Here is a 57,039-nt window from a genome sequence, read left to right as displayed (position 1 = left end):
CGGCCCGGATCCTCGGGGAGTGCCTCGGCACCGAGAACGCCCAACTCCGTTCCGCCGGAGGCTTCGACCACTGCTGGGTCCGTGCGGCCGGGACCTCCGCGACCCGCCTCAGTGCGGCAGGTGCGGGAAGCGCAGCTCGGTGCGGCTGCGTGCGGTGCCGCCGGGGCGGAGCACGGTGCTGGGCCAGTCCGGCCGGTTGGGTGAGTCGGGCAGGTGCTGGGTCTCCAGGCAGAGGGAGCCGTGCCGTCCGTGGCGGCGGCCGGCGCCGTCGGTGAAGGAGCCGTCGAGCTGGTTGCCGGTGTAGACCTGGATGCCGGGCTCCGTCGTCCACACCTCCATGATCCGGGCCTCGTCCGGGGCGGTGAGGCGTGCGGCGCGGTGCAGGGCGTCGCCGGAGCGGCGCAGGACCCAGCAGTGGTCGAAGCCTCCGGCGGAACGGAGTTGGGCGTTCTCGGTGCCGAGGCACTCCCCGAGGATCCGGGCCGCGGTGAGGTCGAACGGGGTTCCGCCGACCTCGGCCGGGGGGCCGAGGGGGATGCCGTCGTCGTCCACCGGGAGGTAGGCGTCGGCGTCGACCTCCAGGCGGTGGCCGAGGACGTCGTCGTGGCCGGCCAGGTCGAAGTAGGCGTGGTTGGTCAGGTTCACGACGGTGGGGCGGTCGGTGACCGAGGCGTAGTCGACGGCCAGGGTGCCCGCCGTGTCCAGGGTGTACGTGACCGTGGTGTCCAGCGCTCCGGGGAAGCCCATGTCCCCGTCGGGGCTGTGGAGGGTGAGCCGGACGGACACGCTGTCGCCGGTGCGGTCCGGGGCGGCCGCCCAGACCCTGGTGTGGAAGCCGTCCGGTCCCCCGTGCAGGGCGTGGCCCCGGTCGTTGGCGGGGACGTGGTGCTCGGTCCCGTCGAGGACGAATCTGCCGTGGGCGATCCGGTTGGCGTAGCGGCCGACGACGGCCCCGAAGTAGGGGTGTGTGGCCGTGTAGTCGTCGAGGGTCGCGAGCGACCGGACGACGGAGGCGGCGGCTCCCGCGGTGTCGGGGACGGTGAGGCGGTGCAGGGACGCGCCGTAGGTCAGTACCTCGGCACGGACGCCCGTACCGCTGTCGAGGGTCCACAGGTCGGTCCGGGTGCCCTGGACGGAGCCGAAGGGGGTGCGGTGCACGGTGGGGCGCGGCATCAGAGGTCCTCGGTGTGGCCGGAGTCGGGGCCGGGTGTGGTGGATTCGCGGACGACGAGGCGGTAGCCGGGGCGCGGCCTGCGCGGTTCGGCGACGGGTGCGCCCGAGAGCTGCTCGACGAGGCTGTCGACGGCGAGGCGGGCGATGGCCTCCTTGTCGGGGGCGATGGTGGTGAGCGTGGTGGTGGTGTAGCGGCTCTCCTCGATGTCGTCGAAGCCGACGACGGCGACGTCGTCGGGGATGCGCAGGCCCCGTTCGGTGAGGGTCCGCATGGCGCCGATGGCGATCAGGTCGTTGTAGGCGAAGACGGCGTCGGGGCGGTCCCCCCGGTCCAGGAGCTGCGCCATGGCGGCGGCGCCGTCCTCCCGGCCGTAGCCGTCGGTGACGACGACGAGGGATTCGTCGGGGGTGATGCCGGAGGCGGTGAGTTCCTCGCGCCAGCCCCGCAGGCGCAGGTGCGCGGGCTGGCGTTCCTGGCCGGTGCGCGAACCGAGGAAGGCGATCCGCCGGTTGCCCTGGGCGACGAGGTGGCGGACCGCCGCGCGGGCCGCCGCCACGTTGTCGATGGCGATGTGCTCGTACGGTGCCTCGTACTCGCGCTCGCCCAGCAGGACCAGCGGCGCGGTCTCGGTGCGCGCCATGAGGTCCTCGGGCTCCAGGTGGATGGGGCTGAGGATCAGTCCGTCGATCACATGGGACCGGAATCCCTGGCTGACCAGCAGCTCCTTCTCCCGGAGTCCGGCGGTGTGGTCGACCAGGACGGTGTAGTCGTGCCGGGCGGCGGCGTCGATGACCGCTCCGGCGAGTTCCGCGAAGTACGGGTTGCCGAATTCGGGGACGGCGAGGGCGATGATGCCGGTGCGGCCCTTGCGCAGGTGACGGGCCGTGAGGTTCGGCCGGTAGCCGAGCTCGTCGATCGCCTTCTGCACCTTGGCGCGCATGGCTGGTGTGACGTGCTGGTAGTGGTTCACCACGTTCGACACGGTCTTGATGGACACGCCCGCCCGTTGCGCAACGTCCTTGAGGCTGACGCCCACGGCACTCCTTGGTTCGGCTCGGCTCGGCTTGGCTCTGTGGCCGGCCCGGGCGGGCCGGCTCGTCGTCAGGTGCTTCTGCGACTGCGCGCGAGATAGCGCTGGGCCACCACGACAACGATAAGGAAGCCGCCGCTGACCACCGACTGGTAGGAGGAGTTGAGCGAGCCGATCTGGTTGATCAGGTTCTGGATGACGGCCAGCAGGAGGACGCCCCAGAGGGTTCCGCTGATGGAGCCGGCGCCGCCGACGAGGAGGGTGCCTCCGATGACGACGGCGGAGATCGCGTCGAGTTCCATGCCCACGCCGACGATGGTGACGCCGGAGGACAGCCGGGCCGCGTTGAGGGCGCCGGCGAGTCCGGCGAGCAGGCCGCTGAGCGTGTAGACGAGGATCTTCGTCCGGGCGACCGGCAGGCCCATCAGGGTGGCCGCGTCGCTGCTGCCGCCCACGGCGAAGAGGGTCTGCCCGAACGAGGTGCGCTGCAGGACGAGCCCGCCGGCCCCGAACAGCACCAGGGCGATGACGATCGGGTAGCCGAAGCCCCAGACGCTGCCCTGGCCGAGTTCCCCGAAGGCGGAGTCCTTGGGCACCAGGTAGGTGGTGGCGCCCTCGTCGGTGAGGGTGAGCAGCAGGCCGCGGGCGCCCAGCAGGGTGGCGAGGGTGACGATGAAGGGCGCCATGTTCCCGCGCGCGATCAGGACCCCGTTGAGCAGGCCGATCCCGCCGCACACCACGAGGGGCAGCAGCAGTGCGGCGAGGAATCCGTACTGCGAGGCCCAGGCGGCGAGCACGCCGCCGAGGGCGAAGACCGATCCGACGGACAGGTCGATGCCGCCGGTGATGATGACCAGCGTCATGCCGAGGGCGACCACGGCGAGGAAGGACGCCTGGATGGTGACGCCGCGGGCGTTGTCCAGGGAGGCGAACGTCGGATAGATGAACGACGCGGCGACCACGACGGTCAGCAGGACCGCGAGGACGCCCTGGCGCTGGAGGAGTTCGGCGGCACGCAGGCGGCCGGTCCGCCCGGGCGCGGCGGGGCGGGACGCGGACGCCTGGGTCGGCACCGGGGCCTGGGGGGCGGTGGCGGGCTTGGTTTCGTTCATCGGGACCGACGCTCCCGGGCGACGTAGACGGCGGCGATGATGATGGCCGCCTGGGCGATCTGTGCGGTGGAGTCGGGCAGGTCGTGCTTGACGAGCGTGGCGCGGAGGAGCTGCATGAGCAGGGCGCCCGCGACGGTGCCCAGGACGCGTACGGAGCCCCCGTTGAGGGGGGTGCCGCCCACGACGACCGCCGTGATGGCGGAGAGTTCCATGAGGGTGCCGAGCGAGGACGGGTCGCTCGCGGTGAGCCTGGCGGTGGCGAGGATGCCGGCGAGCGCGGCGAGCACGCCGCAGAGCACGTACACACCGATGAGGACCCGCTTGACGGGCAGTCCGGCGAGCGCGGCGGCGGAGCGGTTGCCTCCGACGGCGACGATCTGCCGGCCGAAGGTGGTGCGCTGCACCAGGAAGGCCACGGCGACCGCGAGGATCCCGGCGATCCAGACGACGAGCGGCACCCCGAGGAAGGAGCCGGTGCCCAGCGACAGCAGGTCGGGGTTGACGATCTGCTTGAGCTGGCCGTCGGCCATGACGAGGGCGAGTCCGCGGCCTCCGACGAAGAGCGCGAGGGTGGCCACGATCGGCTGGAGGCCGACGAGGGAGACGAGGCTGCCGTTGACGGCTCCGACCACGGCGCCCGCCAGGAGGGACACGACGAGGGCGGGGACGAGCCCGTACCCGAGGTAGAGCGGGAGGAAGGCGGCGGCGAGCGCCATGGTCGAGCCGACGGACAGGTCGACGCCCTCGGTGCCGATGACCAGGGCCATGCCCAGGGCGACGATCACGATGGGGGCGACCTGGACGAGCTGGGTGCGGAAGTTGTCCGCGGTCATGAAGTGTTCGGTGAACAGCGCGTTGAAGAGCAGCACGACCGCCACGGCGACGTAGACGCCGTAGCGCTGGTACCAGGCGGGGTCGCGCAGCCGGGCCGGCACGCCCGTGGGCCCGGGGGGCTTGTCGCTCTTCGCGGACGGGGCGACGGCGGTTCGGGTCATCGGGGGTCCTCCTGGGCGGCCGGTGCCCGGTCCGCCGTCTGCGGTGCGTGGTCGGCGAGCACTTCGAGCAGCCGGTCCTCGGCCACGTCGTCGCCCGACAGCTCGCCCGCGACGGCGCCGCCGCGCAGGACGACGATCCGGTCGGCGCCCTCGATGAGTTCCTCGATGTCGGAGGAGATGAGCAGGACGGCGAGGCCCTCGCCGGCGAGGTCGTCGATGAGGCTCTGCACCTCGGCCTTGGCTCCGACGTCGATGCCCCGGGTGGGTTCGTCGAGCAGGAGGACCTTGGGTTCCAGGCAGAGCCAGCGGGCGAGCAGCACCTTCTGCTGGTTGCCGCCGGAGAGCTCCCCGACCTTCTGCTCCGGGCTGGACGCCTTGATCCGCAGACGCTTCATGAAGATGTCGACGATCCGGTCCTGCCGGGCGCGCGAGACGACACCGGCCCGGGAGAGCCGGGGCATGGCGGCCAGCACGATGTTCTCCCGGACGGAGAGTCCGGGCACGATGCCCTCGGCCTTGCGGTCCTCGGGGAGCAGGCTGATGCCGGCCCGGATCGCGGCGGCCGGGGTGTGCCGCTTCAGGGGGGTGCCGTCGACGGTGAGTTCGCCGGCGTCCAGGTGCAGCGCGCCGGAAAGCGCCTTGGCGGTCTCGCTGCGGCCGGATCCGAGGAGTCCTCCGAGACCGAGGACCTCGCCCCCGTACAGCGACAGGGATATGTCGTGGAGCTGGAGGCGGCTGGAGAGGCCGGTGGCGGTGAGCACGGGCGTACGGGCGGCCTCGTGGCCCTCCGCGGCGAAGCTGGTCACGCCGGAGCGCCGCACCTCGGAGAGGTCGCGGCCGAGCATCATCGAGACGAGCTGCATCCGGTCGAGGTCGGCGAGGTCGCCGGTGTGGATGTGGCGTCCGTCGCGCAGCACGGTGACCCGGTCGCAGATCCGGTAGAGCTCGTCCATGCGGTGGCTGACGTAGAGCACGGCGATGCCCTGGTCGCGGAGGTTGCCGATGACCCGGAAGAGGGTCTCGACCTCGCGCGGTTCCAGCGAGGAGGTGGGCTCGTCCATGATGACGACCTGGGCGTTGACGGACACGGCACGGGCGAGCGCGACCATCTGCTGGGTGCCGACACCGAGGGTGTGCAGGGGGCGCCGGGGGTCGGCGTGCACGCCGAACCCGTCGAGCAGTTCGCCCGTCTCCCGGTGCATGCGGGCGAAGTCGATGAGCCCGAAGCGGTTCCTGGGCTCGCGGCCCAGGAAGATGTTCCTCGCCACGCTCATCAGGGGGACGAGGTTGACCTCCTGGTAGATCGTGGAGATCCCGGCCTGCTGCGCCTCGAACGGCCGGGCGAACCTGACCGGTTCACCCGCCATCCGGAGCTCGCCGCCGTCCGGCCGGTACACACCGGTCAGCACCTTGATGAGGGTCGACTTGCCCGCACCGTTCTCCCCGACCAGTGCGTGGGTCTCCCCCGCACGCAGGGAGAAGCCGACGTCGTCGAGGGCGACGACGCCCGGGAACCGTTTGCTCACCGAGCGGGCTTCGAGCACGGCGGAGGCCGTGTCCCCGGCGGCCTCCGGTGCCTGGGGTACTGCTTCGGGTGGTGCCATGGGTCGTTCAGGCCTTCCGCTGTCCGAGGGGTGAGGGCCCGGGGGCCGCCGTGGCCCGGTGCGGGTGCCACGGCGGCCGGGGCCGTTGGTGCCGGGAGCGGATCAGTACGCCCCGCCGAGCGATTCCTTGGCGTTGGTCTCGTCGTAGGCGCGGTCGGTGATGATGACGTTCTCGGGGATCTCCTCGCCACCGTAGAACTTCTGGGCGGTCGCGAAGGCGAGCGGCCCGAAGCGCGGGTTGGACTCGATGACGGCGTTGTAGTCGCCGTCGGCGAGGGCCTGGACGGCGTTGCGGGTGCCGTCGACCGAGACGATCTTGACGTCCTTGCCGGGCTTCTTGCCCGCGGCCTTCAGGGCGGTGACGGCGCCGAGGCCCATCTCGTCGTTCTCCGCGTAGACGGCGGTGATGTCCGGCTTGGACTGGATGAGCTGCTCCATGACCTGCTGGCCCTTGTCCCGGGCGAACTCGCCGGTCTGCTGGGCGACGATCTCGATGCCGGGCGCCTCGGCCTTGATCTGGTCGACGAAGCCCTTGGTCCGGTCGGTGGTGACGTTGTTGCCGGAGGCGCCGAGGAGGATCGCCACCTTGCCCTTGCCGTCGGTCGCCTTGATCATGGCGTCGGCGGCCCGCTTGCCCTGCTCGACGAAGTCGGAGCCGAGGAAGGCCACGTAGTCCTTGCAGGCCGTGGAGTTGACCTTGCGGTCGACGGTGAGGACGGGCACCTTCTTGGCCGCCGCGGCCTTGAGCGCCGGCTCCAGGCCGTCCGAGTTCAGCGGGGCGATGATGAGGAACTGGGCGCCCTGGGACAGCATGTCCTGGATATCGCTGATCTGCTTGGACAGCTGCGACTGCGCGTTCGTGGTGAGCAGCTTCTTGACCCCGACCTTGGCCGCCTCGTCCTTGATCGACTGGGTCTCGGCGATACGGAACGGGTTGGCCTCCTTCTCCGACTGGGAGAAGCCGACCACCGCGTCCTTCAGGTCGATCTTGGGCGCACCGTAGGTCTGCAGCGAGCAGCCGGGACCCGAGGCGGCCTCGGGGGACTTGGCCTCCTGCGCTCCCTGGCTGCTGTCACCGCCGGCGTCGTTCGTGGTCTCCGACTTCGAGCAGCCGGACACGGCCAGCGTGGCGGTGGCGGCGATCAGGCAGGCCGCGGCGAGGGTTCGGGATCGACGCTGGATCATCATGCGCGGGACGCTCCTTGGCGGGGTGACGGCACGCTGTTCGGCGTGCGTCGGGCATGGCGGGACGGTGCGTCAGCCGCTGGGCGGCAGATGACGCGGTATCCCTCACGACCCCGCTACGAGCTGCGGAAACTGCGGTCGTGAGGGCCTGTGAGGCCTCTCGGCGGCTCGGTTTACAACGTTATATAGGCGTAGTGCGGCAGGCGGCAAGAGAGTTGTCGATGCGTTTCCAAAATGTGTCGCCCCGGGGGCCCGCTCCCCCGAGAGCCGCCGCCGGAGCCCGTTCGCACCAGGTGCTGCGCCACCCCTGGACACCGGCTTGACCGCGTGCTGTCATACCGCCGACATCACTTTCCAACGTTGCAAGCACCTGGTCGTGTTCGCGCGCCCCGGACACGGCAGCCTCCTTCGCCGTGCGCCGGCCCGGTCCGGGCCGGTCCCCCCTGTCCGGCAGAGCAGAAGCGGAGTCCCCACACGATGCCCCTGAACCGCAGGCAACTCATGACCGGCGCCCTGGCCACCGTCGCCGCGACCACTGCGGGCGGCCGCTGGGCCGGCACCGCGACCGCGGCCGAGGGGGTGATGGCGGCGGCGCGGGGCGGCCACTACTCCCCCAACGCCGCGCCGTTGCACCCCACCGCCTTCCTGAAGCTGCCTCCCGGGCGGGTCACCGCCCGGGGCTGGCTCGCCGGACAGCTCAGGCTCCAGCTGGACGGACTGTGCGGCCGCTACGAGGAGATCTCGCACTTCCTCGACTTCGAGGCCTCCGGCTGGGTCCGCCCCGACCGGGACGGCTGGGAGGAAGTCCCCTACTGGCTGCGCGGGTACACGGACCTGGCCATCGTCACCGGTGACGCGTCGGCGCTGGCCGGTGCCCGCCGCTGGATCGACGCGATCCTCGCCACCCAGCAGGCGGACGGCTTCTTCGGGCCGAAGTCCCTGCGGACCTCGCTGAACGGCGGCCCGGACTTCTGGCCCTTCCTGCCGCTCGTCCAGGCGCTGCGCTCCTGGCAGGAGTACGACGGCGACACCCGCATCATCCCGTTCCTCAGCAGGTTCTTCCGGTACATGAACGCACAGGGCCCCGGCGCCTTCGACACCAGCTGGATCGCCCTGCGCTGGGGCGACGGACTGGACAGCGTCTACTGGCTGTTCAACCGCACGGGCGACCCCTTCCTGCTCGACCTCGCCGACACGATCCACCGGTACGGCGCCGACTGGGGGGACAACCTGATCGACCCCCACAACGTCAACATCGCGCAGGGCTTCCGCGAGCCCGCCCAGTACGCCCTGCGCAGCGGCTCGCCGCAGGACACCCGGAACACCTACGGGACGTACGCCAGGGCCATGGAGCAGTACGGCCCGTTCCCGGGCGGGGGCTTCGCCGGCGACGAGAACGCCCGGCCCGGGCACAAGGACCCCCGGCAGGGCTTCGAGACCTGCGGGATCGTCGAGTTCATGGCGAGCCACCAGCTGCTCACCCGCATCACGGGCGACCCGCTCTGGGCGGACCGCTGCGAGGAGCTGGCCTTCAACTCGCTGCCCGCCTCGCTCGACCCGTCCGGCCGGGCGGTCCACTACATCACCAGCGCCAACAGCGTCGACCTGGACGACGTGCCGAAGCGGGACCGGCAGTTCCAGAACGGCTTCGCCATGCAGGCGTACCTGCCCGGCGTCGACCAGTACCGCTGCTGCCCGCACAACTACGGCATGGGCTGGCCCTACTTCACCGAGGAGCTCTGGCTCGCCACCCCGGACGGCGGGCTGGCGGCCGCGATGTACGCGCCCAGCGAGGTCACCGCGAAGGTCGCCGACGGCACCGAGGTCACCTTCACCGAGGAGACCGGCTACCCGTTCACGGACACCGTCACGCTCACCCTCGCGTCCCCGGAGCCGCTGGCCTTCCCGCTGGTGCTGCGCGTCCCCGCCTGGTGCTCCGAGCCGGACGTACGCGTCAACGGCACCCGGGTCGCCGCACCGGCCGGCCCGGCCTTCACCCGGATCGAACGGACCTGGGCCGACGGCGACCGGGTCACCCTGCGCCTGCCCCAGCGGACCAGCGTACGGACCTGGACGGACAACCACGGCTCGGTGAGCGTGGACCACGGCCCGCTGACCTACTCGCTGCGCATCGGGGAGTCGTACGAGCGCATCGGCGGCAGCGAGCAGTTCCCGGAGTACGCCGTCCACGCGACCACGCCGTGGAACTACGGCCTCGTCCTGGACGGGGCACGGCCGGCGTACGCGCTGCGCCGGCGGTCCACCGGACGCGCCCCCGGCGACAACCCGTTCACCCTGGAGGGCACCCCGCTCGTGATGACCGCCCGGGCCCGCCGGATCCCCGAGTGGAGCGCCGACGACGAGCACGTGGTGGCGCCGCTGCGGACGAGTCCCGCCCGGAGCACCGAGCCGGTGGAGGAGGTCACCCTCGTCCCGATGGGCGCGGCACGGCTGCGGATCACGTCCTTCCCGACCGCGAGCCCGGACGGGACGCCCTGGCAGGCCGACCGCTGGTACCGGATCGGCAACCGCCATGCGGACAAGGTGCTGGGGGTGGACGGCATGTCCACCGCGAACAGCGCCCACGTCGTCCAGTTCGGCGACACCGGGACCGCCGACCACCTGTGGCGGCTCGTGGCCAACGGCGACGGCTGGTACCGCATCCGCAACCGCCACTCCGGCAAGGTGCTCGGCGTGGACGGCATGTCCACCGCCGACAGCGCGCACGTGGTCCAGTTCGACGACAACGACACCGCGGACCACCTGTGGCAGCTGGTGCCGGACGGCGACGGCTGGTACCGCATCCGCAACCGCCACTCCGGCAAGGTGCTCGGAGTGGACCTGATGTCCACCGTAGACAGCGCGCACGTCGTGCAGTACGCCGACAACGGGACCGCCGACCACCTCTGGCGGCTGCTCTGAGGAGCAGCGGCTTCCGGTACCACTCCCCGCACCGCTCCGGTGCGGGGAGTCCGTCCCTCCACCGAGGAGATCCGGGAATGACGTCAGCACCCGCACCACGCCGTCGCACCTTATGGAGACGGCTGACCGCCGGCACCGGCCTGCTGGCCCTGCTCGCCACCGCACTGGTGGGGGCGGGCACCGCTCCGGCGGCGGCCGCACCCGCGGCCTGGGCACCGAAACCGGCCCCCATGACGACGCCCTGGACGAACCAGGTGCCGGTCGACAACCCCCTGCCCGAGTACCCGCGCCCCCAGCTCACGCGCCCCGACTGGGCCAACCTCAACGGCATCTGGGACTTCGCGGTGACCGGCCGCGACGCCGGACAGCCGGCGTCGTTCTCCGAGCAGATCAGGGTGCCGTTCGTCGCGGAGTCCTCGCTCTCGGGCATCAAGCGCACGATCAGGGAGAGCGACAAGCTCTGGTACAAGCGCACGTTCACCGTGCCGTCGAACTGGAACGGCCGCCGGGTCGTGCTCAACTTCGGGGCGTCCGACTGGCAGAGCACCGTCTGGGTCAACGGCACCCAGGTCGGCGCCCACAAGGGCGGCTTCGACTCGTTCGCGTACGACATCACGCCCCGGCTCAACGGCGGGACGAACACGGTCGTCGTCTCCGTGTACGACCCGACGCAGACCGGCGGCCAGGCCGTCGGCAAGCAGCGCATCAACGACGTCGACCCTCATCCCGGCGGCGGCATCTTCTACACCGCGGCCTCGGGGATCTGGCAGACGGTCTGGCTGGAGCCCGTCGCGGCCTCGCACGTCACACGGCTGGACATGACCCCGAACCTCGGTGACAGCACGCTGCGGGTGAAGGTGCAGGCGGCGGCCGGCGGCGGCCGGACCGCCCGGGTCACCGTCTCCAGCGGCGGCACCGTGGTGGGGACGGCCACCGGGGCACCCGGCGGTGAGATCTCCGTGCCCGTGCCGAACCCCCGGCTCTGGAGCCCCGACGACCCGTTCCTGTACGACGTCCGCGCCGAGCTGCTCGACGGGACGTCCGTGGTGGACACGGTGGGGAGCTACGCGGGCATGCGGTCCATCGCCGTGGCGAAGGTCGACAACATCCTGCGTCCCGTGCTCAACGGGAAGTTCGTCTTCCAGACCGGCACGCTCGACCAGGGCTACTGGCCCGACGGCATCTACACGGCCCCCACCGACGCCGCGCTGAAGTCCGATCTCCAGGCCCACAAGGACCTCGGGTTCAACATGGTCCGCAAGCACATCAAGGTCGAACCGCAGCGCTGGTTCTACTGGGCGGACAAGCTGGGCCTCCTCGTCTGGCAGGACATGCCCGCCATGGACACCGGCAAGACGCCGGACAGCGCGGCGCGGACCCAGTGGGAGGCGGAGTACCACGCGGTCATCGACCAGCACCGCAGCTCTCCCTCGCTCGTCATGTGGGTGAACCAGAACGAGGGCTGGGGGCAGTACGACCAGGCCAGGATCGCCGACGAGGTCAAGGCGTACGACCCGTCCCGGCTGGTGAACAACATGAGCGGGGTGAACTGCTGCGGCTCGGTGGACGGCGGCAACGGGGACGTGGTGGACAACCACATCTACGTCGGTCCCGGCAACACGGCGCCGACCGCCACCCGGGCCGCGGTGCTCGGTGAGTTCGGCGGGCTGGGCTACAAGGTCCCGGGCCACGAGTGGTTCCCGGGCGGCGGTTTCAGCTACGAGGACCAGGCGAGCGTCTCCGCGCTGAACAACCGGTTCGTCGGGCTCATCGACGCCATCAGGACCGGCCAGCTGCCGGCCGGACTGTCCGCCTCGGTCTACACGGAGATCACCGACGTGGAGAACGAGGCGAACGGGCTCCTCAGCTACGACCGGCAGGTCGTCAAGGTCGACACCGCGCGGGTGAAGGCCGCCAACCAGGCGCTCGTCCAGGCCTCGAAGACCCCGGCACCGCCGGTCAGCCTGCCCACCGGGCAGTACAGGTCGCTCCGGGTCACCACCCCGGGGCACACGAACAAGTACCTGCGCCACTCCGAGGGCCTCGCGTACACCGCGGTCGTCGACGGCGCGAGCAGTGCGCTGCTGAAGAGCGACGCGACCTGGAAGGTCGTCACGGGCCTCGCGAACGGCAACTGCTACTCGTTCGAGTCCCGGAACTACCCCGGCGAGTACCTGCGGCACCGGGAGTTCCGGGTCCGCAGGGACGCGAGCGACGGCTCGGCGCTCTTCAAGGCCGACGCCACCTGGTGCGCGGTCGCGGGTCAGGGCGGAGTGCGGCTGTCCAGCGCCAATCTGCCCGGGAGCTATCTGCGCCACATCGGCTCGGAGGTGTGGCTGGCCACACCGGGCGGCACACACGCCTGGGACAACGCGGCCACCTTCACCGAGGACACCACCTGGGCCGTGGACGGGCCCTGGGCACCCTGAGGTGAGCGTCCGGGCCCGGCGGCCGGCGCCGGGCCCGTGCACGTCACGGCCGGCCGTGAACCCCGCGACGGGGCGCGCGGCCGGCCGTTCCGCTGCCCGTCCCGTCACCGACCGCGGCCGCTCCGGTCCGGCAGCGGGGCGGGGCCGGGCCTCACGCGGGCCCGGCCCCCGGGGCGACGGCCTCCAGGTCGGCGGGTGAGCCCGCCATGATGGTGCGCACGTGCCGGGTGATGTGCTCCAGGGGCCAGTCCCACCAGGCGGTCGGCAGCAGCCGCGCGATGTCCTCCTCGCTGTGGCGGCGGCGGATCAGACGGGCCGGGTTGCCGCCCACGACGCCGTACTCGGGGACGTCGTCCACGACCACGGCACCGGAGGCGATGACCGCGCCGTGGCCGATCCGGACGCCGGGCATGACCGTCGACCGGTATCCGAACCACACGTCGTGGCCGACGACGGTGTCACCGCGGCCGGGCAGTCCGGTGATGAGGTCGACGTGCTCGGCCCACGATCCCCCCATGATCGGGAAGGGGAAGGTCGAGGCGCCGTCCATACGGTGGTTGGCGCCGTTCATGAGGAACCGCACCCCCTCGCCCAGGGCGCAGAACCTGCCGATGACCAGCTTCTCCGGCCCGTAGTGGTAGAGCACGTTCCGGGTCTCGAACGCGGTCGGGTCGTCGGGGTCGTCGTAGTAGGAGAACTCCCCCACCTCGATGAGGGGGGAGGTGACGAGCGGCTTGAGCAGGACGACCCGCGGCTGCTCGGGCATGGGGTGCAGCACGTGGGGATCGGCGGGTACCAGGGGCATCGCTGGGTGCTTCCTTCCTCGAAGTCTGTCGGCTTCAGGATGCCGGACCGCCGGACCCCGGGACGCCGGACCCCTGAGACCTTCGGGGCTCGGGGTCTCCGGGTCTCCCGGCTCCCGGGTCTCCGGGGTCCCGCACCTCCGGGCGCCTCCGGGAGGCCCGGCTCCGGGAGAGCGGGGTGCGGCGGGGCGCCGTCCCCGCGGAACGGTGCCGGCCGCGCCCGTCCATCCCGGTGGGGCCGGGCGGGTGTGCCGCTCCCGTCCGCTCGCCCGCGGCGGTTCCCGCTCAAGGGCAGGCCCCGGACAGCAGGAACTCCCGGCGGCGCGGTCCTGTGCGCGCGTCGCCGGGAGCGGTCCTGCGGGTCTGCTCCTTACGGCTGTTCGCCGTCGTGGAGCGCGGTCACCTCCTGGGCGGTGAGCGCCTTGTCGTAGACCTTCACCTGGTCCACCGAGCCGTTCCAGAAGTCGGTGTTGCCACCCGACCACTTGGCTCGGCCGACGGCGAGCGCACCGGAGCTGACGTCGGCGGTGCCGGCGGCGGCCGTGGAGGCGAGCTTGCCGTCGACGTACAGCTTGATCTCGTCACCGCTGCGGACGCCGACCAGGTGGTACCAGTGGCCGAGCTCGGGCTCGATCTCCATCCGGGCGCGGTGGGCGCCCGGGGTGGAGAAGGCGAACGCGCCCTGGCCGTACTGCAGGTAGAACGGGTTCTCCTGGCGCCGGCCGTCCTGGCTGACGACGGTGGCGTAGTTGCCCGGCAGCGCGTCCAGCGACGCCCAGGCCGCGACGGTGTAGTCGCCGGTGGTGTCGACGACCGGGCCGGACGTCTCCGCGTACTGGCCGTCGCCGTCGAACTTCAGCGCCGAGCCCTTCACGCCGGGCGCCCAGGACGTGCCCTCGGAGAGGGTGAGGTCCTTGTGGTTCGGGCCGCTGTCGGCGGCCTTGGCGCCCTTGTTCTCGTCGAGGGACCAGGCCCCGCCGCCCTTGACCGTGTCCCGCTCGCCCGCGGCGGCACCGGCGGCGATGACCTCCTGGTTGATCTTCCGCACCTTGGCGGGGTCGACCTTGATCTCCCGGCGGTCGTACGTCCAGAGGCCGTTGAGCTCGTTCTCCAGGTCGGTCACCTGGGTGTAGATGGAGCCGGAGAGTTCGGCGCGGGCCGCGTCCAGGTAGTACGTGCGGGTGTTCTCGACGTACTTCGCGGTCAGGGCGTCCTTGTCCGCGACACCGCTGTAGATCGCGGTGGGGGCACCCGGCCACATCCTGCCGGGGATCCGCAGGGTGAAGCCGCCGTGCTCCCCGTCCATCGCGGCGCGCGTCTCGTCCGGGAAGGCCGGGTCGGTGTTGTTGTAGTCGTGGTGGTCGATGATGTCGCCCTTGCCCGAGTCACCCTTCGAGTTGCAGCAGTTGACACCGCTGTGGGCACTGACGACGCGCGAGGGGTCGGCGGCCTGGACCTTCTCGGTGATCCGTCCGGTCTCGGTGCGGTCCCACTCGCCCCAGCCCTCGTTGAAGACGATCCAGGCGCCGATCGACGGGTAGTTGTGCATCTGCTCCATCATCTCGGCCCCCTGGTCGAGGAAGGCCTTCTGGCCCTTCTCGCCGGTGAGGTTGCCGGAGACGAAGTCCTGCCACACGAGGAGGCCCAGCTGGTCGGCGTGGTAGTACCAGCGGGCCGGCTCGACCTTGATGTGCTTGCGGACGGAGTTGAAGCCGAGCTGCTTCTGCGCCTTCAGGTCGAAGACCAGGGCGTCGTCGCTCGGCGCCGTGTTCAGGCCGTCGGGGTAGAAGCCCTGGTCGAGCTGGGCGAGGGAGAAGAACGGCTTCCCGTTGAGCACGAGCTTCTGGTAGCCGCCGACCTTCGCGACGGCGAAGGAGCGCATGCCGAAGTAGCTGTCGACGGTGTCCTTGGAACGGCCGTCCTTGAGCGTGACCTCCAGGTCGTAGAGGTACGGGTCGTCCGGCGTCCAGAGGTGCTGCTTGGCGACCGGCAGGCTCAGCTCGGCGTTGGCCGGACCGGTGACGGTGCCGACGGCCTTGCCCTTCCTGTCCCGTGCGACGGCGGTGACCCGGGCGGACTTCGAGGCGTTCTCGGAGTTCACCGTCAGGGCCAGCCGGCCCTTGTCGATGTCCGGGGTGGTCTTCAGGGAGTCGACGGCGGCGGGCGCGACCGGCTCCATCCAGACGGTCTGCCAGATGCCGGAGGACGCGGTGTAGAAGATGCCGCTCGGGTTCGCGGACTGCTTGCCCGTCGGCTGGTCGGCGCCGGTGGTGTCGGTGACCGCGACGACGATCTCCTGCGGGCCGCTGCCCTTGACCGCGTCGGTGATGTCGGCGCTGAAGGCGGTGTAGCCGCCGGTGTGCTCGGCGACCTGCTTGCCGTTGACCCAGACCCGCGCCTGGTAGTCGACGGCGCCGAAGTTCAGCTTCAGGCGGTCGTCGCCGCTCCGCTTGCCGACCGACCAGCTCTTGGGCACGGTGACCAGCTTGCGGTAGAACATGTGGTCCTCGTGGCGCTCCAGACCGGAGAGCTGGGACTCGACGGGGTACGGCACGGTGATGCGCTCGTCGAGCCGCTTGCCGAAGACCGGCTTCTCACCCGCCTCGGCACCCGCGAACTCCCAGGGGCCGTTGAGGTTCTTCCAGTCGTCGCGGACCTGCTGCGGCCGGGGGTACTCGGGCAGCGGGTTCTTGCGGTCGACCTTGTCGCCCCAGGGGGTGGTCAGCCGGTGCGTGGAGAGGTTCTTCGCCCTGCGGCTGATCTCCGGGACCGTCTCGTCGCCGTTCTTCAGGCCGCCCCGGCCGTCGTACGCGATCCGGACCTGCTGGCCCTTCTGCACGGCCGCGCCCAGCGTGACGACGAGCGCCCTGCGGTCGTCCGAGGCCCTGGCGACCGACTTCACCGGCATCGGCGTGGTGTCCGCCTCGACGACGAGGTGGTCCTTCACGTCCTTGATGCCGCTGAGCTCGTGCTCGAAGGTCGCCTGCACCTTGAGGCCGTTCTCGGCGACGCTCAGCGCCACCGGGTAGACCTCGAAGTCGGCGGGCGGGGTGAAGGCGGACTCGGGCACGATCTGCTTGGCGAGCTTCGCGCTCGACCAGCGCAGGAACATGTTCGCGCCGCCGGTGTCCTGGAACATCTCCAGCCGGAAGGTGTGCTGCTCCCCGGCCTTCAGGGAGACCGGAGCGCTGTTCTGCTCCTTGTCCCAGTCCGGCTCCCAGTGGTCGATGACCGCCTTGTCGTCGATGAAGAGCCGGAAGCCGTTGTCACCGATCGCGGAGAAGGTGTAGTCACCGGTCTCCGGGGCCTCGATCTGCCCGGTCCAGCGGGCGGTCGTGTGCTCCGTCCTGCCGGTGGCCGCCTCGAACGCCCCCGTGAGTCCCGGGAAGTTGATGTCCGGGTCCAGCGAGGTCGCGCCCAGTTCGGCGAAGTCACGGGCGCCCGGCGCCGACATGGCGAAGTACTCGCCCTTGAGGCCGTGCACCTCGGTGGACGGATCGTCCTTCACGAACGCCGTTGCGGCGGGGGCCGCTTCGGCGGCCACGGCGGCGGGGGCGGCGGCCGCGGCGGCCGGGACCAGGGTGGCCCCGACGGGCAGCAGCAGTGCCGCCGTACAGGCGAGCGTTCTGAGAAGCGTGCGGGGGCGGGCTGGTTGTCGTATCAAGGCGTCGTCCTCGTCGAAGAAGCCGAAGTGCTCCGAACCGCGAAGCACTGCACATAGTCGAACATTGAGCCACAGCCTCAAACACCTGACAACGGTCGTGCACGCAGATTTTTCAACGATAGAAAAACGAGACCCCTCCGGCACCCCGCTCCGGACGCACGGGGCCCGGTGGCCGGCGTCGCACCGGCCACCGGGTCGTACCCCGGGGGACGCGGACCCCCTAACGCGGAAGACCCGCAGGTCCGGTCGCCCAGGAGGTGTTCGGCACGGCAGCGAGCCGGTAGGTCAGCGACCCTCCGCGGGTGACCAGTCCGGCGTCCACCCACGACCGGTCGTGGACCCGGCCGTCCGCCCTCACCGCGTCGATGTACGGATGTGTCGCATCGGCCCCCGGTGCGCTGATCCGGATGTCACGGCCCCGGGGGCGCTCCAGCACGGCGGTCGGGAAGAGCGGCGCTCCGAGCAGCAGGGCGGCGCTGCCCGGGGTCTGCGGGTAGAGGCCGAGGGCCGAGAAGACGTACCAGGCCGACATCGTGCCGAGGTCGTCGTTGCCGGGGAGGCCGCGCGGTCCGGTCCCGTAGACCGTGTCGACGATCTGACGCACGGTCTCCTGGGTCTTCCAGGGCCGGCCGAGCGCGTTGTAGAGCCAGGGGGCGTGGATGCCCGGCTCGTTGGTGGGGTCGTACCGCAGCGCGTCCCCGCCCTTGACCGACCAGGAGCCGTCCGGCGTGTGGAAGAAGGCGTCCAGCCGTTCCGCCGCCGCCTCGCGGCCGCCCATGGCCTCGGCCAGCCCCTGCACGTCCTGCGGGACCATCCAGGTGTAGGTGGCGCTGGTGCCCTGCGCGAAGCCGCGGTCGCTGCCGGGGCTGAAGGGGGTCACCCAGGAGCCGTCGAGGTCGCGCGCCTGGACGTACCCGGTGGTCCCGGCCCCGTCGCCGGCCTCCGGGTTGAAGACGTTGCGCCACCAGCGGCCGCGGGCGTCGAAGGCGTCCGCCTCCTCGTCGCGCCCGAGCAGCCGGGCCCAGCGGCCGAGCGCCGCGTCGGCGACCGCGTCCTCCAGGGTCTCGGCGGCACCGCCCCAGCAGTGGCAGACGTCCTGGGCCGCGTAGTGGGAGCTCAGGTACTGGGCGAGGTTGGGCCGCTGGCCGGTGCACTGGCCCGGGCACCCCGCGTCGGAGAGGCCGTCCGGGTGGGGCACCGTGGCCTGGCGTGCCAGCGACTCGAAGGCGCCCTCGGCGTCGAAGTTGCGCACTCCCATCGCGTAGAACGTGGCGAGGGTGGCGGCGGTGGGGTCGCCCGTCATCACGTGCGTGGCGCCGTTGACGTGCACCCAGCGGTCCCAGACGCCGCCGTTCTGCCGGGCGAAGTTGTACAGCGACTGGGCGAAGTCCCCGGCGACCTCCGGCCTGAGGAGGGCGAGCAGCTGGATCTGGGCGCGGTACTGGTCCCATCCGGAGAAGTTGCTGTACTGCGCCCTCTGACCGCCCGTCACGCGGTGCGGCCGCCCGTCCATGCCGGGGTAGCGGCCGTCGGTGTCGCTGATCAGGTTCGGCTGCATGAGGGAGTGGTACAGCGCGGTGTAGAAGGAGGTGCGCTGCGCCTCACCGCCGCCGCCGACGCGGACGGAGGAGAGCTCGCGGTCCCAGGCGGCGGAGCCGGCCCGGGCCACGTCGTCGACGCCCGCCCCCGGCGCGATCTCCTCGCGGAGGTTGGCCTCGGCTCCGGCCAGGCTCACGTACGAGATCCCGATGCGCATCCGGACGTCGTGGTCCTCGGCGGTGTCGAAGCCGACCCATCCTCCGGACCCCCGGCCGGCCCGGTCCGCCCCGGTGGCGTAGCCCTCGCCGCCGCTGCCGCTGGTGGAGCCTGGTGTGAGGGTGCCGTCGCGCCAGGTGCCCGTGGTGGCGAAGTCGCGGTCGAAGGAGGCGCTGAAGTAGAGCCGGTAGTAGCTCTTGCGGTTGTTGGTGCCGCCGTTGGCGCGCCGGCCGCAGAACGCGCCGGTCAGCACCGAACCGGTCACCTTGCGGTGCGCGGTGTCGATGTCGATCTCGGCGTCCTCGCTCCCGTTGAGGGAGTTGGACACCCGGAAGAGCAGGCTGGCGGGCCGGCCGGCCGGGAAGCCGAAGTCGGCCACCCCTGCGCGCTCGCTCACGGCCAGGTCGGCGCTGGCGCCCGAGTCCAGGCCGACGGTGTAGCGGCCGGGTACGGCGCGCTCGTTCTCGTGCGAGAAGCCGGACGCGTAGACCGCGTCCTCGGTGTCGGCGGACGGCGAGGAGGTGACGTCGCCGACGAACGGCATGACGGGCACGTCACCCGCGGCACCGGGGTTGCACCCGGCCCCGTTGACGTGGGTGAGGCTGAGTCCGCGCATCCGGGTCACGCCGTACTCGTAGCCGTTGGCCGCCCCGGTGCTCGTCTGGTCGCCCGTGGTGCTGGTGGGCGACCAGGCGATCATCCCGTACGGGCGGATCGCCCCGGGGAAGGTGTTGCCGCCGTTGGCCGTACCGATCATCGGGTCCACGTGGGCGGTGGGACGGGTGACGAGCGCCTCGGCCTGGGCGGCCGGCGGCAGGGCGGCGCCCGCGAGGGTGCCGGTGAGGACGATCGCTGCGGCCTGCGCGGCGAGGCGCCGGACCGCGGACGGTCGGGAGGACATGGTCTCGGATACCTCCGGCAGAGGGGGACAACGTTGTCAGCCCGTGGATCACGGCGCGGACGGCGTCGATCGGTGCGGCCGAGCGTAGGTCGCCCCGGCCGCCGGGGGAATGCCCGGGACCGATCCGGCCGGTGAACGGGCCGTGAACGGACTCCCGGGGCCGGCTCACGGCGCGCCACGGGCCGGCTCACGGCGCGTCACGGCCGGCCGATCCGCACGGGACCGCTGCCGAGCCCGGCCGGGACGTCGCCGGTCGGCGGTTCTCCCCGGACACTCCCCAGGGGTCCCCGGATGCGGGAACGGCGGCTGCGGACGTTCTTCCCGCAGCCGCCGTTCCCGAGGAGTGAGGACCCGCGGTTCCGCGGCTACGGCGTCGTGATGACCGGGCGGGGCGCGGTCGCCATCCCGCTGCCGATGGCGAAGCTGGGGTGCGGCGGCTGGTTGTACGCGGTGTTCTGCCAGGCCAGCGCGGTGCGGTACATGGTGTCGTGGAGCAGCGTGGTGATCTTCGTGCCGGTCTCGATCGGTGTCGAGTAGATCCGCAGCGCCTTGTTGTCGGTGGTCGGCCAGACGACCTCCTCGCGCCAGTCGCCGAGGAGGTCGCCGGAGAGCGAGGGCGTGGCCTTGGTCCCGTTGTTGGAGTGCACCGAGGCCCCGGTCAGCAGCCGGGTGTCCGCGGAGGTGCCGTACGCGTCGATGTGGGTGCCGTCGAGGAGCTCGCGGGTGGTGTCGCCGTCCCACCAGGACAGGAAGTTGGAGCTGGAGGGTTTGCGGGCGGCGACCACGTCGCCCTTCGGGCCGCGCAGTCCGGACACCGCCGAGGACCAGGACTCGGCCCCGGGGCTGCCGGCCCAGATGTCACCGGAGACACCGCGCCCGTTGTCGCCGTTCGCCGGTGTGGACCAGAGGATCTGTCCGGTCCTGGCGTCCGCCGTCCAGGAGGACGGCTTCGAGCCGTCCTCGTCGACCTTGAACACCTCCAGCCCGGCCCTGGAGGGGTCGAGGTCGCCCACGTGCAGGGCGTCGCCGTGGCCGTTCCGGGTGGTCCACAGCCCGGTGCCGTTGTCGTCGACGGCCATCGCGCCGTAGACGATCTCGTCCTTGCCGTCCCCGTCGACGTCGGCCACGGACAGCTGGTGGTTGCCCTGGCCGTCGTAGCCCTTGCCGGAGTTCGTCGAGCTGTTCGTGTCGAAGGTCCAGCGCCGGGTGAAGGCACCGCCCCGCCAGTCCCAGGCGGCGACGACGCTGCGCGTGTAGTAGCCGCGCGCCATGATCAGGGACGGCCGGGAGCCGTCCAGGTAGGCGGTGCCGGCGAGGAAGCGGTCGACCCGGTTGCCGTAGGAGTCGCCCCACGAGGACACGGTGCCACGCGCGGGGACGTAGTCGACGGTGCCCAGCGCCGCACCGGTCCTGCCGTCGAACATCGTCAGGAACTCGGGTCCCGACAGGACGTATCCGGAGGAGTTGCGGTGGTCGGCGGAGGAACTGCCGATCACCTTCCCGGTGCCGTCGGTACTGCCGTCGGCGGTCTTCATGGCCACCTCGGCCCGGCCGTCGCCGTCGTAGTCGTACACCTGGAACTGGGTGTAGTGGGCGCCGGAGCGGATGTTGCGCCCGAGGTCGACGCGCCAGAGCCGGGTGCCGTCGAGCCTGATCCCGTCGACGACGGTGTTGCCGGTGTAGCCGGACTGGGAGTTGTCCTTGGCGTTGGTGGGCTGCCACTTGAGCACGAAGTCGAGGGCGCCGTCGCCGTCGAGGTCGCCGACGGACGCGTCGTTGGCCTCGTAGGTGTAGGCCACCCCGTCGGGGGTCGTTCCGCCCGCCGGAGGGCTGAGCGGGACGTCCTTGTACCCGGCGCGGAACTGCACCGCGTGCACGGAGTCGCCCTGCTCCGCTCCGCCGACCACCGCGCGGACCGTGTAGTCGGCGGTGGCGGGCGCACCGGGGTGGAAGTAGTTCGTCGAGGCCGTGACCGGCGCGGTGTTGACCTTGGTGCCGGCCCGGTAGACGTTGAAGGACACGCCGTCGGGGTCCGTGCCCAGCCAGCGCCAGCTCACGAGGTTGCCGCTGTCGGTGTGGACGCTCACGACACCGCGGTCGAGCGCCTCGGCCTGCCGCGCCGTCGCGGCGGCCCGGGAGTCCGGGCCGAGCGCGAGGAGTCCGCCCACGGCGAGCAGCCCCGCCGCCAGCGCGCCGGCCGACGCGCGGATGCGGGCGGCACGGCGTCCGCGGCGGCGGGGGCGGGGCTCGGGGCGGGGAAGCAGAGGCTCCACGGGAGGCACCTTCCGGCGGGGGGCGGCTTACGCCCCCTCAGTTGCTCCCGGTCGCCGAAAGGTTGCCGCCGGACTCCGTCCCCTTCGCGGCCGCGCGTCCCCGGCCCGCGCCGGCCGTGTGCGCCGCGGCGTGCAGCGAGCGCAGGGCGAGCAGCAGGAAGCCGATGTCGTCGAGGTAGACGGGGTCCGGCAGGAGGTCGACGGGGGACACCGTGTAGATCACGGCCGCCCACACGAGGGCCTTGTTCTGCAGCGGGATGCCCGCGTCGACGAGGAGTTTCCTGGCCCGGATCACCCGGACCAGCAGCACGGCCGCGGCCCCCGCCATGAGCAGGGCCGCGAGCGCGCCGAGCACGAGCCAGACCGAGATGTCCACGGCTCACCGTCTCTCTGCGGGGCGGGCGGCGCCGGACGGCGTCATCCGTGGATCCTGGCCTGCTGCCGGGCGCGGCGGCGCTTCAGGGCGCGGCGCTCGTTCTCGTCCAGGCCTCCCCACACACCGGCGTCCTGTCCGTTCTCCAGGGCCCACTCCAGGCACTGTTCCCGCACCGTACAGGCCCCGCAGACGGCCTTGGCCTCCTCGGCCTGCACGAGGGCGGGGCCGGTGCTGCCGATGGGGAAGAACAGGTCGGGGTCCTCCTCGCGGCACGCCGCGTGCGTGCGCCAGTTGTCCATGACTGCTACTCCTTCGCACTGGGAACGGTCCGTCGGTCCTCGCCCGGTCGCCCCTGGGGGAGGCCGGGCTGCCCACTGTGCCGCGTCACCGCCATCCGGCGTTCGAAACCACCGGGGGCCGGGTCTTCGGAGGTTTTCAGTTCTCCGTCAGCTCTCCGGCAGCGGCGAACCGGGGCCCGGGGCGGCCGCGCACGCGGCGTCGAGCCTCATGCGGTAGTCCGCGACGGCGACGGGCTCGGCGATGACGTCCACCCGGGCGCCGGGGGTCTCCAGGACCGCGCGGTCGCCGATCTCCGGTTCCGGGACACGCAGCAGGTGCAGGGGCGGGACCCCGGTCAGGGGGTGCGGCGGGAAGTCGAGGGGCACCACCTGGACGGTGAGGTGCGGGCGGTGGGCGGCCTCCTCCAGCGCCTTCCGCTGCCCGGCCATCACCGCGGGGCCCCCGACCGTCGTGTGCAGGGCGGCGGCCGGCAGCAGCGCCCAGAGGGCCGCGCCGCGCTCCCCCAGCCGCCGCTGCCGCTCCGCGAGCAGCTCGATGTGCCGGTCGAGCGCCGGCACGGGAGCGGCCGCCAGGGTCCGGCGCAGGGCCGCCTCGTAGGCGGGGGTGCGCAGCATCTCGGGGACCAGTGCGGGGTGCCAGGTCCGCACGAGCGCGGCGGACGACTCGATGCCGATGACCTCCTGCTGCCAGGGCTCCATCGCGTCCCGCCACCGGTGCCACCAGCCGGGCAGGTTCGCGGCGGCGAGACCCGTCATGATCGGCTCGGCCTCCGCGGCGGGCACCGCGTAGCACTCCAGCAGGACGCGGACCTGGTGGGCGTCGAGCCCCGTCTCGGCGCGCTCGATGCGCCGGACGGTCGCGGGATGGGCGTCCAGTGCGGCGGCGGCCGCCTGGAGACTGACGCCCGCGCGTTCCCGCAGGGTCCGCAGGCGCGCCGCCAGGACGCGGTGCTCGACGGTGGGACCGGAGCGTGGCCTCATCCGTGCCCCTTCGGGTGCTCGGGTGCGTGCGATTTCCGGAGCTGTGCGCTCCGGTCATGGAGCATCCTGACATTCTGCCGCTTGCAAAGTATGCATTTTGCACGGACAGTACCTACATGTCGGAAATAGTGATGTGCACCCGTCCGGCCTCGTCGGGCCCGGGCGGACGCAGCGCACAGAGCTGGTGGATCCCCCGTCTTCCCCGGGGCGTCCCCGTCGCGCGGCACCGGGTGCAGGAAGCGATGCGGAGCTGGGGAGAGCCCGACGAGCGGGTCGAGACCGCGGCCCTGGTCGTGACCGAGCTGGTCGCGAACGCGGTGGAGCACACCGCGGGCCGCCGGATCAGGTGCCGCCTCCTGAGGACCTCGGGCGGGGTGCGGATCTGCGTGTGGAACCGCGGCAGGCGGCACGTGCCCGACCTGCCCGGGCCGCGGAGCCCCGAACGGTGCGGCGCGGCCGGCGGTGCGGCGGACGGGCCGGACGGCGGCCGGGATGTCGGCACGGCGGCCGTCGCCGACGCGGAGGAGGCCGGTGACGGCTTCCCGCTCGCGTCGGTGGCCGAGGACGGGCGGGGCCTGATGCTCGTGGACGCGCTGGCCCGGCGGTGGGGCACCCGCAGCAGCGTCTCCGGACGCCTCGTCTGGGCCGACGTCTGACCGCACCGGGACCGCTCAGGCAGGGGCCGTCCGGCACTCCGGGTGACCCCAGCCGTTCGGGTTCTTGGCGATCATGTCCTTGGCGGCGTACGGCTTCCCGCAGTGGCACCGGCCCGCGAACTTGGCGCGGATCGTGCCGCTCCCGGACCTCTTCGCGGCCGTGGAGCCACCCGTCGAACCGCTTCCGGCCGCACCCCTGCCCGGCGAGCGCCCCTTGGTCGAACGGGCCGGCGCGGGCACCGGCAGGTCCACGGCGCCGTACGCGGTCCCGGCGGCCTGCTGGGAGACGGCCACCTCGCTGGCCGCCTGGTCGGCGAGGGCGTTGAGCGGGTCGCCGTCCACCTGGTGCGCCGGGACGTAGCGGAAGGTGACGGGGCGGCCGCTCAGCAGCTCGTCGATGCCGACCACCAGCTCACGGTTGGCGACCGGCTTGCCGCCCGAGGTCTTCCAGCCGTTCCGCTTCCACCCCGGCAGCCACTTGGTCACCGCGTTCATGGCGTACTGCGAGTCCATGCGCACCTCGACGGGCACGGCCGGGTCGGTCGACCTCAGCAGTTCCCGCAGGGCCGTGAGCTCCGCGACGTTGTTGGTGGCGGTGCCCAGCGGGCCCGCTTCCCACCGCTGGGGGTTCCCCTGCCCGTCGGCCACGACCCAGGCCCAGGCCGCGGGTCCCGGATTGCCCTTGCATGCCCCGTCACACGCGGCGATGATGCGCTCGTCCATGCCCTTGATCATGCCAGCCCGCGGGGCCGGGCCACGATCGAGCCGGTGCACACCGCCCCTCCGGCGGCCGGGAGGCCTTACGGCAGGCACGGCACGGGGCTCCCCGCCGGCGGGAACCGGCCGGGAGCCCCGTCGGGTGCGTCAGAGGACGCCGGAGCCGGAGACGGCGATCTGCGCCTTGGTCTTGCCGGTCGGGGAGCCGTAGGTCTCGATCTTGCGGACCAGCGCCATGCTGTCCTCGTCGGCGACCTCGCCGAACACGACGTGCTTGCCGTCCAGCCACGGGGTGAGGACGGTGGTGATGAAGAACTGCGATCCGTTGGTGTTCGGACCGGCGTTGGCCATCGAGAGCAGACCCGGCTTGTCGTGCTTCAGGGTGAAGTTCTCGTCGGCGAACTTCTCGCCGTAGATGCTCTTGCCGCCGGTGCCGTTGCCCCGGGTGAAGTCACCGCCCTGGAGCATGAACTCGGGGATGACACGGTGGAACGGCGAGCCGGCGTAGCCGTAGCCGTGCTCACCGGTGGCCAGCGCACGGAAGTTCTCCGCGGTCTTGGGGGCGACGTCGTCGAAAAGGTTGAACACGATCCGGCCCGCGGGCTGGTCGTCGATGGTGATGTCGAAATACGCCTTGATGGTCATGGGTCCATCCTGACATCACCCGCCGCCCTCCGGTGCACAGCCCCCGCCCCCGGAGGGCCGCGGCCCGCACGGACACGGCGCACCGCGGGACGAGCCCGTGGTGCGCCGTGCGGGTCAGGGAGAACGCCGCGTCCCCACGCCGGTCCTCCGTCGTCGCGGGTCAGCGGTTGCCGCGGTGCCCCCCGCCACGCGGCCCGCCGTCACGCTGGCCGCCGTCGCGGTGGTGCCGGCCCCAGGACTTGGAGTCGACCGTGCGCCCGCGGCTGTCGCGGAGCGTGGCGGTGTCCCGGCTGTCCCACACGTAGTGGCGACGGTCCTGGTACACGTCGTGCCGGGTGTCGCGGCCGACCCCGGTGTGCACACGGACGGAGGAGCGGCCGGCGAGCCGCAGGTCGAAGGTGTACGTACGGCGGCTCTCGTCGCTGAGCGTCCAGCCGCGGAGGTTGACGGCGTGCCGGCCGGTGTTGGTGACGGTGACCCACTCGGCGTTGAGGCTGCGGTTCGAGCCGTTGTCGCGGCCGGGGCTGTCGTACTGGATCTTGCCCAGGACGACGGCCGAGCGCGGCGACGGCCGGTGGTGGCCGTGGTCCCGGCCATCGGCGCTCGCCGGCAGGGCCGCGGCGGCGAGCAGGGCGCCTGAGGCGAGGACGGCGGCGGTGATCCGTCGTGCGGAACGGGACATGGAAACCCCTCATCGTGCGGGCCCGGGACGGGGTCCCGGGCGTTTTCCGACCCCGGCGTCGTGCCGGGAACGCAAACTTTGTCCCGACTTCCGGGCCGGCCGGAAGGCGTCCCGGGCCGTGTGACGAAGTACGGACATTCCCGTCACACACGACTGCATCCGGCACCGATCAGCACGGTCGTAGACCTGTCAACCGTTGATCGCTGCACCGACCCTTTCGGGGCCACGTTCACGGATTCCCCACACCCCGTTCACTCCGCCCCCACTCCCCCGGGCGCCCCCGCCCGGGCCGCCCGGGTCCGTGTAACAGGGGCGGCGGCCGCCCTCCGGACGGACGTTCCCTCACCGGCGGGAGAGGAGTTCGCGCGTTCGAGCCGTGAGCACCCACCGCGAAGGGGCGAGACGGGCCCGCTGGCCCCCGCTGGTGACCAGCGCGCTCACGGGCGACATCGGGTCCAGCGCCGTCGTCCTGGCCAGCAGGACACCGACGGCCAGCGGGAGGAGGCTCACGGCCAGTGCGGTACCGACACCGGTCAGGGTCTGGATGCGGGGGCGCGTGGGCGCGTCGGGGAGCATGGCTCCCATTCCACCGGCGGGGGCCGGTGCCGGAATCGGGTCACGTACTCAGAGGCTCCGCTCCGCGGTACTCATTCCGGCGCGCGGCCCCGGCCGCGGCTCATCCCTCGGAGGGCGGGCCCCAGTGGGAGAACCGGGGCAGCCACTTCACCCGGTAGTCGGGGTGCCCGGCGTGCTCGGCCGCCATCTGGCGCACCTCGAATCCCAGCCCGACGGCGCGCCCCGAGGTGAAGTCCTGGGCCGGGCGGTCGGTGTCCAGGGCCGCGATCTCCTCGTACTCGTCCAGGAGGACCCTGGTGGTCTCGATGCGGCGCAGGGTGCGCGCCGGGTCCTGGAGGGCGATGTGCCGGTCGTAGCCCCGCCCGCGTACGACGAAGGCGATGCCGCCGGCGCGGTCGTGCACCTCGCCGGGCGCATCGGCCGGTGTCCGCCAGCCGTCACCGCCCGCCTCCCGCGCGGTCTCCTCCTCCTCGGCGAGCCGTGCCCGCACGAACGCCAACAGATCCGTGTTCTCTGCCATCTGGTTCCGCATCCTTCTCCGTCACAGACCGCGGCGGCCGAGCCACTCACCGCCACGGGCCCGTTCTGCCCGACCAGCAGAGGATGCCTCACCCGCGCACCGTCCCGCAGTCCGCACCTGGCGCGGCCCGCGGGACGACGTCCCGGACGGTCAGCGGCTGCGGGGATCCGCGGGCCGCACGGCCGGGACGCGCACCCGTGTGCGGTGCGCGTCCCGGTCCCTGCCGGATCCGTCAGGCGCCGGCGGGCACGGACGGTTCCGTGCCGGCCCGGGCGCAGACCGAGGCGGCGGTCTCGGAGGCGGTGGACAGCATGTCGCGCACCTCCTCCGGGGACGGCGCGGCGGTGAAGGAGCCGCGGGCGCCCAGGCGGCTCAGCAGACCGGCGGCGAACGCGTCGCCCGCGCCGATCGTGTTGACCACCTCGACCGGTGTGGCCGCGACGGACACGGGCGGTGCGGTGGCCGTGTACGCCGTGCTGCCGCGCGCTCCCCGGGTGAGGACGACGAGCCGTCCGCCGGCCGCCAGCTCCCGGCAGGTCTCCTCCGGGGCGGCGCCCGGCCACAGGCGCTCCAGGTCCTCGTCGCTGGCCTTCACGACGTGCGCGAGTGCGCAGAGTTCGCGCAGCGCGGCGGCGCCGTGGTCGGGGCCGAGGGTGCGGTCCCGGCGGACGTTGGGGTCCACAACGAGCAGCGAGTGCTCGGCGGCCGCGCGGGCGGTGGCCAGGACCGCGGAGGCGGCGGGCTCCACGACGGCCGCGAGTCCGCCGACGTACACGGCCCCGAACCCGCTCACCCGGCCGGACAGGTCGGGCAGCCGGAAGGTCGCCGTGTCCTGGAGGTGGAAGTGGTAGCCCGTGCCCCCGGAGTCCGGCTCGGCGACGGCCAGCGCGGTGGGCAGCCCGGAGTGCGTGCACAGGGTGAGGTCGGCACCGGCCGCCCGCAGCCGCTCGCCGATCATCCGGGCGAAGCCGTCGCCGCCCAGTCCCCCGGCGAACGAGACGGGGGTGCCGAGCCTGGCCAGCCCGACGGCCACGTTGGCCGGGGCGCCGCCGAACTGCGCGGTCCGCACGCCGCCGTCCCCGTCCACGGGGACGAGGTCGACGAGCGCCTCGCCGACGACGAGGACGGAGCCGGGCCCTCCCGTCACGGCTCGACCACGATCTTGCGGCCGACGCCGGCCTTGAAGCGGTCGATGGCCTGCGGGTACTGCTCCAGCGGCAGCCGGTCGCTGATGAAGACCGCGGGGTCGAGGACCCCGGTCGCGAAGAGGGCCGCGGCGCGTTCGTAGCTGTGCAGGACCGCCATCGAACCGGTGATGGTGATCTCCTGGTTGTAGATCCGGTACGGCTCGATGACCGCCGTCGTCGCGTAGTCCGCGACCCCGAACTGGAGGAAGGTGCCGCCCTTGGCGACGCGTCCCAGGCCGTCCTGGATCGCGGCCGCGTTGCCGGTCGCGTCGATGACGACGTCCCAGCCGCCGGGACGGTCCAGCTCGTCGGCGCCGGCCGCGGAGCGGGAGCAGCCGAGCAGGCCGGCCGTGGCGAGGCGCTCCGGGTTGACGTCCAGGACGTCCACGCCCGCCGCACCGGTGCGCTTGGCGAGCTCCAGCATCATCAGGCCCATGGTCCCGGAGCCGTAGATCAGCACCTCGGCGCCGAGGGTGCTGCTCAGGACGTCGTAGCCGCGGACCGCGCAGGAGAGCGGCTCGATCAGCGCGGCGTCCTTGACGTCGATGTGCTCGGGGAGCCGGACGCAGTTGGCGACGGGGGCCACCGCGTACTCGGCGGCGCCGCCGGAGACGGTGACGCCGATGGCGGCCCAGCGCTCGCAGAGGTTGCCCCGTCCGCTGCGGCAGTAGCGGCACTCGTGGCAGTGCAGGGAGGGGTCGACGGCGACCCGGTCGCCGACGGCCAGTTCGGTGACCTCGCGTCCGATGCCGACGACCTCGCCGGCGAACTCGTGGCCGGGGACGAGGGGCAGGGAGGGGGCGAACTCGCCCTGCAGGATGTGCAGATCGGTGCCGCACAGTCCGCACGAGGCGACGGACACGACGACATCCCGCGGGCCGGGGGTGGGGTCGGGGACGGTGGTGACGGAGACCTTGCCGGGGGCTTCGACGATCGCTGCCCGCATTATTTCACTGCTCCAAGAGAGAGGCCCTGGACGAGTTTGTCCTGGGCGGCGTAGCCGGCGGCGAGCACCGGCAGGGACACGACGACGGACGCGGCACACAGCTGGGCCAGGAAGAGGCCCTGGCTGGTGACGAATCCGGTGAGGAAGACGGGTGCGGTCTGCGCGACGACGCCGGTGAGCACCCGGGCGAAGAGCAGTTCGTTCCAGCTGAAGATGAAGCAGATCAGGGCGGTGGCGGCGATGCCGGGCGCGGCCATCGGCGCGACGACCCGGGCCAGGACGGTCGGCAGCCGGGCGCCGTCCACCTGGGCCGCCTCGATGACCGACACCGGGATGTCCGCGAGGAAGGACTGCATCATCCAGACCGCGATCGGCAGGTTCATCGAGGTGTAGAGCAGGACGAGGAGCCAGATGTTGTCCAGCAGCCCGGCGTTCTTGGCGAACAGGTAGACGGGGAGGAGCCCGGCGACGACGGGGAGCATCTTCGTGGAGAGGAAGAAGAACATCACGTCCGTCCACTTCCGGACGCGCCGGATGGACAGGGCGTACGCGGCGGGGAGTGCCAGCAGGAGCACCAGGACCGTGGAGAAGAAGGAGGCGCCCAGGGAGTTCAGCAGCGGCGGCCAGGGCGTGACCCCGGTGTCCGCGCCGAAGAAGTTCCGGTAGCCGTCGAGGGTGAGGGGCGCGAAGAGCGACGGCGGGTTGGTCGCGGCGTCGGACTCGGCGTGCAGCGAGGTCAGCAGCATCCACAGGGCGGGGAGGCAGAAGGCGAGTCCTGCCGCCCAGGCCAGCAGGCCGAGCGCGGCGGAGCGCCGCCTGGCCTTGCTCTGGGCGCGTCGCGCGGACGGGGTGGGCGCGGGGACGGTGGCGGTGGTCATGCGCGGTTCGCCTCCTCACTGAAGAGGGACGAGACGGTCCGGAGCGCGAAGGTGGCGATGATGATCGTGCCGATCACCACGACGACTCCGGCGGCGGACGCCAGTCCGTATTCGTGGGCCTGGTAGAAGGTCTGGTAGATCGTGTACGGGAGGTTGGCCGTGCCGAGTCCGCCCGCGGTGATCGTGAACACCGCGTCGAAGTTCTGCACGATGTAGACGGCACCGAGCAGGACGCCGAGTTCGAGGTACCGGCGCAGGTGCGGCAGCGTCAGGTAGCGGAAGGTCTGCCAGGCGCTCGCCCCGTCGAGGCGTGCGGCCTCGACGACCTCGGCGGGCCGGCTCTGGAGCCCGGCGAGCAGGATCAGCATCATGAACGGCGTCCACTGCCAGACCAGCGCCGTGATGACGGCGAGGAGCGGCATGTCGGCGATCCAGTCGGGCTGGCTCGGGGACGTGTCGCCGAAGAGCTCACCGATCCAGCTCAGCGCGCCGTTGAGGAGCCCGTACTCCGGGTTGTACAGCGCGTGCTTCCAGAGCAGCGCGGCGGAGACGGGCACGATCAGGAACGGCGTGATGAGCAGGGTGCGGACCATGCCGCGGCCGAAGAACGTCCGGTCCAGGAGCAGCGCGAGGGCCAGTCCGACGACCACGGTGGTGATGACGACGCCGGTGGTCAGCAGGACGGTGGTGAGGACCGAGTCGCGGAGGGCGGCGTCGGTGAAGACGGAGGCGTAGTTGTCCAGCCCGTTGAAGGCCCGCTTGTCGGGATTGAGGCTGTTCCAGTCGAAGAGCGAGATCACCAGGGTGGCCACGAAGGGCAGCTGGGTGACGGCGATCAGGAAGATCAGGGCGGGCAGGAGCGGGGCCCTGGTCGCCCAGGCCCGCGGACCGGACTTCTTGGCGGGGGCGGGTCCGGCCGGCCGGGGTGGTGACTGCGGCGTGGTGCCGACTGCTGTGGTCATCGGTACTCCTTGGCGACCTGCTCGGCCAGCTCCTGGGAGGTGGCCAGCGCCTTGTCGACGGACTGGCGGCCGGCTATGGCCGCGCTGATCTCCTGGGCGACCCGGGTACCGAGATCGGTGAACTCGGGGATGCCGACGAACTGGATGCCGGGTACGGGGCGCGGCTGGGTGCCCGGGTTCTTCGGGTCGGCGCCGGAGATGGCCTGCTCGGTGACGTCGGCGAACGCCCCGGCCTCCTCCCGGTACGCGGGGTTGTCGTAGGTGGAGGCGCGTTTGCCGGCCGGGACGTTGGACCAGCCGCTGGTCTCGCCGACGAGCTGCTCGTACTCCTTGCTGGAGGCCCAGGAGACGAACTTCCAGGCGTCGTCGGACTTCTTGGACGCCTTCTGGATGCCCCAGGCCCAGGTGTACAGCCAGCCCGAGCTCTTGGTCCGCTCGACCGGCGCCGGGACGTAGCCGATCTTCCCCTTCACCGGGGACTTGGCCGCCTCCAGCGAGCCGGCGCCCGCCGTGGCGTCGTACCACATGGCGGTCTTGCCCTGGGTCATGTTGTTGAGGCACTCGGCGTACCCGGACTGGGAGGCGCCGCGCTCCCCGTGCTTGCGCACCAGGTCGACGTAGAAGCGGGTGGCTTCCTTGAACTCCGGTGAGGTGAGCTGGGGTTTCCAGTCCTCGGTGAACCAGGTGCCGCCCATGGTGTTGACGACGGTGGTGAGCGGGGCGACGAGCTCGCCCCAGCCGGGCAGGCCGCGCAGGCAGATGCCCTTCATGCCGGGCTCGGTGCCGTCCGCCTGCGCCGCGAGGTCGGCCACCTGCTTCCAGGTGGGGTGCGGGGGCATCGTCAGCCCCTTCGCCTCGAAGACGTCCTTGCGGTACATCAGGAAGGACGACTCCCCGTAGAAGGGTTCGGCGTAGAGCTTGCCCTCGGCGGTGAGCGACTCCCTCAGGGGTTCGAGGATGTCGTCCTGGTCGAACCCGGTGTCCTGCTCGGCGTACGCGTCCAGCGGGTGCAGCCAGTCGTTCTTCGCGAAGAAGGGCACCTCGAAGTTGCTGATGGTGCCGACGTCGTACTGGCCGGCCTGGTTGGAGAAGTCCTGGCTGATCTTGTCGCGGACGTCGTTCTCCGGGAGCACGGTGAAGTGCACCTTGATGCCGGTCTCCGCGGTGAAGTGCTTGGCCGTGAGCTTCTGCAGCTCGACCATCTGGGGGTTGTTCACCATCAGCACGTTCAGCGCGTCACCCCCTCCGAAGGCGGTTCCGCCCGCGCCGGCGCACCCGGCGCCGAGAAGGGCCATGGCTGCCGTGCCCGCGACCGCACGCACGCGGATCCCGCGGCGGCGTTGCTGGTGGGGCATAAATTCTCCTGATCGGTCGTAGCGGCTCGTGGATCGGTGCCCGTGGTCGTCGTTCCTCCCGGCCGCGGGCACGGCGGTGCCGTCCCCCGGGCCCGGGGCCGGGACGGGGTGGTGGCGGGGCGGGTCCGGGCGGGGATCAGACCCGGATCACGTTGGGGCCCAGCAAGGAGTAGCGCTGTGCCTCGGCGGAGGGCAGCCCGGTGTCGGTGACCACGGCCTCGAAGTCGCCGACCCCCGCGAAGCGGCAGAAGCTCACCGCGCCGAACTTCGAGTGGACCCCGGCGAAGACGCGGCGGCGGGCGCTGCGCATGGCCTGCGCCTTGACCTCGCCGACCGCCGGGTCAGGCGTGGTCAGCCCGTACTGGCGGGAGATGCCGTTCGCTCCGACGTAGGCCAGGTCGATGACGAAGTCGGCGAGCATCCGGGTGGCCCAGTGGTCGACGGTCGCCATGGTGCTGCCGCGCAGGCGTCCGCCGAGCAGGAGCACGGCGGTCTTCTCCGCGTCCGCGAGGACGGTGGCGACGGCCAGGGAGGCCGTGACCACCGTCAGCGGCCGGTCCTTGGGCAGGGCCTCGGCGATGAGCTGCGGGGTGAAGCCCTCGTCGACGAAGACCGTCTCGGCGTCGCCGAGCAGGTCGGCGGCCGCCTTGGCGATCCGGGACTTCTGCGGGACGTGGTGCGTGGTGCGCATCGCCAGGGTCGTCTCGAACCCGGCGCTCTCGACCGGGTACGCGCCCCCGTGCGTACGCCGCACGAGACCGTGCTCCTCCAGGGTGTGCAGGTCGCGCCTGATGGTCTCCTTGGCCACCTCGAAGTGCTCGGCCAGCCGGTTCACGTCGACCGACCCGTCCTGTCGGGCCGTCTCGAGAATTCCCCGCCGGCGTTCCTCGGTGCCCACGACACATCCCTGCACTAGTACGGATCCGGTGCGGGTCCGGCGTCCGTTCGGGCCCACGCCTCGTTTGTACAAGCAGGGACGGCAGTACGACCAGCACCTTCGCGCCACGGGCTGTGCCCGTTCATGCCCGTTCGCTCACAGGATTTCGTAGCGGTGGCCTGGGAGTCGGTGAGTTCGGGCACGCCGCAGGCGCCTGTTTGACCGGCAGGGGCGCCCGTTCGGCGCCCGTTCGTGGTCGCCGAGGGCCGGCGCAGATAGCACGACCGCGTGCGGCGCGCAGGAGGAACGTCTCGAAAATGCCTGATTCCACACTGCACAACATGATTTCGGCCGAGAATGTGCGTCTGCGGGGCCTCGGGGACCCTCTCGGCTCGTGTCCGCCCTTCCGGGCAGCGGCGATTCAGGCGCCTCCCGGGACCGACGCGCGTGCCCCCGCAGGGCCCTCCTCGGCGCCTCCGGCGCCCGTTCGGTCCGCGGGGTCCGCGGGGCGCCCGGAGGGGCCCTGGGGGCCGTCGCGGTCCGCCGGGGACGCTTGCGGGGCCGCGACGCCGTGGTACCGCGGGGCCGTGGCCTCACGACGCCACGGCGGGCCGGGTCAGGACGGCCTGTCCGCTCCGGGCTGCAGGTCCTGTTCCGTCCAGATGACCTTGCCGCCGTCGTCGGTGTAGCGCGTGCCCCAGCGTTCGGCCATCTGGGCGACGAGGAACAGTCCCCTGCCCCCCTCGTCCATGCTGGCCGCCTGGCGCAGATGCGGAGAGGTGCTGCTGCGGTCCGACACCTCGCAGATGAGGGTCCTGTCCCGGATCAGGCGGACGCGGATGGGTCCGGTGGCGTAGCGGATGGAGTTGGTGACGAGCTCGCTGAGGATCAGTTCGGTCGTGAAGGCCTCCTCGGCGAGGCCCCACTCCGCGAGTCTGCGGGACACGTCGGAGCGGACCCGGCCCACCGCCGAGGGGTCGGAGGGGACGTCCCACTCGGCCACGTTCTCCGCGTCCAGGCGGCGGGTGCGGCCGACGAGCAGCGCGATGTCGTCACGGGCGCGGGCCGGTACGAGGCCGCGCAGGACGGCCTCGCAGGTCTCCTCCGGTGTCCGGTCGGGGTGCCCGGACAGGGTCCCGCGCAGCAGTTCGAGCCCCTCGTCGATGTCCCGGCGCCGGTCCTCGACCAGCCCGTCGGTGTACAGCACCAGCCGGCTGTCCTGCGGGAGCTGTACGTCGAGGGTCTCGAAGGGCATGCCGCCGAGGCCCAGCGGCGGGCCGCCGGGCACGTCCGCGAACACCGCCTCGCCCTCGGGGCTGACGATCACGGGCTGGAGGTGGCCGGCCCGCGCCATCGTGCAGCGGCCCGAGGCCGGGTCGTAGATCGCGTAGAGGCAGGTGGCCCCGGTGACCCCGGCCCCGTCGGAGCCGTTGGCCGACTCGTCCAGGTCGATGCGGGTCACCAGTTCGTCGAGGTGCCACAGCAGCTCGTCGGGGGGCAGGTCCAGGCTGGAGAAGTTGTGCACCGCCGTACGGAGGCGTCCCATGGTGGCGGCGGCGTGGAGTCCGTGTCCGACCACGTCTCCGACGACGAGGGCGACCCGGGCGCCGGGCAGCGGGATGATGTCGAACCAGTCGCCGCCGACCCCGCCGAGGCCGCCCAGCCCGGCCTGGGCCGGGAGGTAGCGGTAGGCGGCGTCGATGGCGCTCTGGTCCGGGAGCCCCTGCGGCAGCAGGCTGCGCTGCAGGGTGACCGCCACGTTGTGCTCGCGTGCGTAGCGGCGCGCGTTGTCCATGCTCACGGCGGCGCGGGCGACGATCTCCTCCGCGACGGACAGGTCCTCGTCCTCGAACGGCTCGGGCCGCTGAGCGCGCCAGAACATGGCCACGCCGAGGACGACGCCCCTGGCGCGTATGGGGACGGCGATCAGCGAGTGGAAGCCGCACTCGATGATGCGTTCGGCCCGCTCCGGGTTCTGCTGCTGCCAGCCGGCGCGCCGGGTGAGGTCGGGGTCGAGCACCGACCGGCCCCTGAGCAGGCCGGCCCCGACCTCCGTGTCCGGCAGGTAGCGGATGACGGAGCCCAGGGGGTGGAGGCCCGTGTCGTCGCGGGCGCCGCTGAACGCCGAGCGGCGCAGGCCGTCGGTGGTGGCCCGGACGGCGGTGGGCTCCTCCCCGCGGAGCACGCCCTCGGCCAGGTCCACGGTCGCGTAGTCGGCGAACCTGCCGGTGGCGAACTCCGCCAGTTCCTCGCAGGTGCGGACGACGTCGAGCGCGGTGCCGATCTCCGTTCCGGCGTCGTAGAGGAGCGTGAGCCGGCCGCGCGCCGTGGCGGCCTTGCCGCTGAGGGCCTGGAGCTCCGTGGTGTCCCGCAGGGTCGTGACGTTGCCGGGCGGGCCGCCGTCCTGGTCGGTGGCCCGCTGGCTGACGGCGAGCAGGCGGTCTCCGACGGAGTGCACCTCGTCGGTGGCGATGCGCCCGGAGGTCAGCAGGGTGCTGATCACCGGGTCGAGACCGAGCGCGGACACGGGTACGCCCTCGACCTGCGGGCCGAGGCCGAGGAGGCGGCGCGCCTCGTCGTTGGCGAGCAGCAGCCGGCGGTCGCCGCCGACGATGACCACGCCCTCCCGCACGGCGTGCAGGACGGCGTCGTGGTGCTCGTACATCCGGGTCATCTCGGTCGGGTCGAGCCCGTGCGTCTGGCGTTGCAGACGCCGGGTGACCAGCGCCGTGCCCGCCATGGCGAGCAGCAGTATCCCGGCGGCCGAGCCGAAGAGGAGCGGGAACTGGTCCTCGGCGACCCCGCTGACCTTGCTGATGGTGATGCCGGCGGACACCAGCCCCACGACGCGGCCGTTCGCGCCGAACACCGGCACCACGGCCTGGACGAGCGGGCCGATGGTGCCGTTGATCTTCTCCGTCACGACGCGGCCGCCGAGGGCGGGTCCCACCTCGCCGACGAACTTCTTGCCGATCCGGTCGGGCAGCGGGTGGGTGTACCGGATACCGTCGCGCCCCAGGACGACGACGAAGTCGACGCCGGACCTCTTGCGGGCCGCCTCGGCCTTCGGCTGGAGCACGGCGGTGGGGTCGGAGCTCTTCAACGCGGCTTCCGTGCCGGGGGCGTTGGCGAAGGCCTCCGCGACCGCGACCGAGCGGTTGCGCGCCTCGCGTTCGCTGTCCGCGCGGGACTGCAGCACGAGCGCACTCGCGGAGGCAGCGACGAGCAACACCACGATCGCCACCTGCAGGAGGAAGACCTGACCAGCGAGGCTTCTCATACGGAGAAACCTACGCGGGCGGCCGTAGCGTCCGGCCATGCCCCCCTTTCTACACCCTGGCCATACGCCGGGCGAGCCGTGCGCGGTGGCTCCCGGAGGCGTGCGTCCGGGAGCGGGACTCGCGGGTGCCGGCGGGTGTTCCCGCAGCTCAGCCGTCCGCGCGGGCGAGCGGGGGCGGTCCCGGAGGCGCGGCCCGGCGTCCGGGAGGGCGCGGGTGCCCGGCACGGGCCCGCCGGCCGGGGGCCCTTCGGGGCGTCGGGGCCCCGCGCGTCACCGCCCCGTCGCGGCGGCCCCCGCACGGCCGGGGGCGCTCATCCGGGGGCGGGGCGGCCGAAGCGCACCGGGACCCCGGGCGAGTACAGGACGCTCGCGGGCTCGCCGACGGGTGCGGGCAGCCCGGCCGCCGTCACCAGGTTCTCGTCGCACTCCAGGAGGTGCGCGCGGTGCAGCGGCCAGCGGGGGTGCGCGTTCGGGAGGTACCGGGTGCGCCCGAGGACGCTGTTGTGCAGGCCCCAGCGCGCGGTGAGGAAGTGCTCCAGCTCGCTGGGTTCCCCGATGGGCGGCCCGGTGCGCAGCACGATCCGGCTGCGGGCGCCGCGCGGCCCGAACAGGCGCCTGCTGCTGGTGTAGGTGAAGGTGTCGGCCTCGCGCCGGATCGTCATCCGGGACCACACGTAGGGCAGCCGGAAGGCGGCGCGGGCGACGGCCACCGGGATCAGCCGGGAGGCGTCCAGCGAGCGGAAGACCACTCCGCGCCTGCCCTGCGCGTCACGGGAGTACAGCCGGACGTTGGTCTCCGGGAAGGTGCCCAGATAGGGGATGCCGGGGAGGCGGGACCAGCCGACGCGGTACATCCGGAACGCGACGAGTCCGACGTAGGTCACTCCGTCCAGGGTGTCCGGGACGGTGCCGGCCGGCAGGAGCGGCGCCACGTCCGCGGGGTCGGCCGCCCAGTGCAGGAAGGCCAGGTCCAGCCAGGACTGCGTCATCAGCGGGTTCATCGCCGGGTACGGCGGATCGGGGGTCACGGGCTGCGGCGTACGGGCTGTGGGCGGCACCCCGCCAGCATGGCAGAGGGCGCGCGAGGTGGTACGGGAGGCTCCGCGACCGGGGGTGGGCGCCGGGATCCGGCCGGGAGCGGCCGGACGGGAAGCGGCCGGTTCCCCACGGGTCGGGACGCCGGTGCCCCACGGAGCCGGTGCAGGAGGGACACCGGTGCGGGAGGGGCGCCGGTGCGGGGGCGGCTACTGGAGGGCGCGCACCGCCGCGCCGAACAGTGCGGGCAGGCGGTGCGCGGCGGGCACGATCAGCCCAGCGGTCGACGGGTGTCCCGCGGCTCTCAGCAGGGCCCCGGTGAGCAGGCGGTGGCGTCGTGTCAGCCGCGCCCACCGGGCCGGGTAGGCCTCGGGCCGGTGGGCCGCGAGGCAGTCGACCGCCGCCGTCGCGGTCGCCGTCGCCAGGGCGATGCCCTCGCCGGTGAGCGCGTCGACGTAGCCCGCCGCGTCCCCGGCCAGCAGGACCCGGCCGGCCCGCGGGGTGCGCGCCGTCCGGCGCAGCGGCCCGGCGCCCCGGACCGGGCCGTCCTCCAGTCCCCGGAGCCTGCCGGCCAGCGCGGGGAAGGCGGCCAGGTGCTGTGCGTAGGGGCGGCGGTGGCGGCTGAGCACGGCGACCCCGACCAGGTCGTCCCCGACCGGTGTCACGTACGCCTCCCCCTCGCGCGACCAGTGCACCTCCACGCAGTCCGTCCAGGGGGCGGTCCGGTAGTGGCGGCGCAGACCGTACCGGCGCGGTGCGGGGCTGGGGCGGTCGAGACCGAGCGAGCGGCGCACCGGGGAGTGCAGACCGTCGGCGGCGATGAGCCAGCGTGCCGTCAGCCCCGCCGCGGTGACACACGTGTCGTCCTGGCGCACCTCCCCCGCCCGTCCCGTGACGACGCGCACCCCGAGCTCCGTGGCGCGCCGGTGCAGGGCGGCGTGCAGGGCGGTGCGGCGCACTCCGAGCCCGGGGCGGTCCCGGAAGACGGCCTCCGCCCTGCGGTCCCCCTCGACATAGGCGATCCCGCGGAGCGCTCGGCCCGCCGGGGCGATCCCCAGTGCGTGCAGGGCGGCCACCCCGCTGGGCATGATCCCCTCGCCGCAGGCCTTGTCCACGGGCAGCGGCCGGGGTTCGACGACGACGGCCTCCAGACCGGCGGTTGCGGCCCTGATCGCCGCCGCGAGTCCGGCCGGTCCGCCGCCCGCCACCAGGATGTCGATCACGTCCGCGCGTCCACCGTCCCGGGGCGTACCGGTGCGGCGGCGAGTGCGCCGTCCTCGCACCGGATGCGTACGGCCAGGAGGACCGCGTTGAGCGCGGTGAACAGGACGGCGGTCACCCAGGCGCCGTGGACGAGCGGGAGGGCCGCGCCCTCGGCGGCGACCGCCGCGTAGTTCGGGTGGCGCAGCCACCGGTAGGGGCCGCCGGTGACCAGGGGGAGCCCGGGGACGACGATGACGCGGGTGTTCCAGCGGCGTCCCAGGGTGCGGACGCACCACCAGCGCAGGCCCTGCGCCGCGAGGACCACCGCGGCCATGATCCAGCCGTACGGTGCCGTGAAGGGGCGCCCGGCCAGCCAGGTCTCGGCGAGGCAGGCGAGGAGCAGCGCGGTGTGCAGGGCGACCATGGCGGGGTAGTGCCCGCGGCCGGTCTCGACGCCGCCCCGGGCCAGGCTCCAGCGGGAGTTGCGGAGCGCCACCGCGAGCTCGGCGGCGCGTTCGGCGGCGACGGCCAGGACGAGGGCCGTGTACCAGATCATGTGTTCCTCCGGACTACCAGCGCAGCAGCACCAGTTCGCAGCAGAAGCCGGGACCCATGGCCATGAGCAGGCCGGGCGTGCCCGGTTCGGGCCTGCGCCGCTCCATCGTGTCCCGCAGGACGTGCAGGACCGAGGACGAGGAGAGGTTGCCGGTCTCCGCCAGCGAACGCCGGGTGAGGTCGAGGGCGTCCTCGGGCAGGGACAGGGCGTCGGCGACGGCCTCCAGGATGCGGGGGCCGCCGGGGTGGCTCACCCAGCGGGCGATGTCCTTCGTTTTCAGTCCGTGCGGTTCCAGGAAGCCCGTGACGTCCTCCGCGAGGTACCGGCGTACGACGTCGGGGACGGCGGGGTCCAGCACCACGCCGAAGCCGGAGCCGCGGATGTCCCAGCCCATGAGGTGTCCGGTGTCCGGGTAGAGGCGGCTGCGGGTGTCCACGACCTCGGGTCCGTCCACCGGCGCCGGGTGGGCGTCGCCGACGAGGACCGCGGCCGCCGCGCCGTCGCCGAACAGGGCGGTCGCGACCAGGTTCGCGGGGCTCGCGTCGTCGCGCTGGAAGGTCAGCGAGCAGAGTTCGACGGAGAGCAGCACGGCGACCTGCCCGGGGTGGCCGTGCAGGTAGTCGTGCAGCCGCGCCACTCCGGCGGCGCCGGCGACGCAGCCCAGTCCGAAGACGGGGAGGCGTTTGACGTCGGGGCGGAGTCCGAGGCGTCCGACGAGCCGGGCGTCGACGGAGGGTGCGGCGATCCCGGTGACCGAGGTGAACATCAGCAGGTCGACGTCGGCGGGCCGCAGCCCCGCCGTGCGCAGCGCGCCCCGGACGGCTTCGGCGCCGAGGTCGACGGCCGCGGTGATGTAGACGTCGTTGGCCGCCCCGAAGCCGTCGAGGCCGGCGTAGCTCTCCAGGGGCAGCACCGTGTTCCGGGTGCGTACTCCCGCGTTGGCGTGGAGGCGGTCCAGCACCCGGCGGTCGGTCCCGTGCGGCAGGCAGGTGCGCGCGACCATGTCGGTGACGGCCCGCTGGGCGTGGCGGTGCGGTGGGAGGACTCCGTGCACCGCCGCGATCCGGGTCACCCTGGCCACCGCTGGGGAGAGGTCATGCCGCCCATCCTGCCCACAGAACGCAACAAATCCAGGCATATGTGATGGGCGCGGCTGACGTGTTCCCGCCCCCGGCGGTCCCTACGATCGCCCCGTGGACCTCACGGACCGGCCGCCCGCACCCGTCCGCGCCCCGCACCGGCCGCGGGTGCTGCGGGAGTTGGCGCTGTCCTGCCATCCGGGCCCGGTCGCGGCGGTGACGGTGCTCGCCGCGGCGCTCGCCGTGGGCTCGGGCCCGGGGAACGGCCGCCGGGTCCTGGTCACCGCGGCCGTGCTGACCGGGCAGCTCTCGGTGGGCTGGTGCAACGACGCCCATGACGCGGTCCGTGACGCCGAGGCGGGGCGCCGCGGGAAACCGGTCGCCCGGGGCTCGACGGCGCCGCGGACGGTGTGGGGTGCGGCGTTCACCGCGCTGGCCCTGTGCGTGGTGCTGTCGTTCGCGTGCGGCGCCCTGGCGGGCGCCGTGCACCTCACCGGGGTCCTGGCGGCGTGGGCGTACAACCTGAGGCTCAAGGAGACGGTGCTGTCCTGGCTGCCGTACGCGATCGGCTTCGGCGGTCTTCCGTGCCTGGTCGCCCTGAGCCTGCCCGGCGGCCCGTGGCCCGCGTGGTGGGCGGTGGCGGCGGGGGCGCTGCTCGGTGTCGCGGCCCATCTGGGCGACGTGCTGCCGGACATCGCGGCGGATCTGCGGGCGGGGGTCCGCGGTCTCCCCCAGCGGCTGGGCGCGGCGCGCACCCGGCGGCTGCTCCCGCTCCCCTTGGCCGCGGCGACCGCGGTGCTGGTCCTGGGGCCCCCGGGAGCGCCGGGCCCGGCCGCCGTCACCGCCCTCGGCGGGGTCGCCGTCTGCGCCGTGCCGGCGTGCACCCGGTGCGCCGGTCCGCGCCCGGCGGGCAGGCGGAGCACCGGGGCGCGGCGCAGGAGGCCGTGGCGCAAGGGGGCGCTCGCGGGGACGGTCGTGGTGGCGGCGGCCGATGTGGTGCTGCTGCTGGCGCGGGGCACGGGGGTCGCCTGACGAGTGGCGGGACGCCCCGAGCCCTCTCCCGGGGCCCGGAACGCGCCCGTGGAGGGGTGCGCGCGAGGAGATATCGCGGGGATCGGCGCACATTTCTTACTGGGGGGTAGGCTCACCCGTCCTCCTTGCTATACCTTCCGTCTAACAAGGAGGACGGAAGGCCGCCCGGCATCGGCCGGAACCGGCCCTTCGCCGAGGGCTGCCGTCATCTCCGGCCGCCCTGAGGGCCCATGACGAACCGTCACCGACGACGCACAGGTGACAGCACCAGGGACATCGCTGACGAACCGAGGAGCCGCACCATGGCAAGCAGCACCGTTCGACCGGACGCGGAGGACCGCGCACCCGAGGACCACCTCACCCGCCGCCTGCTCGCTTCGGCCGCCACGCTGGCCTACGACCCCGCCACCGAGGTCGACTGGGAGACGCCGCTGGACAAGGAGTTCCACGGCGCGAGTCCCGAGTGGAGCACCCTGTACGGCACGGCGTACTGGAGCGAGCTGACCGAGGCGCAGCGCCGGGAGCTGACCCGGCAGGAAGCCGCGTCGGTGGCCAGCACCGGCATCTGGTTCGAGATGATCCTGCAGCAGATGGTCCTGCGCGACGTCTACGCGAAGGACCCCACCAGCGCGGACGTCCAGTGGGCGCTCACCGAGATAGCCGAGGAGTGCCGGCACTCCATCATGTTCGCCCGCGGCGCCCAGAAGCTGGGCGCTCCGGCGTACCGGCCGCACCGGTTCGCGGTGGAACTGGGGCGGGCCTTCAAGACGCTGGCGTTCGGGGAGGCGGCGTACGCGGCGATCCTCGTCGCGGAGGAGGTCCTCGACGTGATGCAGCGCGACTGGATGCGGGACGAACGGGTGGTGCCCTTCGTCCGCACCATCAACAACATCCACGTCGTGGAGGAGTCCCGGCACATGAAGTTCGCCCGGGCCGAGACCCGCAAGCACCTCAGCGGTGCGGGCCCCGTGCGGCGCCGGATCAACGCCCTGGTCATCGCGATCGCGTCGTACGTCATCGTCACCAGCATGGTGAACAAGGACGTCTACGCCCACGCCGGGCTGGACGGGAAGCGCGCCCGCCGCGAGGCGAAGGCCAACGAGCACCACAAGTCCATGATGCGTTCGAGCTGCTCGGGCCTGATGGACTTCCTGGCCTCGGCCCGCCTGCTCACCAAGCCCGCGATGGTCTTCTACAAGCGTGCCCACCTGATCTGAGCGGACGACATGACCTACGCCATCACCCAGACGTGCTGCAGCGACGCCACCTGTGTCTCGGTGTGTCCCGTCAACTGCATCCATCCGACGCCGGAGGAGCCGGACTTCGGCCGGACGGAGATGCTGTACATCGACCCGAAGTCGTGCATCGACTGCGGGGCCTGCGCCGACGCCTGCCCGGTGGAGGCCGTCTTCCCCGTGGACAGCCTCCCCGCCGCGCAGGCGGAGTACGGTCCGCTCAACGCGGCGTACTTCGCCGGGCGGGACTCCGGACAGGACCCCGAGGGGCCGAACTTCCACGTGTGGGGCGCGCCCGCCTTCACCCGCAGCCTGCCCTCGGACTTCGCCCCGCTGCGGGTCGCGGTGGTGGGCACGGGACCGGCGGGGATGTACGCGGCCGAGGACCTGCTGCTGCACACCTCGGCCGAGGTGACGCTCATCGACCGGCTGCCCGTCGCGGGCGGGCTCATCCGCTACGGGGTGGCGCCCGACCACCTGTCCACGAAGAAGGCCGGCGACACCTTCGCCCGGTTCCACACGCATCCGCGGGTGCGCATGCACCTGGGCCTCGAAGTGGGCCGGGACGTCAGCCACGCGGAACTGGCCGCACACCACGACGCGGTGGTCTACGCCGTCGGCGCGTCGGCAGGCCGGCGGCTCGGCATCCCGGGCGAGGACCTGGCCGGCAGCATCTGCGCGACGACGTTCGTCTCCTGGTACAACGCCCACCCCGAGGTCGCCCCGGACGCCGTGGACCTGTCCGCGGAGCGGGCCGTCGTGGTCGGCAACGGCAATGTCGCGCTCGACGCGGCACGGATCCTGGTGTCCGACCCGGAGGCGCTGGCCGCGGGGGACATCGCGCACCACGCCCTGGAGGCGCTGCGCGCCGGCTCGGTGCGCGAGGTGGTGCTGCTGGGGCGGCGGGGCCCCGAGGACGCCGCGTACACCTCGTCCGAGCTGATCGCGCTCACCCACCTGCCCGGTGTGGAGCTGGTGGTCGACGACCACGACCCGCGGACCGGTGCGGCCATCGACGCCGCCGCTCCGGGTGACAGGGCCGCGCTGCTGCGGGGCGTCACCCGTGAGGCCGTCGACTGGTCGGGCCCGCCGCCGGCCGGGCGACGGATCGTGTTCCGCTTCCACTCCGCACCGGTGGAGGCCCTGCCCCGGGTCACGGACGGCACGGTCGGCGCGGTCCGGGTGACGGACGGCACGGACCGCGCGGCGGGCGGCGCGGACACGACGGCCGGTCCGGGGAACGCGTCCGGCCGGGAGATCTCCGCCGGGCTGCTGCTGCGGGCCGTGGGCCGGCGCGGGCTGCCGGTCGACGGGCTGCCGTTCGACGAGGCGACGGGCACGGTGCCGCACGAGGGCGGACGGGTGGACGGCCGGCCGGGTACGTACGTCGTGGGATGGATCAAGCGCGGCCCCTCGGGCGGCATCGGGGCCAACCGGACCTGCGCCGCCGAGACCGTGGGCACCCTCCTGGACGACGCGGTCCGCGGTGCGCTGCCCTCACCGGAGCACGGGGCGAAGGCCTTCCGGCGGCTCACACGGCGCCGCAACCGGCGGCTCGTGGACGCCCGCGGTCTGGCGGAGATCGAGCGCACCGAGCTGGCGCTGGGGCGCCGCGACGGCCGCCCCAGGGTCAAGCTGGCGACCGTTCCCGAGCTGGTCGCCGCGGCGAAGGGCGGCCGCCGCCGGATGTCCGGCTGAGCCGGCCGGGCCCGGGCCCGGCGAGTCCGCTGTCAAGACGAACCTCCTCGCCTACCAAGGACGGACCGGTTCACCTCCCTGCCGTGCCGCTTCGACGCCAGCCTCGAACCGGACAGGGAGGGCGCGCCTGCACGGTGAGCAGCGGGAGCGTCCTGGACGCCTTCGGCCCTGCTACTCGAGTGGCGAGGCGAAGGCCGGCCCCGGCGCTGACGCTGCCGGGCCGGTACCGAAGCAGCCTGGCGGTTCCGGCGCGCACGGCAGGCCGCGGCGCCCGAGGCGGCTGCGCACACACGATCGCCCTTCCGGTGCCCGCCCCGTGTCCGCGTGGACACGGGGCGGGCACCGGACTTTTCCCTCATCCGGCGGCAAACCGTCCGCGCCGGATCCCCCGGTGGCACCGATCACTTGATCGAAAATCGGGTGCGGTTAACATATGAGCACCGCCTAGCTCGAAAGATGGACTTGTGACTGCCACCGAGGACTCGTTCACCCATTGGAAGACCCGCGAGGAGATCGCGGAGTCGATGATCCCGATCATCGGGAAGCTGCACCGGGAACAGGACGTCACGGTCCTGATCCACAGCCGCTCCCTGGTGAACAAGTCGGTGGTCAGCATCCTCAAGACCCACCGCTTCGCCCGGCAGATAGCCGGCCAGGAGCTCTCGGTCGTCGAGACGCTGCCGTTCCTGCGGGCGCTCACCACGCTCGACCTCGGCCCGTCCCAGATCGACCTGGGCATCCTGGCCGCCGCGCACCGGAGCGACGACCGCGGGCTGTCGGTGGAGGACTTCACCGCCGAGGCGGTGGCCGGCGCCACGGGCGACAACAAGACGGAGCGCCGCGAGGCGCGTGACGTGGTCCTCTACGGCTTCGGCCGCATCGGCCGCCTCCTGGCCCGCCTGCTCATCGAGAAGACCGGTTCGGGCAACGGCCTGCGGCTGCGCGCCATCGTCGTGCGCCGGGGCGCCGGGCAGGACATCGTGAAGCGCGCCTCGCTGCTGCGCCGCGACTCCATCCACGGACAGTTCCAGGGCACGATCACCGTCGACGAGGCGAACAGCAGGATCATCGCCAACGGCAACGAGATCCAGGTGATCTACTCCGACGACCCGACGGCCGTGGACTACACGGCGCACGGCATCAAGGACGCCATCCTCATCGACAACACGGGCCGCTGGCGCGACCGTGAGGGCCTGTCCCAGCACCTCCGTCCCGGCATCGCGAAGGTCGTCCTGACCGCGCCGGGCAAGGGCGACGTCCCCAACGTCGTGCACGGCGTCAACCAGGACATGATCAAGCCGGACGAGCAGATCATCTCCTGCGCCTCCTGCACCACCAACGCGATCGTCCCGCCGCTGAAGGCGATGGCGGACGAGTACGGCGTGCTGCGCGGCCACGTGGAGACCGTCCACTCGTTCACCAACGACCAGAACCTGCTGGACAACTACCACAACTCCGACCGGCGCGGCCGGTCGGCGCCGCTGAACATGGTCATCACCGAGACGGGTGCCGCCTCCGCCGTCACCAAGGCACTGCCCGATCTCGACGCGAAGATCACCGGCAGCTCGATCCGGGTCCCGGTCCCGGACGTCTCGATCGCGATCCTGAACCTGCAGCTGGCACGGGGCACCGACCGCGAGGAGGTCCTCGAACACCTCCGCACCGTGTCGCTGACCTCGCCGCTCAGGCGCCAGATCGACTTCATCACCGCTCCCGACGCGGTGTCGAGCGACTTCATCGGCTCCCGCCACGCCTCGATCGTCGACGCGGGCGCCACCAAGGTCGAGGGCGACAACGCGATCCTCTACCTCTGGTACGACAACGAGTTCGGCTACTCCTCCCAGGTCATCCGGGTGGTCCAGCACGTCTCCGGGGTCGAGTACCCGACCTACCCGGCGCCGGCGGTCTGACCGGGCGCGGCCGGGGGCTCTCCGCGCGGTGAGCCCCCGGCCGGACTCAGACCGGGTCCGGCCCCTCCGCGCCCGGCAGCGGCTGTTCGGCCCAGATCGCCTTGCCCGCACCGGTGTAGCGGGTGCCCCAGCGCTCGGTGAGGCTCGCGACGAGCAGGAGTCCGCGTCCGCCCTCGTCGTCCGTCCGGGCGCGGCGCAGGTGCGGGGCGGTGCTGCTGCCGTCGAAGACCTCGCAGACGAGCGCGGTGTCCCGGATGAGGCGGAGCCGGATGGGATCGCTGCCGTGCCGGATGGCGTTGGTGACCAGCTCGCTGACGACCAGTTCGGTGGTGAACACCGCGTCGTCCAGGCCCCAGCGAGTGAGCTGGGCGGCGGCGCGCCGGCGGGCGTTCGCGACGACGGCCGGATCGGCGGGCAGGTCCCACGCGGCGTAGTGGCCGGCGTCCAGGCGGCGGGTGCGGGCCAGCAGCAGGGCCACGTCGTCGGTCGGATGCTCGGGGACCAGTGTCTCCATGACCGTGTCGCAGGCCTCTTCGAGGGAGTCCGAGGTCCGGCCGAGCAGATCGCGCAGCTCGGCGACCGCCTGCCCGGCTTCCCTGCCCGCCGTCTCGATCAGGCCGTCCGTGTAGAGGGCGAGGCGGCTGCCCTCGGGGAGCTCGAACTCGGCCGCCCCGAAGGGCTGTCCGCCGAGTCCGAGCGGCGGTCCGGAGGGCAGCCGCAGCTGCTCGGTGCTGCCGTCGGGGCGGGCCACGACCGGCTCGGGATGGCCGGCCCGTGCCATCGTGCAGTGTCCGGTGGCCGGGTCGTAGACGGCGTACAGACAGGTGGCCCCGGCGACCTGCCCGCCCTCCGGGCCGCCCGCGGGCTGTTCCCGGTCGAGGGTGAGCGCCAGGTCGTCGAGCTGGGTGAGGAGTTCGTCGGGGGCGAGGTCGACGTCGGCGAGCGTCCGGACGGCGGTGCGGAGCCGGCCCATGGTGGCCGAGGCGTGGAGTCCGTGGCCGAGGACGTCACCGACCACCAGGGCGACCCGGGCGCCGGACAGCGGGATGACGTCGAACCAGTCCCCGCCGATGCCCGCGTCGTTGGTGTTCGGGACGTAGCGCGCCGTGACGTCGACCGCCTGCTGGCGGGCGGCCCGGCGGGGCAGCAGGCTGCGCTGGAGGGCGAGGGCGGTGGACCGCTCGCGGGTGTAGCGCCGGGCGTTGTCGACGCACACGGCGGCCCGGGACACGATTTCGGCGGCGAGCTGCAGATCCGCGGCGCCGAACGCCCCGGGGGTCCGGTGCCGGCAGAACAGGGTGGTGCCGAGGGTGATGCCGCGGGCCCGCAGCGGGACCACCATCACCGCGTGGATCTCGTGGTCGCGCAGGCTCCGCAGCCGTCCGGCGTCCGCGGTCCACGGCCCCGGCGCCTCCTCGTCGAGGTCCAGGCGCACCGGTTCTCCCTGGACCAGCGCGCGGCCCACCACGGAGTCACGGTCGTAGGTGTGGGTGTCGCCGACCTCGACGACCGACTCGGGACATCCCTCGAGGACGGAGCGCTGGGCGGCCCGGTGGAAGGTGATCGACTCCCGGTTCAGCACCGACCGCGCCTCGTCGCCGGTCAGCACCTCGGACAGCAGGTCGACGTTGGCGAAGTCGGCGAAGTCCTCCACGGCGAGCGCCACGAGCTCCTCGGCGGTGCGGCCGACGTCGAGGGTGCTGCCGATCCGCATGCTGGCCTTGTTCAGCACGGCGAGGCGGCGGCGCGCCCAGTACTGGTCGGTGGTGTCGAGTGCCACCACGGACACCCCCCGGACCTCGCCCGCGGCGTCCCGGACGGGGGACAGCGCGGCCTGCCAGATGTGCTCGCCGCTCTCGTCGGTCAGGTGCGTCTCGTACGGCTCCCCCTGGCCCGTCCGCAGCACCCGCTCGATGGCCCCGGCCAGTCCTTCCCCGCCCTCCAGGAACAGACCAGGCTCGACCTCCCCGGGCCGCAGCCCGAGCAGGGCCGCCTCGGACCGGCCGACCGAGTCATCCGCGGCCCGGTTGGCCATGGTGAGCAGCACGTCCGGGCCGAAGTAGCCGACCGGCACCGGCAGCTGCTCCAGGATCCGGGCGCGTTCCTCGTCGGAGGGCGCCCCCGGCGGCGGTCCGGCGCCCGCGGCCGGCGGGGTGGGCGCACCGCTGTCCGGCGGCGGGCCCGTGCGGCCCGTCCCGTCCGTGCTCATGGGCGCATCACTCGTCCTCCCCGCCAGGCGGGTCACTCCGCACGCGGGATACGCGGCCTCGGTTCCAGAATGCCTCGGCGGGTTCCGCCTCTCAACCGGCCCCTCCCCCGCTCACAGCTGATCGTGCCGGTGCCGGGCGGGGGCGAGCGGACCGCCGGGTCCCAGCGCCAGTTTCGCGAAGCGTTCGCCCATGAGCCGGTGCGTGGCCGCGTCCGGGTGCAGGCCGTCGGGGAGCGGCAGCACCGCGGAGTCCGCCTCGCCGTAGAGCTCGCGGCCGTCGAGGAGGTGCAGGTTCGGGTCATCGGCGGCCCGCTGCCCGACGATGCGGGCGAGCTCGTCCCGGACGATGCCCAGGGTGAGCTTTCCGGCAGCGGTCTCGGCCGGGTCCCCCGTGGCGCGGAAGCCCACCCTGCCCTCGCTCAGGGCGCTGTAGTCCGGGGCGCAGGGGCCCGGTGTGTGCTCGTGGATGGGGCACAGAACGGGCGAGACGACCAGCAGCGGTGTGGTCGGGTGCCCCTCGCGGACGGTGTCGAGGAACCCGTGGACCGCCGGGGTGAAGGCGCGCAGCCGCATGGCGTCGCTGTTGACCAGGTTGATGCCGGCCTTGACGCTGATCAGGTCCGCCGGGGTGTCGCGCAGGGCGCGGGCGGTGAACGGGTCGAGCAGGGCGCCGCCGGCGTAGCCGAGGTTGACCAGCTCCACCCCGCCGAGTGCGGCGGCGACGGCCGGCCAGGTGGTGGTGGGGCTCGCCGCGTCGGAGCCCTGGCTGATCGAGCTGCCGTGGTGCAGCCACACCGCGCGGCCGGTGGCCGGGACCGGTTCGACGGGGGCGTCGGTGCGCAGGGCGATCAGCTCGGTGGTCTCGTTGTGGGGCAGCCAGATCTCGATGTCCTTGAGGTGGTCGGCCAGTCCGCCGAAGCGGACGGTGCCGGCCGGGCCGGGCCGGGTCTCGGCGGTCCCGGCGGCCATGTCGATGAACAGGGTGTTGCCCCCGCTCGCACGGGCCTGGTCCGTGAGGCGGCCGTCCACGAGCAGGTCGTAGACCCCGTCCGGCCGGGGCGGGGCGCCCGCGTAGTCCCGCTTGGTGGGCAGGGTGTCCAGCTCGACGAGGGTGGCGCGGGTGCGCAGGGCGATCCGCACACCGGACGGCTGGGCCTCGGCCATGGCGAGCTGGCCGTCGGTGTTCTGGGCGCGGGCGCGGGCGGGCAGCCGGTGCGGCAGCAGGCCGTGCGCGGTGCGCTCCAGGTCGAGTGCTCCGCGTACCAGGTCCTCGCTGAGCGGGGTGGTGAGGAGCGGGGAGGGGGTGGTCATGGTCGGCCGCCTGTCCGGAGGTGGGTGGGGTTCGGTCGTGTCGCGGGGGCCCGCCGGGGTCAGGGCGCGGGCCAGTTCCGCAGCAGGGCGTCGAGGGCGTCCAGGACGCGTGACCAGCTCTCCTGGGAGCCGGGCCTGCTGTGGTCGAAGCCGCCGGCCGACTCCAGGCTGATGTAGCCGTGGAAGACGCTGCCCAGCAGCCGGACCGCGTGTGTCTGGTCCGGCTCCGCCAGGTCGTAGCCGCGCAGGACGGCCCGTGACATCTGGGAGTGCCGGGGGCCGGCGCCGGCGGCGGCCGTGGCGGGGTCGAGCCTGAGCCGGGCCGCGTCGTAGCGCCCGGGGTGCTCCCTGGCGTAGTCGCGGTAGGCGTTGGCGAACGCCTCCAGGGCGTCCTTGCCCGCCCGGCCGGCCAGGGCCGCGGAGACCCGGTCGGCGAGCTCCTCCAGGGCCAGCAGGGCGATCCTCGTCCTGAGGTCCTGGGAGTTCTTCAGGTGCGAGTAGAGGCTCGCGTCCTTGACGCCGAACTGCCTGGCCAGGGCCGCGACGGTCACCTTGTCGAAGCCGACCTCGTCGGCCAGTTCCGCTCCGGCCCGCGTCAGGCGTTCGGGTGTGAGACCTGCTCGTGCCATGACCACGCTCCCTTTCGACAGATTCGATTATGCATCTACCTAGGCCTACTAGGCAAATCGCTAGGTGCATTAGGTCGGCGATCCGCCGGGCGAGCCCGGGGCACCGGCGCCCGGTCCGCGACGGGCCGGGCCGGGCGGGGCCGCCGACCGGGCGCCGGAGACCCCCGGCGCGTCCGCGGACGGGACGCCGATGAGGCCGTGGCCCGTACGCCGGAGTGCGGAGCGGTCCTCCGGCGTACGGGCCGCGTCAAGAAATGCGGCGCATTCGTCAGGAGCCCGTCAACGGCTCAGGACCTGCGGCATTCCCGCGATTCACTTCTGTTCGGCCGTCCCGGCCGATGTCCCTTTCCCTCACTTCACCCAGGAGCTCACGATGGCCGATCTGGCCTTCGTCGCCACCACGGTCGCGGTATTCGCACTGGTGGCCCTCGTCGCCCGGGGGGTGACGAAGCTGTGACCGCCGAGAACATAACCGGCCTGGTCGTGGCCGTCTCCCTGCTGGTCTACCTCGTCCTCGCGCTCGTGTACCCGGAGAGGTTCTGACGCTCGCCATGAGCCCCGTGACAGCCGGCGCGCTGCAATTGCTCGCCTTGATCTCCGCACTCGCCCTGGCCTATCGCCCGCTCGGCGACCACATGGCCCGGGTGTACGCCTCCGAAAAGCATTACCGGCCGGAGAAATGGATCTACCGTGCCGTCGGAGCGAATCCCTCGGCCTCAATGCGCTGGACCGCCTATCTGCGCGCCGTGCTCGCCTTCTCCGCGGTGGGCGTCCTCTTCCTGTACGCCCTCCAGCGGTTCCAGGGAGTCCTCCCCGGCTCGCTCGGCTTCGTGTCGATCGACCCGGACCAGGCGTTCAACACCGCGGCCTCCTTCGTGTCGAACACCAACTGGCAGTCGTACTACGGCGAACAGGCCATGGGCCACGTCGTCCAGACCGGCGGCCTCGCGGTGCAGAACTTCGTCTCGGCCGCGGTCGGCATGGCCGTGGCCGTGGCCCTCGTACGCGGGTTCACGCACTCCCGCACCGGTGAGCTCGGCAACTTCTGGGCGGACCTGGTCCGCGGCACCGTGCGCATCCTGCTGCCCCTCGCCGTGGTCGGCGCCGTCGTGCTCGTGGCGTGCGGGGTCGTCCAGAACTTCGCGGGCATCCACGAGGTCGGGCAGTTCACCGGCGGCACCCAGCAGTGGAACGGCGGAGCGGTCGCCTCGCAGGAGGTCGTCAAGGAGCTGGGGACGAACGGCGGGGGCTACTTCAACGCCAACTCGGCCCACCCCTTCGAGAACCCGACGCCCTTCTCCAACCTCTTCGAGATCTTCCTGATCCTGCTGATCCCGTTCGCGCTGACCCGGACGTTCGGCCGGATGGCCGGCAACCTCCGGCAGGGCTACGCCCTGCTGGCCACGATGGCCGTCATCTGGATCGGCTTCACCGCCCTGATGCTGTGGACCGAGTCCGCCCACCGCGGTCCGGCCCTGGAGCTGGCCGGCGGGGCCATGGAGGGCAAGGAGACCCGCTTCGGCATCGCCGGATCGTCCCTCTTCGCCGTGGCGACCACCCTCACCTCGACCGGTGCGGTCAACTCCTTCCACTCCTCGTACACGGGATTCGGCGGCGGCATCACCCTGCTGGGCATGCAACTGGGCGAGATCGCGCCGGGCGGTGTCGGTTCCGGCCTGTACGGCATGCTCGTCATGGCGGTCATCGCGGTGTTCATCGCCGGTCTGATGGTCGGCCGGACCCCGGAGTACCTGGGCAAGAAGATCGGGACCCGCCAGATCAAGCTCGCGGCGTGCTACATCCTGATCACCCCGGCGCTGGTGCTCTGCTTCACCGCCGTGGCACTGGTCCTGCCGACCCCGCCGGACTCCATGGCGAACAGCGGGGCCCACGGCTTCTCCGAGATCCTCTACGCCTACACCTCGGGCGCCAACAACAACGGCTCCGCTTTCGCCGGTCTCAACGCCGACACCCAGTGGTTCAACACCACCCTCGGGATCGTGATGCTGCTCGGCCGCTTCCTGCCGATCGTGTTCGTCCTGGCGCTGGCCGGCTCGCTCGCCGGGCAGCGGCCCGTCCCCGACACCGCGGGCACCCTGCGCACCGACAAGCCGCTCTTCTCGGGCCTGCTGGTCGGCACGATCCTCGTCCTCACCGGTCTGACCTACTTCCCGGCCCTGGCACTGGGTCCGCTCGCCGAAGGGCTCGCCTCATGAGCACCGCCACCCCTGTCCGCGCCCCGCACGAGGGCCCGTCCGGCGCCGCGGGCGCCCCTTCCGGCCGGGTCGGCGGGGGGCTCTTCGACCCGCGGCAGCTGCTCAGGTCCCTCCCGGACGCGGTGCGGAAGCTCGATCCGCGCCTGATGGCCAGGTCCCCGGTCATGTTCGTGGTGCTGGTCGGTTCGGTGCTCACCACCGTCCTGGCGCTCCTGGACCCGGGCGACCTGTTCGGCTGGGCCATCGCGGCCTGGCTGTGGCTGACCGTCGTCTTCGCCAATCTCGCCGAGGCGGTCGCCGAGGGCCGCGGCAAGGCGCAGGCCGACACCCTGCGCCGGGCCAGGACCGGCACCGTCGCCCGCCGTCTGGAGGGCGGCGAGGAGGTCGGGGTGCCCGGCACGGAGCTGCGGATCGGCGACCTGGTCGTCTGCGAGGCGGGCGACGTCGTCCCCGGCGACGGCGACGTCGTCGAGGGGGTCGCGTCGGTCGACGAGTCGGCGATCACCGGCGAGTCCGCCCCGGTGATCCGGGAGTCCGGCGGCGACCGCAGTGCCGTCACGGGCGGCACGAAGGTGCTGTCCGACCGGATCGTCGTCAGGATCACCACCAAGCCGGGTGAGACCTTCATCGACCGGATGATCGCCCTCGTCGAGGGTGCCGCCCGGCAGAAGACGCCCAACGAGATCGCGCTCGACATCCTGCTGGCGTCGCTGACCGTCGTGTTCCTGCTCGCCGTGGTGACGCTCCAGCCGTTCGCGGTCCACGCGGGGGCGCGGCAGTCCCTGATCGTGCTCACCGCGCTGCTGGTCTGCCTCATCCCGACGACCATCGGGGCGCTGCTCTCCGCGATCGGGATCGCGGGCATGGACCGGCTCGTCCAGCGCAACGTCCTCGCCCTGTCGGGGCGCGCGGTGGAGGCGGCGGGTGACGTCTCGACGCTGCTGCTCGACAAGACCGGCACGATCACGCTGGGGAACCGGCAGGCCGCGGCGTTCGTACCGGTGGACGGGGTGACGGAGGAGGAGCTGGCGGAAGCGGCGCAGCTGTCGTCGCTGGCCGACGAGACCCCCGAGGGCCGCTCGGTGGTGCTGCTCGCGCAGGAGAGGTACGGCCTGCGCGAACGCCGCACGGACGAGCTCGCCGACGCCGACTGGATCGCCTTCACGGCCCGGACCCGTATGTCGGGTGTGGACGTGGACGGCCTCAGGGCCCGCAAGGGGGCGGCCGGTTCGGTCGTGGCCTGGGTGCGGGAGCGGGGCGGCCGCGTCGCCGACGACGCCGGCCCGCTGGCCGACCGGATCGCGGCGGCCGGCGGCACACCGCTGCTGGTCGCCGTCGAGGACCGGAAGGGCGCCCGGGTCCTCGGCGTCGTCCACCTGAAGGACGTCGTCAAGCCCGGGATGCGGGAGCGGTTCGACGAGCTGCGCCGGATGGGCATCAGGACGGTCATGATCACGGGTGACAACCCGCTGACCGCCCGGGCGATCGCCGAGGAGGCGGGGGTCGACGACTTCCTCGCCGAGGCGACCCCCGAGGACAAGATGGCCCTCATCAAACGGGAGCAGGCGGGCGGCAAACTCGTCGCGATGACGGGCGACGGCACCAACGACGCCCCCGCGCTCGCCCAGGCGGACGTCGGTGTGGCGATGAACACCGGCACCTCCGCCGCCAAGGAGGCCGGGAACATGGTGGACCTGGACTCCGACCCCACCAAGCTCATCGAGATCGTCGGGATCGGCAAGCAGCTCCTCATCACCCGGGGCGCCCTCACCACGTTCTCCCTCGCCAACGACGTCGCGAAGTACTTCGCGATCATCCCGGCCATGTTCGCCGTGGTGTACCCGGGCCTGGACCGGCTGAACGTGATGGGGCTCGCCTCACCGCAGTCCGCGATCCTGTCCGCGGTCGTCTTCAACGCGCTGATCATCGTCGCCCTCGTACCGCTCGCCCTCAAGGGGGTCAGGTACCGGCCGACGAGCGCGGACCGGATGCTGCGCCGCAATCTCGCGGTCTACGGGCTCGGCGGCCTGGTCGCCCCGTTCCTCGGGATCAAGGCCGTCGACCTGCTGCTCTCCCTCGTCCCCGGGCTCTCCTGAACCAGAAACGGCCGATCAGTCATGAACACCTCCCTCAAGAACACCGCCCGGCTGCTCGGGGCGGGGCTGCGCGCCCTGCTCGTCCTCAGCGTCGTCTGCGGACTCCTCTATCCACTGGCGGTCACGGGCGTCGCCCAGGGGCTCCTCGGCGGACGGGCCGACGGCTCCGAGGTCCGGGACGGCGGGCGCACCGTCGGATCGTCCCTGATCGGGCAGCGGTACGACCTGCCGAAGCAGGACCCGGACGACCCGGACGAGGTGGCGCGGCCGGACCTCAGGTGGTTCCAGCCCCGTCCGTCGAACGGGCTGGGCGTCAACGGCGTCAACCTCCGCTACTCGCTGCTCCTGTCCGGCGCCACCAACCGAGCGGCGGACGACGCCGACCTGACGGCATGGGTGACGGAGGCGAAGGCGGCGGTGGTGGCGGACAACTCCGTCCCGGGCCACCGGGTGCGGCCCGAGGACGTGCCGGCCGACGCGGTGACCTCCTCCGGATCGGGCCTCGACCCGGACATCTCCCCCGCGTACGCGAAGCTCCAGGTCCACCGGGTCGCCGAGCGGAACGGCCTGCCCGTCCGGCAGGTGGCGGGGCTGGTCGCCGCGCACACCGAGGGGCGCACCCTGGGGTTCATGGGCGAGCCCCGGGTCAACGTCCTGGAGCTCAACATCGCGCTCAGGCAGGCGCGCGGCGCCTGACCGGGCCCGGCGCCGGCCGGTCCGGGTACGGCGGGCGCGGGCGCCGGATCAGTCCGGCGGCCCGTCGTCCGCCGCGTGCCGGAAGCAGGAGACGGCCACGACGAGCGGCCAGAACGACTGCGCGAACGTCAGGACGCGCTCGGCGGCCCCCGCGGTGTCGAGCAGGTACAGGGCGAGCAGGAACCAGGCCCCGCCGAGCCACATCAGCCCGGCGGCCGTCGCGGAGGGCGCGGGCCGCAGCCCCCACGGTGCGGTTACGCCCCGGGGCGGGACGGTGGGGCGCCGCAACGGGTCCGCGGCCCGCACCGGCGCGGCGGGCGGGTCCCCGGCCCGGCGCCGTACGGCGAGGACCGGCCACACCGCGAGCAGGGAGAAGCCCACGGCCACCACCACCCCGTGGGCGAACGATCCGCCGCTGCTCGGTGCCGGGAACAGGGCCAGCAGCATCGCCGAGAGTCCCCCGCCGGCCAGCGCCGCCCGTCCGGAGGGCGCTGCGGGCCGCAGTCCGGACGCGGTGACCACGTGGCAGATGCCCAGGGCGAGCAGGGCCGGGGTCATCACCCAGTACCCGGCGGCGCCGTCGGAGGCGAGGATGCTGATCGTCGTCGACGCGGGGTCGTAGCCGGGCCCCTGGAGCTCCGCCGAGACCGTCCAGCCGCCGACCAGGAGGACCGGGGCGCAGACCGAGGAGAACAGGACCCACCACGGGACAGATCGCATCGGTGAACGGTAGATCGCCCGGACCGGGACAGCCCGGTGTACACGCTGGCGAACCGCCGTGTACTCCGCCGGTGAGGGGGTAGACGCGTGATACCGGGTCATATGACGGAGTGTGAACCGCACCGCTGGGCCTGTCCCGGCCCTGTGCCCCGGGACCCCCGTATCGGATGTTGGACGAACCCGGAGGAGAACCCTGTGCTGACACCCAGCCCGCAGGACCTGAGAGTGGCCCTGGCCCGTTACGCGGACGCACGGATCGAGGACGCGCGGCGTCCCACGGACGTGACCGCCCGCGCGGTCGAGGACGCCGCCTACACCCTGTGTGTGATGACCGGCACACAGGCGGTCCCGCAGGCCCTGCACACCGCCGACGCCATGCTCGGAGCACGGCCGGCGATCCCCTCCCCCGAGCTCCGCCGCACCGTCGGCGCTCCGCGGGACGAAGACCTCCAGGCCGCCTGACCGGCGGCCGCGCGCCGGTGCCGCGACGCGGCGGCCGGCGCACCGCCGGCCCGGTCCGGGTCCGGAGATCGGAAGAGCGTCGGGGAGGGAAAGAGTGTATAAGGTGACGTGTAGATCTCGGTGGTGCGGGCTCGGCTGCGAACCGTCCATAAGGGCCATGACGCCGTC

At 72.7% G+C, this 57,039-nt stretch carries 45 protein-coding genes; 12 read left to right on the top strand and 33 right to left on the bottom strand.

From position 1 onward, the window contains the following. Nucleotides 1-108: 108 nt before the first annotated feature. From ABZ172_RS24935 to ABZ172_RS24910, 6 genes are all read right to left on the bottom strand, one after another. Complete coding sequence (locus ABZ172_RS24935) at nucleotides 109-1,173, bottom strand: aldose epimerase family protein (protein ID WP_356886605.1); 1,065 nt, start codon at nucleotides 1,171-1,173, stop codon at nucleotides 109-111. Beyond that, entirely contained in the window at nucleotides 1,173-2,210 is a 1,038-nt protein-coding gene (locus ABZ172_RS24930; protein ID WP_356886603.1) for a LacI family DNA-binding transcriptional regulator, read from the bottom strand. The genes ABZ172_RS24935 and ABZ172_RS24930 overlap by 1 nt, the downstream gene beginning before the upstream one ends. Before the next feature lie 65 nt (nucleotides 2,211-2,275). Then, complete coding sequence (locus tag ABZ172_RS24925) at nucleotides 2,276-3,316, bottom strand: ABC transporter permease (protein ID WP_356886601.1); 1,041 nt, start codon at nucleotides 3,314-3,316, stop codon at nucleotides 2,276-2,278. Further along, on the bottom strand, nucleotides 3,313-4,311 hold the full coding sequence (locus ABZ172_RS24920; RefSeq protein ID WP_356886599.1) for an ABC transporter permease: 999 nt from the start codon (nucleotides 4,309-4,311) through the stop codon (nucleotides 3,313-3,315). Before ABZ172_RS24920 ends, ABZ172_RS24925 begins: the two co-directional genes overlap by 4 nt. Then, nucleotides 4,308-5,915 (bottom strand): sugar ABC transporter ATP-binding protein, encoded by a 1,608-nt coding sequence (locus ABZ172_RS24915; RefSeq protein WP_356886597.1) that lies wholly within the window; start codon nucleotides 5,913-5,915, stop codon nucleotides 4,308-4,310. The genes ABZ172_RS24920 and ABZ172_RS24915 overlap by 4 nt, the downstream gene beginning before the upstream one ends. Before the next feature lie 102 nt (nucleotides 5,916-6,017). After that, nucleotides 6,018-7,103: an ABC transporter substrate-binding protein gene (locus tag ABZ172_RS24910; RefSeq protein WP_356886595.1), complete on the bottom strand. Its 1,086-nt coding sequence runs from the start codon at nucleotides 7,101-7,103 to the stop codon at nucleotides 6,018-6,020. Nucleotides 7,104-7,577: 474 nt separating this feature from the next. Here ABZ172_RS24910 and ABZ172_RS24905 point away from each other — a divergent pair, with 474 nt between their 5' ends. After that, the gene (locus ABZ172_RS24905) at nucleotides 7,578-10,022 is read left to right on the top strand and encodes an RICIN domain-containing protein (RefSeq protein ID WP_356886593.1); all 2,445 of its coding nucleotides are present in this window, start codon (nucleotides 7,578-7,580) and stop codon (nucleotides 10,020-10,022) included. A gap of 77 nt (nucleotides 10,023-10,099) precedes the next feature. Next, nucleotides 10,100-12,451 carry an AbfB domain-containing protein gene (locus ABZ172_RS24900; RefSeq protein WP_356886591.1) on the top strand — a complete coding sequence of 784 codons (2,352 nt, stop codon included), beginning with the start codon at nucleotides 10,100-10,102 and terminating at the stop codon, nucleotides 12,449-12,451. 151 nt (nucleotides 12,452-12,602) lie between these two features. Here the strand turns inward: ABZ172_RS24900 and ABZ172_RS24895 are convergent, their stop codons facing one another. From ABZ172_RS24895 to ABZ172_RS24865, 7 genes are all read right to left on the bottom strand, one after another. Next, on the bottom strand, nucleotides 12,603-13,256 hold the full coding sequence (locus ABZ172_RS24895) for a CatB-related O-acetyltransferase (protein WP_356886589.1): 654 nt from the start codon (nucleotides 13,254-13,256) through the stop codon (nucleotides 12,603-12,605). 368 nt (nucleotides 13,257-13,624) lie between these two features. After that, nucleotides 13,625-16,966: a LamG-like jellyroll fold domain-containing protein gene (locus ABZ172_RS24890; protein ID WP_356886587.1), complete on the bottom strand. Its 3,342-nt coding sequence runs from the start codon at nucleotides 16,964-16,966 to the stop codon at nucleotides 13,625-13,627. A gap of 172 nt (nucleotides 16,967-17,138) precedes the next feature. Continuing rightward, nucleotides 17,139-19,574 (bottom strand): GH92 family glycosyl hydrolase, encoded by a 2,436-nt coding sequence (locus ABZ172_RS24885; RefSeq protein ID WP_356886585.1) that lies wholly within the window; start codon nucleotides 19,572-19,574, stop codon nucleotides 17,139-17,141. A 365-nt stretch (nucleotides 19,575-19,939) separates the two neighbouring features. Then, a complete protein-coding gene (locus tag ABZ172_RS24880) occupies nucleotides 19,940-21,847 on the bottom strand; it encodes a rhamnogalacturonan lyase (protein ID WP_356886583.1) in 1,908 nt (635 codons plus the stop codon). A gap of 37 nt (nucleotides 21,848-21,884) precedes the next feature. Continuing rightward, complete coding sequence (locus tag ABZ172_RS24875; protein WP_356886581.1) at nucleotides 21,885-22,223, bottom strand: YkvA family protein; 339 nt, start codon at nucleotides 22,221-22,223, stop codon at nucleotides 21,885-21,887. Between the two features lie 41 nt (nucleotides 22,224-22,264). Continuing rightward, the gene (locus ABZ172_RS24870) at nucleotides 22,265-22,522 is read right to left on the bottom strand and encodes a WhiB family transcriptional regulator (RefSeq protein WP_356886579.1); all 258 of its coding nucleotides are present in this window, start codon (nucleotides 22,520-22,522) and stop codon (nucleotides 22,265-22,267) included. A 147-nt stretch (nucleotides 22,523-22,669) separates the two neighbouring features. Further along, nucleotides 22,670-23,503, bottom strand: coding sequence for a Scr1 family TA system antitoxin-like transcriptional regulator (locus tag ABZ172_RS24865; protein ID WP_356886577.1), 834 nt, complete (start codon nucleotides 23,501-23,503; stop codon nucleotides 22,670-22,672). A gap of 188 nt (nucleotides 23,504-23,691) precedes the next feature. Here ABZ172_RS24865 and ABZ172_RS24860 point away from each other — a divergent pair, with 188 nt between their 5' ends. After that, nucleotides 23,692-24,159 carry an ATP-binding protein gene (locus tag ABZ172_RS24860; protein WP_356886609.1) on the top strand — a complete coding sequence of 156 codons (468 nt, stop codon included), beginning with the start codon at nucleotides 23,692-23,694 and terminating at the stop codon, nucleotides 24,157-24,159. Between the two features lie 15 nt (nucleotides 24,160-24,174). Here the strand turns inward: ABZ172_RS24860 and ABZ172_RS24855 are convergent, their stop codons facing one another. The 16 genes from ABZ172_RS24855 to ABZ172_RS24780 form a co-directional block, all read right to left on the bottom strand. Continuing rightward, the gene (locus tag ABZ172_RS24855) at nucleotides 24,175-24,882 is read right to left on the bottom strand and encodes a ribonuclease H (protein ID WP_356886575.1); all 708 of its coding nucleotides are present in this window, start codon (nucleotides 24,880-24,882) and stop codon (nucleotides 24,175-24,177) included. 141 nt (nucleotides 24,883-25,023) lie between these two features. Then, a complete protein-coding gene (locus tag ABZ172_RS24850) occupies nucleotides 25,024-25,521 on the bottom strand; it encodes a peptidylprolyl isomerase (RefSeq protein ID WP_356886573.1) in 498 nt (165 codons plus the stop codon). A gap of 160 nt (nucleotides 25,522-25,681) precedes the next feature. Beyond that, on the bottom strand, nucleotides 25,682-26,203 hold the full coding sequence (locus ABZ172_RS24845; protein ID WP_356886571.1) for a lamin tail domain-containing protein: 522 nt from the start codon (nucleotides 26,201-26,203) through the stop codon (nucleotides 25,682-25,684). 342 nt (nucleotides 26,204-26,545) lie between these two features. Continuing rightward, nucleotides 26,546-26,779: a hypothetical protein gene (locus tag ABZ172_RS24840; RefSeq protein ID WP_356886569.1), complete on the bottom strand. Its 234-nt coding sequence runs from the start codon at nucleotides 26,777-26,779 to the stop codon at nucleotides 26,546-26,548. A gap of 100 nt (nucleotides 26,780-26,879) precedes the next feature. After that, nucleotides 26,880-27,299 carry a DUF6221 family protein gene (locus ABZ172_RS24835; protein WP_356886567.1) on the bottom strand — a complete coding sequence of 140 codons (420 nt, stop codon included), beginning with the start codon at nucleotides 27,297-27,299 and terminating at the stop codon, nucleotides 26,880-26,882. A gap of 232 nt (nucleotides 27,300-27,531) precedes the next feature. Then, a complete protein-coding gene (locus ABZ172_RS24830) occupies nucleotides 27,532-28,446 on the bottom strand; it encodes a PfkB family carbohydrate kinase (protein ID WP_356886565.1) in 915 nt (304 codons plus the stop codon). Beyond that, complete coding sequence (locus tag ABZ172_RS24825) at nucleotides 28,443-29,432, bottom strand: zinc-dependent alcohol dehydrogenase family protein (protein ID WP_356886563.1); 990 nt, start codon at nucleotides 29,430-29,432, stop codon at nucleotides 28,443-28,445. The genes ABZ172_RS24830 and ABZ172_RS24825 overlap by 4 nt, the downstream gene beginning before the upstream one ends. Next, complete coding sequence (locus tag ABZ172_RS24820) at nucleotides 29,432-30,310, bottom strand: carbohydrate ABC transporter permease (protein ID WP_356886561.1); 879 nt, start codon at nucleotides 30,308-30,310, stop codon at nucleotides 29,432-29,434. The genes ABZ172_RS24825 and ABZ172_RS24820 overlap by 1 nt, the downstream gene beginning before the upstream one ends. After that, on the bottom strand, nucleotides 30,307-31,272 hold the full coding sequence (locus tag ABZ172_RS24815; protein WP_356886559.1) for a sugar ABC transporter permease: 966 nt from the start codon (nucleotides 31,270-31,272) through the stop codon (nucleotides 30,307-30,309). Before ABZ172_RS24815 ends, ABZ172_RS24820 begins: the two co-directional genes overlap by 4 nt. Continuing rightward, on the bottom strand, nucleotides 31,269-32,627 hold the full coding sequence (locus ABZ172_RS24810; protein ID WP_356886557.1) for a sugar ABC transporter substrate-binding protein: 1,359 nt from the start codon (nucleotides 32,625-32,627) through the stop codon (nucleotides 31,269-31,271). Before ABZ172_RS24810 ends, ABZ172_RS24815 begins: the two co-directional genes overlap by 4 nt. Before the next feature lie 136 nt (nucleotides 32,628-32,763). Continuing rightward, nucleotides 32,764-33,525, bottom strand: a complete 762-nt coding sequence (locus ABZ172_RS24805; protein ID WP_356886555.1) for a DeoR/GlpR family DNA-binding transcription regulator — start codon at nucleotides 33,523-33,525, stop codon at nucleotides 32,764-32,766. A gap of 595 nt (nucleotides 33,526-34,120) precedes the next feature. Further along, the gene (locus ABZ172_RS24800) at nucleotides 34,121-36,823 is read right to left on the bottom strand and encodes a SpoIIE family protein phosphatase (protein WP_356886553.1); all 2,703 of its coding nucleotides are present in this window, start codon (nucleotides 36,821-36,823) and stop codon (nucleotides 34,121-34,123) included. Between the two features lie 272 nt (nucleotides 36,824-37,095). Next, nucleotides 37,096-37,785 carry a DUF2071 domain-containing protein gene (locus ABZ172_RS24795; RefSeq protein ID WP_356886607.1) on the bottom strand — a complete coding sequence of 230 codons (690 nt, stop codon included), beginning with the start codon at nucleotides 37,783-37,785 and terminating at the stop codon, nucleotides 37,096-37,098. Between the two features lie 243 nt (nucleotides 37,786-38,028). Then, nucleotides 38,029-39,042: an FAD-dependent monooxygenase gene (locus ABZ172_RS24790; protein WP_356886551.1), complete on the bottom strand. Its 1,014-nt coding sequence runs from the start codon at nucleotides 39,040-39,042 to the stop codon at nucleotides 38,029-38,031. After that, nucleotides 39,039-39,578 (bottom strand): isoprenylcysteine carboxyl methyltransferase family protein, encoded by a 540-nt coding sequence (locus ABZ172_RS24785; RefSeq protein WP_356886549.1) that lies wholly within the window; start codon nucleotides 39,576-39,578, stop codon nucleotides 39,039-39,041. The genes ABZ172_RS24790 and ABZ172_RS24785 overlap by 4 nt, the downstream gene beginning before the upstream one ends. A 13-nt stretch (nucleotides 39,579-39,591) precedes the next feature. After that, a complete protein-coding gene (locus tag ABZ172_RS24780; protein WP_356886547.1) occupies nucleotides 39,592-40,650 on the bottom strand; it encodes a 3-oxoacyl-[acyl-carrier-protein] synthase III C-terminal domain-containing protein in 1,059 nt (352 codons plus the stop codon). A gap of 121 nt (nucleotides 40,651-40,771) precedes the next feature. Here ABZ172_RS24780 and ABZ172_RS24775 point away from each other — a divergent pair, with 121 nt between their 5' ends. The 4 genes from ABZ172_RS24775 (at nucleotide 40,772) to ABZ172_RS24760 (ending at nucleotide 46,532) form a co-directional block, all read left to right on the top strand. Next, nucleotides 40,772-41,689 (top strand): UbiA family prenyltransferase, encoded by a 918-nt coding sequence (locus tag ABZ172_RS24775; protein WP_356886545.1) that lies wholly within the window; start codon nucleotides 40,772-40,774, stop codon nucleotides 41,687-41,689. 302 nt (nucleotides 41,690-41,991) lie between these two features. Continuing rightward, complete coding sequence (locus ABZ172_RS24770; protein WP_356886543.1) at nucleotides 41,992-42,906, top strand: diiron oxygenase; 915 nt, start codon at nucleotides 41,992-41,994, stop codon at nucleotides 42,904-42,906. A 9-nt stretch (nucleotides 42,907-42,915) separates the two neighbouring features. Next, a complete protein-coding gene (locus tag ABZ172_RS24765; RefSeq protein ID WP_356886541.1) occupies nucleotides 42,916-44,622 on the top strand; it encodes an FAD-dependent oxidoreductase in 1,707 nt (568 codons plus the stop codon). A 464-nt stretch (nucleotides 44,623-45,086) separates the two neighbouring features. Continuing rightward, complete coding sequence (locus ABZ172_RS24760; protein WP_356886539.1) at nucleotides 45,087-46,532, top strand: glyceraldehyde-3-phosphate dehydrogenase; 1,446 nt, start codon at nucleotides 45,087-45,089, stop codon at nucleotides 46,530-46,532. Nucleotides 46,533-46,578: 46 nt separating this feature from the next. Here the strand turns inward: ABZ172_RS24760 and ABZ172_RS24755 are convergent, their stop codons facing one another. The 3 genes from ABZ172_RS24755 to ABZ172_RS24745 all read right to left on the bottom strand — a co-directional run bounded on the left by ABZ172_RS24755 (nucleotide 46,579) and on the right by ABZ172_RS24745 (nucleotide 50,681). Continuing rightward, nucleotides 46,579-48,741 (bottom strand): SpoIIE family protein phosphatase, encoded by a 2,163-nt coding sequence (locus ABZ172_RS24755; protein WP_356886537.1) that lies wholly within the window; start codon nucleotides 48,739-48,741, stop codon nucleotides 46,579-46,581. Nucleotides 48,742-48,852: 111 nt separating this feature from the next. Beyond that, nucleotides 48,853-50,052 (bottom strand): SGNH/GDSL hydrolase family protein, encoded by a 1,200-nt coding sequence (locus ABZ172_RS24750; RefSeq protein ID WP_356886535.1) that lies wholly within the window; start codon nucleotides 50,050-50,052, stop codon nucleotides 48,853-48,855. A gap of 59 nt (nucleotides 50,053-50,111) precedes the next feature. Beyond that, a complete protein-coding gene (locus tag ABZ172_RS24745) occupies nucleotides 50,112-50,681 on the bottom strand; it encodes a WHG domain-containing protein (RefSeq protein WP_356886533.1) in 570 nt (189 codons plus the stop codon). 453 nt (nucleotides 50,682-51,134) lie between these two features. Between ABZ172_RS24745 and kdpF the strand changes: the two genes are divergently transcribed. Genes kdpF through ABZ172_RS24725 form a run of 4 tightly spaced genes read left to right on the top strand, consistent with a single transcriptional unit; the run spans nucleotide 51,135 to nucleotide 55,689 of the window. Then, nucleotides 51,135-51,224 carry a K(+)-transporting ATPase subunit F gene (gene kdpF / locus ABZ172_RS24740; protein WP_356886531.1) on the top strand — a complete coding sequence of 30 codons (90 nt, stop codon included), beginning with the start codon at nucleotides 51,135-51,137 and terminating at the stop codon, nucleotides 51,222-51,224. Nucleotides 51,225-51,232: 8 nt separating this feature from the next. Beyond that, nucleotides 51,233-52,897 carry a potassium-transporting ATPase subunit KdpA gene (gene kdpA / locus ABZ172_RS24735; RefSeq protein ID WP_356886529.1) on the top strand — a complete coding sequence of 555 codons (1,665 nt, stop codon included), beginning with the start codon at nucleotides 51,233-51,235 and terminating at the stop codon, nucleotides 52,895-52,897. Beyond that, nucleotides 52,894-54,993 (top strand): potassium-transporting ATPase subunit KdpB, encoded by a 2,100-nt coding sequence (kdpB, locus tag ABZ172_RS24730; RefSeq protein ID WP_356886527.1) that lies wholly within the window; start codon nucleotides 52,894-52,896, stop codon nucleotides 54,991-54,993. Before kdpA ends, kdpB begins: the two co-directional genes overlap by 4 nt. A gap of 21 nt (nucleotides 54,994-55,014) precedes the next feature. Continuing rightward, a complete protein-coding gene (locus tag ABZ172_RS24725; RefSeq protein WP_356886525.1) occupies nucleotides 55,015-55,689 on the top strand; it encodes a potassium-transporting ATPase subunit C in 675 nt (224 codons plus the stop codon). 48 nt (nucleotides 55,690-55,737) lie between these two features. Here the strand turns inward: ABZ172_RS24725 and ABZ172_RS24720 are convergent, their stop codons facing one another. Beyond that, nucleotides 55,738-56,409 (bottom strand): DUF998 domain-containing protein, encoded by a 672-nt coding sequence (locus ABZ172_RS24720; protein ID WP_356886523.1) that lies wholly within the window; start codon nucleotides 56,407-56,409, stop codon nucleotides 55,738-55,740. Nucleotides 56,410-56,604: 195 nt separating this feature from the next. On the opposite strand from ABZ172_RS24720, the gene ABZ172_RS24715 reads away from it, so the two are divergent. Continuing rightward, nucleotides 56,605-56,871: a DUF5133 domain-containing protein gene (locus ABZ172_RS24715; RefSeq protein WP_356886521.1), complete on the top strand. Its 267-nt coding sequence runs from the start codon at nucleotides 56,605-56,607 to the stop codon at nucleotides 56,869-56,871. The last annotated feature ends 168 nt before the right edge of the window (nucleotides 56,872-57,039 follow it).

Origin of the sequence: Streptomyces sp. NPDC006296 (genome assembly GCF_040613235.1) — a bacterium.
GTDB lineage: Bacteria > Actinomycetota > Actinomycetes > Streptomycetales > Streptomycetaceae > Streptomyces.
This window is presented reverse-complemented; position numbering and strand designations above follow the sequence as displayed.

Coding starts and splice junctions, on each gene's coding strand:
- ABZ172_RS24935 (WP_356886605.1), bottom strand. CDS start 1,173: ATGCCGCGCCCCACCGTGCACCGCACCCCCTTCGGCTCCGTCCAGGGC.
- ABZ172_RS24925 (WP_356886601.1), bottom strand. CDS start 3,316: ATGAACGAAACCAAGCCCGCCACCGCCCCCCAGGCCCCGGTGCCGACC.
- ABZ172_RS24920 (WP_356886599.1), bottom strand. CDS start 4,311: ATGACCCGAACCGCCGTCGCCCCGTCCGCGAAGAGCGACAAGCCCCCC.
- ABZ172_RS24915 (WP_356886597.1), bottom strand. CDS start 5,915: ATGGCACCACCCGAAGCAGTACCCCAGGCACCGGAGGCCGCCGGGGAC.
- ABZ172_RS24910 (WP_356886595.1), bottom strand. CDS start 7,103: ATGATGATCCAGCGTCGATCCCGAACCCTCGCCGCGGCCTGCCTGATC.
- ABZ172_RS24905 (WP_356886593.1), top strand. CDS start 7,578: ATGCCCCTGAACCGCAGGCAACTCATGACCGGCGCCCTGGCCACCGTC.
- ABZ172_RS24900 (WP_356886591.1), top strand. CDS start 10,100: ATGACGTCAGCACCCGCACCACGCCGTCGCACCTTATGGAGACGGCTG.
- ABZ172_RS24895 (WP_356886589.1), bottom strand. CDS start 13,256: ATGCCCCTGGTACCCGCCGATCCCCACGTGCTGCACCCCATGCCCGAG.
- ABZ172_RS24885 (WP_356886585.1), bottom strand. CDS start 19,574: ATGTCCTCCCGACCGTCCGCGGTCCGGCGCCTCGCCGCGCAGGCCGCA.
- ABZ172_RS24870 (WP_356886579.1), bottom strand. CDS start 22,522: ATGGACAACTGGCGCACGCACGCGGCGTGCCGCGAGGAGGACCCCGAC.
- ABZ172_RS24865 (WP_356886577.1), bottom strand. CDS start 23,503: ATGAGGCCACGCTCCGGTCCCACCGTCGAGCACCGCGTCCTGGCGGCG.
- ABZ172_RS24855 (WP_356886575.1), bottom strand. CDS start 24,882: ATGGACGAGCGCATCATCGCCGCGTGTGACGGGGCATGCAAGGGCAAT.
- ABZ172_RS24850 (WP_356886573.1), bottom strand. CDS start 25,521: ATGACCATCAAGGCGTATTTCGACATCACCATCGACGACCAGCCCGCG.
- ABZ172_RS24845 (WP_356886571.1), bottom strand. CDS start 26,203: ATGTCCCGTTCCGCACGACGGATCACCGCCGCCGTCCTCGCCTCAGGC.
- ABZ172_RS24840 (WP_356886569.1), bottom strand. CDS start 26,779: ATGCTCCCCGACGCGCCCACGCGCCCCCGCATCCAGACCCTGACCGGT.
- ABZ172_RS24835 (WP_356886567.1), bottom strand. CDS start 27,299: ATGGCAGAGAACACGGATCTGTTGGCGTTCGTGCGGGCACGGCTCGCC.
- ABZ172_RS24825 (WP_356886563.1), bottom strand. CDS start 29,432: ATGCGGGCAGCGATCGTCGAAGCCCCCGGCAAGGTCTCCGTCACCACC.
- ABZ172_RS24820 (WP_356886561.1), bottom strand. CDS start 30,310: ATGACCACCGCCACCGTCCCCGCGCCCACCCCGTCCGCGCGACGCGCC.
- ABZ172_RS24815 (WP_356886559.1), bottom strand. CDS start 31,272: ATGACCACAGCAGTCGGCACCACGCCGCAGTCACCACCCCGGCCGGCC.
- ABZ172_RS24810 (WP_356886557.1), bottom strand. CDS start 32,627: ATGCCCCACCAGCAACGCCGCCGCGGGATCCGCGTGCGTGCGGTCGCG.
- ABZ172_RS24800 (WP_356886553.1), bottom strand. CDS start 36,823: ATGGCCGGACGCTACGGCCGCCCGCGTAGGTTTCTCCGTATGAGAAGC.
- ABZ172_RS24795 (WP_356886607.1), bottom strand. CDS start 37,785: ATGAACCCGCTGATGACGCAGTCCTGGCTGGACCTGGCCTTCCTGCAC.
- ABZ172_RS24785 (WP_356886549.1), bottom strand. CDS start 39,578: ATGATCTGGTACACGGCCCTCGTCCTGGCCGTCGCCGCCGAACGCGCC.
- ABZ172_RS24770 (WP_356886543.1), top strand. CDS start 41,992: ATGGCAAGCAGCACCGTTCGACCGGACGCGGAGGACCGCGCACCCGAG.
- ABZ172_RS24765 (WP_356886541.1), top strand. CDS start 42,916: ATGACCTACGCCATCACCCAGACGTGCTGCAGCGACGCCACCTGTGTC.
- ABZ172_RS24755 (WP_356886537.1), bottom strand. CDS start 48,741: ATGAGCACGGACGGGACGGGCCGCACGGGCCCGCCGCCGGACAGCGGT.
- ABZ172_RS24750 (WP_356886535.1), bottom strand. CDS start 50,052: ATGACCACCCCCTCCCCGCTCCTCACCACCCCGCTCAGCGAGGACCTG.
- ABZ172_RS24745 (WP_356886533.1), bottom strand. CDS start 50,681: ATGGCACGAGCAGGTCTCACACCCGAACGCCTGACGCGGGCCGGAGCG.
- kdpA (WP_356886529.1), top strand. CDS start 51,233: ATGAGCCCCGTGACAGCCGGCGCGCTGCAATTGCTCGCCTTGATCTCC.
- kdpB (WP_356886527.1), top strand. CDS start 52,894: ATGAGCACCGCCACCCCTGTCCGCGCCCCGCACGAGGGCCCGTCCGGC.
- ABZ172_RS24725 (WP_356886525.1), top strand. CDS start 55,015: ATGAACACCTCCCTCAAGAACACCGCCCGGCTGCTCGGGGCGGGGCTG.
- ABZ172_RS24720 (WP_356886523.1), bottom strand. CDS start 56,409: ATGCGATCTGTCCCGTGGTGGGTCCTGTTCTCCTCGGTCTGCGCCCCG.